This window comes from Cupriavidus lacunae (assembly GCF_003353055.1).
Taxonomy (GTDB): Bacteria; Pseudomonadota; Gammaproteobacteria; order Burkholderiales; family Burkholderiaceae; genus Cupriavidus; species Cupriavidus lacunae.
In genome coordinates, this window is sequence record NZ_QKWJ01000025.1 from 54,525 (window position 1) to 101,742 (window position 47,218).

The following is a 47,218-nucleotide window of genomic DNA, read 5'->3' on the forward strand; positions in this document are numbered from 1 at the left end:
GCGTGACGCGCGAGGCCAAGGCCGGCCCGACCGTCAAGGGGTCGGGCAAGGCCAGCACCAAGGCCAAGGGCCACTGACGCAGACAGGCGCCGGCTGGTCCGCTGCACCGGGCAAGAAAGGGGCGATGCCGTCGGCACGTCCCTTTTTTCATGTGCCGGCCCCGCCCCCGTGCGGCACTCCTCCCAAACTGTATCCACGCGCACCCGCGCCGGTGGCAAACTACGGCCATATCACAAATGACCGCAGACGCGGAGGAGACAGACATGACGGCAAGCCATGCCGTGCATGCCCGTTCGCTGGCCGACCCCGAGGGGTTCTGGGCCGAACAGGCGGCACGCATCGACTGGGAAACCCCGTTCGGCCAGGTGCTCGACAACAGCCGCGCGCCGTTTACGCGCTGGTTCGTGGGCGGGCGCACCAACCTGTGCCACAACGCGGTCGACCGCCACCTGGCGGGCCGCGCCAGCCAGCCGGCGCTGCACTGGGTCTCGACCGAGACCGACCAGGCCCGCACCTACAGCTATGCCGAACTGCACGACGAGGTCAGCCGCATGGCCGCGATCCTGCAGGGCCTGGGCGTGCAGAAGGGCGACCGCGTGCTCATCTATATGCCGATGATCCCGGAGGCCGCGTTTGCGATGCTGGCATGCGCGCGCATCGGCGCGATCCATTCGGTGGTGTTTGGGGGCTTTGCCTCGGTCAGCCTGGCGGCGCGCATCGAGGATGCCCGCCCGCGCGTGGTGGTCAGCGCCGATGCCGGCTCGCGTGCCGGCAAGGTCGTGCCTTACAAGCCGCTGCTGGACGAGGCCATCCGGCTGTCGTCGCACCAGCCGGAGAAGGTGCTGCTGGTGGACCGCCAACTGGCGCAGATGCCGCGCACCGCAGGCCGCGACGAAGACTACGCCGTCTGGCGCGAACGTGTGGCCGGCGCGCAGGTGCCGTGTGTGTGGCTGGAATCGAGCGAGCCGTCGTACGTGCTCTATACCTCCGGCACCACCGGCAAGCCCAAGGGCGTGCAGCGCGATACCGGCGGTTATGCGGTGGCGCTGGCCACGTCGATGGAATACATCTTCTGCGGCAAGCCCGGCGACACCATGTTCACCGCGTCGGACATCGGCTGGGTGGTGGGCCACAGCTATATTGTCTACGGCCCGCTGCTGGCCGGCATGACCACGCTGATGTATGAGGGCACGCCGATCCGCCCGGACGGCGGCATCCTGTGGCGGCTGGTGGAGCAATACCAGGTCAACCTGATGTTCAGCGCGCCGACCGCGATCCGCGTGCTGAAGAAGCAGGACCCGGCCTGGCTGAGCCGCTACGACCTGTCCAGCCTGCGCCTGCTGTTCCTGGCCGGCGAGCCGCTGGACGAGCCCACCGCGCGCTGGATCCAGGACGGCCTGGGCAAGCCCGTGGTCGACAACTACTGGCAGACCGAATCCGGCTGGCCCATCCTCGCGATCCAGCGCGGCATCGAGCCGCTGCCGCCCAAGCTGGGCTCGCCCGGCGTGCCGGCCTATGGCTATGACCTGAAGATCATCGACGAGAACACCGGCGAGGAATGCCCGCCGGGGCAGAAGGGCGTGGTCGCCATCGACGGCCCGCTGCCGCCCGGATGCATGAGCACGGTGTGGGGCGACGATGACCGCTTCGTGCGCACCTACTGGCAGGCGGTGCCGAACCGGCTGTGCTATTCCACTTTCGACTGGGGCGTGCGCGACGCGGACGGCTACGTCTTTATCCTGGGCCGCACCGACGACGTGATCAACGTGGCCGGCCACCGCCTGGGCACGCGCGAGATCGAGGAAAGCCTGTCGTCCAACGCCGCCGTGGCCGAGGTGGCGGTGGTGGGGGTGCAGGACGCGCTCAAGGGGCAGGTGGCGATGGCGTTCTGCATCGCGCGTGAGCCGGCGCGCACGGCCACGCCTGAAGCGCGGCTGGCGCTGGAGGGCGAGCTGATGAAAACGGTGGAGCAGCAATTGGGCGCGGTGGCCCGGCCGGCACGCGTCTTCTTTGTGAATGCGCTGCCCAAGACGCGCTCGGGCAAGTTGCTGCGGCGCGCCATGCAGGCCGTGGCCGAAGGGCGCGACCCCGGTGACCTGACCACGATCGAGGATCCGGGCGCCCTGGAGCAGTTGCAGGCGGCCCTGAAGGGCTAGATTTGGCTTTAAGGGGCGATGGAGGTGCCTTGCGCGGCACACTGCATCGCGTCCTTGCTATCGGTCGTGATGCAGACTAATATTTTAGGCATAAAATATTTAAACATGATGTAGATCACGATGCCGCCCCGGCCAGGGTGCCGCGGCGCAGCCGGCAGGAGGCAAAAAATGCGAGTGCTTTGTATTGGTGGTGGCCCGTCAGGCCTGTACTTCGGACTTCTGATGAAGCTGCAGGACGCGGCCAACGAGGTCATCGTGGTCGAGCGCAACCGGCCCTATGACACCTTCGGCTGGGGCGTGGTGTTCTCCGACGCCACCATGGACAACCTGAAGGAAGCCGATCCGGTCAGCGCCGCCGAGATCAACGCGGCCTTCAACCACTGGGACGATATCGACATCCATATCGGCGGGCGCACCATCCGCTCCGGCGGCCATGGCTTTATCGGCATCGGCCGCAAGCGCCTGCTCAATATCCTGCAGGCGCGCTGCGAGGCGCTGGGCGTGAAACTGGTGTTCGAGACCGACGTGTCCGACGACCAGGCGCTGGCGATGCAATACCAGGCCGACCTGGTGATTGCCTCGGACGGCCTGAACAGCCGCATCCGCAGCCGCTACGCCGACACGTTCCAGCCGGATATCGATACGCGCCAGTGCCGCTTTGTCTGGCTCGGCACGCGCAAGCTCTTCGACGCCTTCACCTTTGCCTTCGAGAAGACCGAGCACGGCTGGTTCCAGGCGCACGCCTACCGCTTTGACGACAGCACCTCGACCTTTATCGTCGAGGCGCCGGAATCGGTCTGGCGCGCCGCGGGCATCGAGCAGATGAGCCAGGAAGAGGGCGTGGCCTATTGCGAGCGCCTGTTCGCGCGCTACCTCGACGGCAACAAGCTGATCACCAATGCGGCGCACCTGCGCGGCTCGGCGATCTGGATCCGCTTCCCGCGCGTGATCTGCCGGCAGTGGGTGCACTGGAACACCTTGCCCGACGGCCGCCGCGTGCCGGTGGTGCTGATGGGCGATGCCGCGCACACCGCGCATTTCTCGATCGGCTCGGGCACCAAGCTGGCGCTGGAAGATGCCATCGACCTCGCCGAAGAAATTCGTGGCAGGGGCCACGACGGCTTGCCCGATGCACTGTCGCGCTACGAAGCCACGCGCGGCGTGGAAGTGCTGAAGATCCAGAACGCGGCGCGCAATTCGACCGAATGGTTCGAGAACGTCGAGCGCTATGCCGGCAGCCTGCCGCCGGAGCAGTTTGCCTACTCGCTGCTGACCCGCTCGCAGCGCATCTCGCACGAGAACCTGCGCGTGCGCGACGCTGACTACGTGGCGCAGTTCGAGCACTGGCTGGGGCAGCAGGCCGGCGTGCCGGCGGACAGCCTGCAGTTGCGTGAGCAGCAGCTGCTGCCGCCGATGTTCACGCCGTTTCGCATGCGCGGGGTCACGCTGAAGAACCGCGTGGTGGTGTCGCCAATGGCAATGTACTCGTGCACCGACGGCGTGCCGGGCGACTTCCACCTGGTCCACCTGGGCTCGCGCGCGCTCGGCGGTGCCGGCATGGTGGTGGCGGAGATGACCTGCGTGTCGCCCGATGCGCGCATCACGCCGGGATGCCCGGGTTTGTGGAACGACGCACAGCGCGACGCCTGGCGGCGCATTGTCGACTTCGTGCATGCCAGCAGCGATGCGCGCATCGCCATGCAGATCGGCCACTCGGGCCGCAAGGGTTCGACGCAGCTCGGCTGGGAGGCCATGGACCATCCGTTGCCCGAGGGCAACTGGCCCGTGATCTCGGCCTCGCCGCTGCCTTACCTGCCGGGCGAATCGCAGACCCCGCGCGAGATGACGCGCGCAGACATGGACCGCGTGCGCGATGACTTCGTCGCCAGCGCGCGCCGCGCCGCGGAGGCCGGCTTCGACTGGCTGGAACTGCACTGCGCGCACGGCTACCTGCTGTCGAGCTTTATCTCGCCGCTGACCAATACGCGTGAGGACGAATACGGCGGCTCGCTGGCGGCGCGGCTGCGCTATCCGCTCGAGGTGTTTGCCGCGGTGCGCGCGGTGTGGCCGCAAGACAAGCCGATGTCGGTGCGGATCTCCGCGCACGACTGGGTCGATGGCGGCATCACTCCCGACGATGCGGTCGAGATCGCGCGCGCCTTCAAGGCCGCCGGCGCCGACATGATCGACTGCTCGTCCGGGCAGGTCAGCCCGGACCAGGCACCGGTCTATGGCCGCATGTACCAGACCCCGTTCGCGGACCGCATCCGCAACGAGGCCGGCATCGCCACCATCGCCGTGGGCGCGATCTCCGAGGCCGACCATGTCGACTCGATCATCGCCGCGGGCCGCGCCGACCTGTGCGCGATCGCGCGGCCGCACCTGGCCAACCCGGCCTGGACGCTGCAGGAAGCGGCGCGCATCGGCTACCGCGATATCGCCTGGCCCAAGCAGTACCAGGCCGGCAAGCGGCAACTCGAAACCAACCTGGAACGCGCCGCGGCGCAGGGGAAGCAGGCATGACGCGCAGCACGGCTTCATTGTCAGGGCGCCACGCGCTGGTCACCGGCGGCGGGCGCGGCATCGGCGCGGCGATCGCGCACCGGCTGCTGGCCGATGGCGCCAGCGTGACGCTGCTGGGCCGCGATGCCGGCGCGTTGCAGGCGACCGTGCAAGCGCTGCGTGAGGTTGCTCCCGCGGGCGCCGTGGTCTCCTTTGTCACGGCCGATATTGCCGATGCCGACAGCGTGGCGCGCGCCTTTGCCAGCGCCGCGGAGCAGGCCGGTCCGGTGTCGATGCTGGTCAACAACGCCGGCCAGGCGCACAGCGCACCGTTCCTGAAGACCGATGCCGCGCTGTGGCGGCGCATGCTGGATGTGAACCTGACCGGCACCTTCCTGTGCACGCAGGCGGCGCTGCCGGCGATGCTTGACGCGGGCTGGGGCCGCATCGTCAACGTGGCCAGCACGGCGGGACTGATCGGCTACGGCTACGTCAGCGCTTACTGCGCGGCCAAGCATGGCGTGATCGGCCTGACGCGCGCGCTGGCGCTGGAAACCGCGGCCCGGGGCGTGACCGTCAACGCGGTCTGCCCGGGCTATACCGAAACCGACATCGTGCGCGACGCGGTGGCCAATATCGTCGGCAAGACCGGCCGCACCGAGGAACAGGCGCGCGCCGAACTGGCCGCGCGCAACCCGCAACGCCGGCTGGTGCAGCCCGAGGAAGTGGCCGACGCGGTGGCCTGGCTGTGCCAGCCGTCCGCGGGCGCGATCACCGGGCAGGCGATCCCCGTCGCCGGCGGCGAAGTGATGGCGGGCTGAACCAGACCGACTGCAACAGACAACGAGAGAAACCCATGACAGAAATCGCACTCGACATGCGCCACCACAAGCGCAGCTTTGCCGGCTATGAGCCGAAGCACTTCCTGTGGTCGGTGTCCGGCGACGGCAAGGTCGGCACCGTGACGCTGAACCGGCCGGAGCGCAAGAACCCGCTGACCTTCGATTCCTACGCCGAGCTGCGCGACCTGTTCCGCGGGCTGTGCTACGCCAGCGATATCAAGACGGTGGTGGTGACCGGCGCCGGCGGCAACTATTGCTCGGGCGGCGACGTGCACGAGATCATCGGCCCGCTGACGCGCATGACCATGCCGGAGCTGCTCGACTTCACGCGCATGACCGGTGACCTGGTCAAGGCGATGCGCGCCTGCCCGCAGCCGGTGGTGAGCGCGGTCGACGGCATCTGCGCCGGTGCCGGCGCGATGATGGCGCTGGCCTCCGACATGCGCCTAGGCACGGCGCAGGCCAAGACCGCGTTCCTGTTCACGCGCGTCGGCCTGGCCGGCGCCGACATGGGCGCGTGCACGCTGCTGCCGCGCGTGATCGGGCAGGGGCGCGCCAGCGAGCTGCTCTACACCGGCCGCTCGATGAGCGCCGAAGAGGGCCTGCAGTGGGGCTTCTTCAATGCGCTGCACCCGTCCGAAGCGGTGCTGGCCCAGGCGCAGGCGCTGGCCGCGCAACTGGCCGCCGGCCCGACCTTTGCGCACGGCGTGACCAAGAAACTGCTGCACCAGGAATGGAACATGGGGCTGGACGAGGCCATCGAAGCCGAGGCCGAAGCCCAGGCCATCTGCATGCAGACGCGCGACTTCCGCCGCGCCTACGAGGCCTTCGTCGCGAAGACGAAGCCGGTGTTCGAAGGGGACTGAAGCGCCATGTCTGACAAGACCTATCTGGACCTTCCGCTGTTCGACGACGCGCACCGCACGCTCGAGCGCGAACTCGACGCCTGGTGCGCGCAGCACCTGCATGTCGACCACAGCGATACCGATGCCGCCTGCCGCGCGCTGGTGCGGCAACTCGGTGAGGCTGGCTGGCTGCGCTACTGCGTGCCGGCCGCGCACGGCGGCGCGCTGCCGGCGCTGGATTCGCGCTCGCTGTGCCTGCTGCGCGAGACGCTGGCGCGCCATGATGGCCTGGCCGATTTTGCCTTTGCCATGCAGGGGCTGGGCTCGGGTGCGATCTCGCTGGCGGGCAGCGACGCGCTGCGCGCGCATTACCTGCCGCGCGTGGCCCGTGGTGAAGCCATCGCCGCGTTCGCGCTGTCGGAGCCGGAAGCCGGCTCCGATGTCGCCGCGATGCAGTGCAGCGCACGGCTGTCGGATGACGGCAGCCACTATTTGATCGATGGCGCCAAGACCTGGATCTCCAATGGCGGCATCGCCGATTTCTACTGCGTGTTCGTGCGCACCGGCGAGGCGCCGGGCGCGCGCGGCATTTCTGCTTTCGTGGTCGATGCGGATACGCCGGGCCTGAGCATTGCCGAGCGCATCGACGTGATGGCGCCGCATCCGCTGGCCACGCTGCGTTTCGACAACTGCCGCGTGCCGGTGGGCAACCGGCTGGGCGAGGCGGGGCAGGGCTTCAAGGTGGCGATGATGACGCTCGACATCTTCCGTGCCTCGGTGGCAGCGGCTGCGCTGGGCTTCGGCCGTGCCGCGCTGGACGACGCGCTGGCGCGTGCCTGCGCCCGCCCGATGTTCGGCGGCGTGCTGGCCGACCTGCAGCTGACCCAGGCAGCCATCGGCGACATGGCCACCGCCATCGACGCCGCGGCGCTGCTGACCTACCGCGCGGCCTGGCTGCGCGATGTCAAGGGCCAGCGCACCACGCGCGAGGCGGCCATGGCCAAGATGGTGGCGACCGAGAACGCCCAGCAGGTGATCGACCGCGCGGTGCAGATGTTCGGCGGCCTGGGCGTCAAGGTCGGCACGCGGGTGGAGAGCCTGTACCGCGAGATCCGCTCGCTGCGCATCTATGAGGGCGCCACCGAAGTGCAGAAGCTGATCATCGCGCGCGAGACGCTGGCCGGGCGCAAGGCCTGACGCGCCCGCACGCTACCCACGAACTGCCGTACCGATACAGAGCAGACAGGAGATAAGTCATGGCGACCACAGCCCACCTGGATACCTTCGCGCGCGACCGCCTGCCGCCGCCCGACACGTGGCCGGTGTTCCGCTTCAATGCCGATACCGACTACCCGGAGCGGATGAACGCCGCGGTGGAGCTGGTCGATCGCCATGTGCGCGAAGGCCGCGGCGAGCGCATCGCCGTCCGCCATCGCCGCGACGGCAAGATCGAGACAATCACGTATGCGCAATTGGCGGCGCTGGTGAGCCGCATCGCCCATGTGCTGGTCGAGGACATGAAGCTGGTGCCCGGCAACCGGGTGCTGCTGCGCGGGCCCAACAACCTGATGATGGCCGCCAGCTGGCTGGCCACGCTCAAGGCGGGCCTGATCGCGGTGCCGACCATGCCGTTGCTGCGCGCCAAGGAACTGAAGCAGATCATCGACAAGGCCCAGGTCAGCGCCGCACTGTGCGATGCGCGGCTGCGCGAGGAACTCGATGCCAACCAGCTGGCAGGCGGCGAGTTCCATTGCCCGAGCCTGGCACGCGCGCTGTACTTCAACGGTGAAGGCGAGGGTTCGCTGGAGGCGGCGATGGCGGGCAAGCCGGAGACCTTCGACGCCTGCGACACCGCCAGCGACGATGTCTGTCTGATCGCCTTCACCAGCGGCACCACTGGCCAGCCCAAGGGCACCATGCATTTCCACCGCGACGTGCTGGCCATGTGCGACCTGTTCCCGCGCCAGGTGCTGCGCCCGCAGCCGGACGACGTATTCTGCGGCACGCCGCCGATCGCCTTCACCTTCGGGCTGGGCGGCATGCTGTGTTTCCCGCTGCGCATCGGCGCCAGCACAGTGCTGGCGGAGAAACTGTCGCCTGAGATGTTGCTGGAACTGATCCAGGATTTCCGCGCCACCATTGTCTTTACCGCGCCGACCTTCTACCGGCAGATGGCAGCGCTGGCCCCGCGCTATGACCTGTCCAGCCTGAAGAAGAGCGTGTCGGCCGGCGAGGCCCTGCCCGACGCCACGCGCCAGAGCTGGAAGGCGGCCACCGGCATCGAGATGACCGACGGCATCGGCGGCACCGAGATGATGCATATCTTTATCTCCAGCGCCGGCGCCGACGTGAAGCCCGGCGCAATCGGGCGCGTGGTGCCGGGCTATGTAGCGCAGATCGTCGACGAGAACATGCAGCCCTTGCCGCCGGGCCAGGTCGGCAAGCTGGCGGTGCAGGGGCCGACCGGCTGCCGCTACCTGGACGATCCGCGGCAGGCCAACTATGTGAAAGCGGGCTGGAACCTGCCGGGCGATACCTTCGTAGTCGACGAGGATGGCTATTACTTCTACCAGGCGCGCTCGGACGACATGATTATCTCGGCCGGCTACAACATCGCCGGGCCGGAGGTGGAGAGCGCACTGATGCAGCATGAGGCCGTTGCCGAATGCGGCGTGATCGGCGCACCCGACGATGAGCGCGGGCAGGTGGTCACCGCCTATGTGGTGCTGCGCGAGGGCACGGCCGCGGACGACGCCACGCGCACCGCGCTGCAGGACTACGTCAAGCGCCGGATCGCGCCCTACAAGTATCCGCGCCGCATCGTGTTCGTGACGGCGCTGCCGCGCACCGAGACCGGCAAGCTGCAGCGCTTCCGGCTGCGGCAGATGGCGGAGCAGGGCAACGGCAACGGTCGTAACAGCAACGGCGCGGGGAAGCCATGAGCCCCGTGTTCCGCAGCACCGTGCTGGTGCGCTTCAAGCACTGCGACGCCGCGGGCATCGTGTTCTACCCGCGCTACTTCGAGATGCTCAACGACCTGATCGAAGACTGGTTCGGCGAGGCCTTGGGCTGGCCCTTCGATGTCATGCACGGCGAGGGCCGCGCCGGCGTGCCGACCGCCGAACTGGAGTGCCGCTTCCTGGCACCCAGTCGCCTGGGTGAGGTGCTGACGCGCGAACTGCGCGTGCTGAAGCTGGGCCAGTCCAGCTTTACCCTTGCGATCCGCTTCGCCGGCCCGCATGACGATACCCGCATGGAAGTGACGCAGCGGCTGGTCTGCGTCGATACCGGCTCGATTGCTCCGCAGCCGTTGCCCGATGCCGTGCGCGCGGCCATGTCGGCCTATCTGGTCGCCACGGCCTGAGTCCCGGACTCCATTCATCCATAAAGCTATCAACAGGAACACATCATGAAGATCCTGCAACCGCCCGACTGGGCACCCCCGCGCGGCTACGCCAACGGCACCATGACCGAAATGCAGGTCGGCAGCCGCCTGCTCTTTGTCGGCGGCCAGATCGGCTGGACCGGCAAATGTGAATTCGAGACCGACGACTTCGGCCTGCAGGTGGCGCAGGCGCTGCGCAATGTGGTCGCCGTGCTGGCGGCCGGCGACGCGCGGCCGGAACATATCGTGCGCATGACCTGGTATGTGAAGGACAAGGCGGAATATGTCGGTGCCTACAGGGCGATCGGCGAACATTACCGGGCCATTATCGGACGCCACTTCCCGGCGATGACGGCGGTCGAGGTCGCGGACCTGGTGGAGCCGCGCGCCAAGGTGGAAATCGAGGTCACGGCGGTCGTGCCGCCGCAGGCGTAACGCAGCAGGCGCAGGGCAGGGCGGCAGCCGCCGGCGTGGCGGCGCTGCCGCCCTGCCGCGCGCAAGTCCTTGAAAACTTGAGAAATTGGGTGGCGCGGGATATAATTCGAAAGTTTCGCTTTCAGAACCCTTCACCCTAGCGCCTACCGCTTTCCACCTTCCGCCGCCCCCATCCGCGCCGCCTTTGCTGCCCGCACTAAATGTGAAGCAAAGAGCATGTCGCGACCGGATCCGACCGCATCGGCGCAATGCCGCTGCCGCCGTCACGGATCCAGCCTGGGAGGCACGAGGCGTCGATTGGTCGGTCACGGGGTGAGTCCAGCAGGAGCCTACCCGTGTTACCGTCTTTTCCGTCCGCCATTCTCGCGCTAGCAGACGGCACGGTCTTTCGTGGCTATTCCATTGGCGCTTCCGGCCATACCATTGGTGAAGTGGTGTTCAACACCGCCATCACCGGTTACCAGGAAATCCTCACCGACCCGAGTTACTCCCGGCAGATCGTCACCCTGACGTATCCGCATATCGGTAACTACGGGGTCAATCCTGAGGATGTCGAAGCCACGAAAGTCCATGCCGCCGGCCTGATCATCAAGGATCTGCCGATCCTGGCCTCGAACTTCCGCAAGGAGCACACCCTTGCCCACTACCTGAAGCAAGAAAAGGTGGTGGCCATCGCCGGCATCGATACGCGCAAGCTGACCCGTATCCTGCGCGAGAAGGGTGCCCAGAACGGCTGCATCCTGGCCGGCGAAGACAATGTCCAGAAGGCCATCGACCTGGCCCGCTCGTTCCCCGGCCTGGCCGGCATGGACCTGGCCAAGGTGGTTTCGGTCAAGGAACCGTACCAGTGGACCCAGTCCGAATGGAAGCTGGGCGAAGGCTACGGCAAGCAGGACAAGCCGCAGTTCCACGTGGTCGCCTTTGACTACGGCGTCAAGTTCAACATCCTGCGCATGCTGGCCGAGCGCGGTTGCAAGGTCACGGTGCTGCCCGCCCAGGCAAGCGCCGCCGACGCGCTGGCGCTGAATCCGGACGGCGTGTTCCTGTCCAACGGCCCCGGCGACCCCGAGCCGTGCGACTACGCCATCGCCGCCACGCGAGAGTTCATCGAGCGCGGCATCCCCACGTTCGGCATCTGCCTGGGCCACCAGATCATGGCCCTGGCCGTCGGCGCCAAGACCCTGAAGATGAAGTTCGGCCACCACGGCGCCAACCACCCGGTCAAGGACCTGGACGACGGCCGCGTGGTGATCACGTCGCAGAACCACGGTTTCGCGGTCGACGCCGACACGCTGCCGTCGAACGTGCGCGTCACGCACAAGTCGCTGTTCGACGGTTCGCTGCAGGGTTTCGCGCTGACCGACAAGCCGGCGTTCTGCTTCCAGGGTCACCCGGAAGCGTCGCCCGGCCCGAACGACGTGGCCTACCTGTTCGACCGCTTTATCCAGCTGATGACCGACGCGCGCAAGTAAGCGCAGCCGGGAACAGCGCAGACACCGGGACATCCCATGAACGCCTTCATGCATACCGCTTTCGGCATCACCGATTTCTGGACCTATGTGCTGGGCACGATCTTCATCGTGCTGCTGCCGGGGCCGAACTCGATGTACGTGCTGTCGGTGGCGGCGCAGCGCGGCGTGCGCGCCGGCTACAAGGGCGCGTGCGGGGTGTTCCTGGGCGACTTCGTGCTGATGGTGCTGTCGGCGGCGGGCGTGGCCTCGCTGCTCAAGGCCAGCCCGGCGCTGTTCTATGTGGTGAAGTACATCGGCGCGGCCTACCTGGCGTGGATCGGGTTCAACATGCTGCGCGGCGCGCTGCGCAACTGGGCGGCGCGCGGCGAAGCCGCGCCTGCCACGGCGAGCGCACCTGCGCCGGACCAGTCCGACCCGTTCCGCAAGGCGCTGCTGATCAGCCTGCTGAACCCGAAGGCGATCCTGTTCTTCATCTCGTTCTTCATCCAGTTCGTCGACCCGGCCTTTGCGTACCCGGTGCTGTCGTTCGGCGTGCTGGGGCTGGTGTGCCAGATCTGCAGCTTTGCCTACCTGACCACGATCATCTTCGTGGGGGCGAAGCTGGCCGAAGCGTTCCGGCGCCGCCGCCGGCTGTCGGCCGGCATGTCCAGCGGGGTAGGCGCGATGTTCATCGGCTTCGGCGCCAAGCTGGCGACGGCCACGATGAACTGAGCAAGACGATATTTTTGAATCCGGACGGATTCCCTGATTACCGGCGCGGTCCGCAGGCAAGGCGGACCGGCCCATAAAGAGAGCGTGCAATGCCAAAACGCACAGACATCAAGAGCATCCTGATCATCGGCGCGGGCCCCATCATCATCGGCCAGGCGTGCGAGTTCGACTACTCCGGCGCCCAGGCCTGCAAGGCGCTGCGCGAGGAAGGCTTCAAGGTCATCCTGGTCAACTCCAACCCGGCGACCATCATGACCGATCCCAACACGGCCGATGTGACCTACATCGAGCCGATCACCTGGGAAGTGGTCGAGCGCATCATCGAGAAGGAGCGTCCTGATGCGATCCTGCCGACCATGGGCGGCCAGACCGCGCTGAACTGCGCGCTGGACCTGCATCGCCATGGCGTGCTGGACAAGTACAAGGTGGAGCTGATCGGCGCGTCGCCGGAAGCCATCGACAAGGCCGAGGACCGCCAGAAGTTCAAGGACGCCATGACCAAGATCGGTCTGGGTTCGGCCAAGTCGGGCATCGCCCACTCGATGGACGAAGCCATGGCCGTGCAGTCGCGCATTGCCCAGGAAACCGGCTCGGGCGGCTACCCGATCGTGATCCGCCCGTCGTTCACGCTGGGTGGCAGCGGCGGTGGCATTGCCTACAACCGCGAAGAATTCGAAGAGATCTGCAAGCGCGGCCTGGACCTGTCGCCGACGCGCGAACTGCTGATCGAAGAGTCGCTGCTGGGCTGGAAAGAGTATGAAATGGAAGTGGTCCGCGACAAGAAGGACAACTGCATCATCATCTGCTCGATCGAGAACCTGGACCCGATGGGCATCCACACCGGCGACTCGATCACCGTGGCCCCGGCCCAGACCCTGACCGACAAGGAATACCAGATCCTGCGCAACGCCTCGCTGGCCGTGCTGCGCGAGATCGGCGTCGATACCGGCGGCTCCAACGTGCAGTTCTCGATCAACCCGAAGGACGGTCGCATGATCGTCATCGAGATGAACCCGCGCGTGTCGCGTTCGTCGGCGCTGGCGTCCAAGGCCACCGGCTTCCCGATCGCCAAGGTCGCGGCCAAGCTGGCCGTGGGCTACACGCTGGATGAGCTGAAGAACGAGATCACCGGCGGCGCGACCCCGGCCTCGTTCGAGCCCTCGATCGACTACGTGGTCACCAAGGTGCCGCGCTTCGCCTTCGAGAAATTCCCGCAGGCCGACAGCCACCTGACCACCCAGATGAAGTCGGTGGGCGAGGTGATGGCCATGGGCCGCACCTTCCAGGAATCGTTCCAGAAGGCCCTGCGCGGCCTGGAAGTCGGCGTCGACGGCCTGGACGAAAAGTCGTCGGACCGTGATGAGGTCGTCGAGGAAATCGGCGAAGCCGGCCCCGACCGCATCTGGTACGTGGGCGACGCGTTCCGCCTGGGCATGTCGCTGGAAGAGGTCCATGCCGAGACCGACATCGACCCCTGGTTCCTGGCCCAGATCGAAGACATCGTCAAGACCGAAGGCCTGGTCAAGTCGCGCACGCTGGACAGCCTGTCGACTGCCGAGCTGCGCTACCTGAAGCAGAAGGGCTTCTCGGACCGCCGCCTGGCCAGGCTGATGAAGACCGATGCCAAGGCAGTGCGCGAGGCGCGCATCGCCCAGAACGTGCGCCCGGTCTACAAGCGCGTGGACACCTGCGCGGCCGAGTTCGCCACCAACACCGCCTACATGTACTCGACCTACGAGGCCGAGCATGGCGAGTGCGAGGCGCAGCCGACCACCAACAAAAAGATCATGGTGCTGGGCGGCGGCCCGAACCGGATCGGCCAGGGCATCGAGTTCGACTACTGCTGCGTGCACGCCGCGCTGGCGCTGCGCGAGGACGGGTACGAGACCATCATGGTCAACTGCAACCCGGAAACCGTGTCGACCGACTATGACACCTCGGACCGCCTGTACTTCGAGCCGCTGACGCTGGAAGACGTGCTGGAGATCGTCGACAAGGAAAAGCCGGTCGGCGTGATCGTGCAGTACGGCGGCCAGACCCCGCTGAAGCTGGCGCTGGACCTGGAAGCCAACGGCGTGCCCATCATCGGCACCAGCCCCGACATGATCGATGCGGCCGAAGACCGCGAGCGCTTCCAGAAGCTGCTGCAGGAGCTGGGTCTGCGCCAGCCGCCCAACCGCACTGCGCGTGCCGAGGACGAAGCGCTGCGCCTGGCCGAAGAGATCGGCTACCCGCTGGTGGTGCGCCCGTCATACGTGCTGGGCGGCCGCGCCATGGAAATCGTGCATGAGCCGCGCGACCTCGAGCGCTACATGCGCGAGGCCGTCAAGGTCTCGAACGACTCCCCGGTGCTGCTGGACCGCTTCCTGAATGACGCCATCGAGTGCGACGTCGACGCCATCTCCGACGGCAAGCGCGTGTTTATCGGCGGCGTGATGGAACACATCGAGCAGGCCGGCGTGCACTCGGGCGACTCCGCCTGCTCGCTGCCCCCGTACTCGCTGTCGGCCGAGACCGTGGCCGAACTGAAGCGCCAGACCGCCGCGATGGCCCACGGGCTGAGCGTGGTCGGCCTGATGAACGTGCAGTTCGCGATCCAGCAGAACAACGGTGTCGACACCGTCTACGTGCTGGAAGTGAACCCGCGCGCCTCGCGTACCGTGCCGTATGTGTCCAAGGCCACCGGCATGCAGCTGGCCAAGATCGCCGCGCGCTGCATGGCCGGCCAGTCGCTGGACGAGCAGGGCATCGGCGAAGAAGTCATCCCGCCGTACTACAGCGTCAAGGAAGCGGTGTTCCCGTTCAACAAGTTCCCGGGCGTCGATCCGGTCCTCGGACCTGAAATGCGTTCGACCGGCGAAGTGATGGGCGTGGGCAAGGCCTTCGGCGAGGCGCTGTTCAAGAGCCAGCTGGCCGCGGGTTCGCGCCTGCCCGAGAAGGGCACCGTGCTGATTACCGTGAAGGACAGCGACAAGCCGCGCGCCGTCGGCGTGGCCCGCATGCTGCACGACATGGGCTACCCGATCGTTGCCACCCGCGGCACCGCGTCGGCCATCGAGGCCGCCGGCATCCCGGTCAGGGTGGTCAACAAGGTCAAGGACGGCCGTCCGCATATCGTGGACATGATCAAGAACGGCGAACTGGCGCTGGTGTTCACCACCGTGGACGAAACCCGCACCGCGATTGCCGATTCGCGCTCGATCCGTACCTCGGCGCTGGCCCACCGCATTCCTTACTACACCACCATCGCCGGCGCCCGCGCCGCGGTGGAGGGCCTGAAGCACATGCAGAGCCTGGAGGTCTACGACCTGCAGAGCCTGCACGCTTCGCTGGCCTGATGGCCGGAAGGTAAGGCGAAGGCACATCGCAAAAGGCCGGGCGCCCTGCGCCCGGCCACCCCAGGAAGCCCGCCGGAGTTGCTGCCGGCGGGCTTCCTGGCCTAAACTACGTCAAATTCGTCGATCGATGCGGCCTGCCCGCATTCGATCCTGTCTGAAAGCCGCGGTTGAGCGGAAGTGCCCTGGCGGGGTTTGCCAGGGATGGCTCCAGCTCCGCTGCGGCTCATTTTTTTGTTGAACGAAGACATGAGCACCATTCCGATTACCAAGCGTGGCGCAGAGCTCCTGAAGGAGGAGTTGCAGCGCCTGAAGGCTGTCGAGCGTCCGGCGGTGATCAATGCCATCTCGGAAGCGCGCGCCCAGGGCGACCTGTCTGAAAACGCCGAATACGACGCCGCCAAGGAAAAGCAGGCCTTTATCGAAGGCCGCATCCTGGAAGTGGAGGCCAAGCTGTCGGCCGCGCAGGTCATCGACCCGACCCAGCTGGATACCGACGGCCGCATCGTCTTTGGCGCGACCGTGGACCTGGAAGACCTGGAGTCCGGCAGCCCCGTCAGCTACCAGATCGTGGGCGATGACGAGGCCGACATCGACGTTGGCAAGATCTCGGTCAGCTCGCCCATCGCGCGTGCGCTGATCGGCAAGTTCGAAGGCGACGTCGCAATCGTGCTGGCCCCTGGCGGCGAGCGCGAGTACGAAGTCATTACCGTACGCTATATTTGACGCCGGCCCGGCCGGCAGGCTTGCGCCTGCCTGGCCACCGGAAAGACCGGCTCGTGTTCTCCAGTTCCTATAACAATCTGCCGCCGCTGCCGCACCGCATCTTCCTGTTGCTGACGGTACTGTGGGCGGGCAGCCTGTGGACCGTCGGCTACATGGTGGCGCCGACGCTGTTTTCCGTGCTGCCCAGCCGCGAGACGGCGGGCATGATCGCCGGGCACCTGTTCCATACAGAGGCCATCGTCGGTGTCACTATCGGCGTGCTGCAACTGGTGCTGTGCAACGTGATGATCCGGCGCGGCGCCCACCGCTACCGCGGCCTGCGCTGGCTGGTGCTGGGCATGCTGTGCTGCGTGCTGGCGGGTTACTTCGGTACCCAGCCGTTCATGGCCGGCCTGAAGGAAAAGGCGCTGGCGCTGGGCGTCGGGGTTTCGGAGTCGCCTTACAAGGCGCAATTCGGCATGCTGCACGGCGTGTCCAGCGCCTTCTACCTGCTGCAGAGCCTGCTGGCGCTGGCACTGGTGTGGCGCGCTTCGGCGCCGCGTTCGGCCGGAGAGTGAGCCCGGCCGCCGGCACCGCCACGGGCGTGGCGTGCCGGCATCGGGGGCGCCTTGCGGCGGCCCCCTTCATGCTTGAGCTGGCAGCGTTCAGCCCAGCGCCTTCTTCTTCTGGCTGGTCGGACGGGCGCGCGAACGCTTGACGTTACCGCCGGCCGTGACGCGCTCGTTGCCAAGCACCGTGACTTCCTTGCGGGTCGGGCGGCGGTTCGGCGCGGCGCTGGGCTTCTTCACCGTCACCGTGCGCGGAGCGGCGCCGCCGCGGCGGGCGGGGGTGTGGCGGCCGAGGTCTTCCGCCTGGTTTTCCTTCAGGCGGGCTTCGCCCGGACGCCAGACCACCAGCAGCTTGCCGATATGCTGGATCGGCGCGGCGCTGAGCTGGTCGCAGATTTCTTCGTAGATGGCGATGCGGGCTTCGCGGTCATCGCCGAACACGCGGATCTTGATCAGGTCGTGGGCGGCCAGGCTGCGGTCGATTTCGGCCAGCACGGCACGGGTCAGGCCTTCCGCGCCGACCATTACGACCGGGTTCAGGGCATGGGCACGGGAGCGCAGGTCAGAGCGCTGGGCAGGGACTAGTTGTAGAGCGGGCATAAGTTGGCGCTGGTATTGGGCGCTTGAAATAGTGATAGAGCGCTGGGGCGCTGGAAAATCGGGCGCTGCAGCCCGCGCCGGTCGTGACACGGCGGGTCGGGCAAAAACAGGCTGCCGACGGCCGCCGGAGGCGGCAAGCTGGCGGCTGATCAAGGCGCGCCGGCGGTCGGGATGCGGATTGGCGCGTATTATCCGTCAATCCGGCACTGTCGGGCAGCAAAATCATCAAAACAGTAGGAAAACCTTCGTGCGCGGCCCCGAGCGGCGGGCGGAGCAGGGAACAGGCTGGTATCTGGCATGGCAAAGAACAAGTTTAACCATTCGTGGCTGCACGACCACATCAACGATCCGTACGTGAAAATGGCGCAGCGCGAGGGCTATCGCGCCCGCGCGGCCTACAAGCTCAAGGAGATCGACGAGCAGGACAAGCTGATCCGCCCGGGCCAGGTGATCGTCGACCTGGGCGCGGCGCCTGGCAGCTGGAGCCAGTACGCCCGCAACAAGCTGGCGGACTCGCCCCGGGCCAAGGACGGCCGGATTGACGGCGCCGTGGTGGCGATCGACCTGTTGCCGATGGAGCCTGTCGCCGACGTCACTTTCATCCAGGGCGATTTCCGTGAGGAATCGGTCTTCCGCGAGCTGGAAAGTGTGGTGCTGGACGCGTCCGGCGGCAACAAGATCGACCTTGTTTTGTCCGACATGGCCCCCAACTTGTCAGGTGTAGCCTTTGCCGATGCAGCCCGGATCGAGTACCTGTGCGACCTGGCGCTGGAATTTGCGCAGGCCCACCTTAAGCCGGAGGGGGCATTGCTGGTAAAGTGTTTCCACGGGAGCGGCTATAGCCAGATCGTGGAAAAGTTCAAACGGCACTTCAAAGTGGTCGCGAAGCGCAAGCCTAAGGCGTCGCGCGACAAGTCTTCCGAGACCTTTATCCTTGGGCGCTACCTCAAGGCGGTGGATTGACCGATCTCGATATAAGCCAGGGCGGAATCAGGAATGTAGGGGAAAGTGCCCCCACCCGGTGCTATCGGCATCATAGTTTCTCTGTTTCCCCTCGAGGGCGGGCACTGCATTACAATGCAGCTATCCGTTGGCAAGGCAATTGCAAAGGAGTTCGGCCTTGAATAACAACCTGTTTCAAAAGGCGGCAATCTGGCTCGTGATCGCGCTGGTGTTGTTTACCGTCTTCAAGCAGTTCGACAAGCCCCGTGCGCAGGACAGCGTCACCTATTCGCAGTTCATGGATGACGCCAAGAACGGCAAGGTGTCGCGTGTCGACGTGCAGGGCCGCAACCTGGTGGTCTCGCCTAAGGAAGGCGCCAAGTACACCATCATCTCGCCGGGCGACATCTGGATGGTCGGCGACCTGATGAAGTACGGCGTCCAGGTGACCGGCAAGGCGGACGACGAACCCAACGTGCTGGTTCAGGCCCTGTATTACCTCGGGCCGACCCTGCTGATCATCGTGTTCTGGTTCTACATGATGCGCCAGATGCAGGGTGGCGGAAAAGGCGGCGCTTTCTCATTCGGCAAATCGCGTGCGCGCCTGATCGACGAGAACCAGAATGCCGTCACGTTCCAGGACGTGGCCGGCTGCGACGAGTCCAAGGAAGAAGTCGTCGAACTGGTCGACTTCCTCAAGGATCCGCAGAAATTCCAGAAGCTGGGCGGGCGCATCCCGCGCGGCGTGCTGCTGGTCGGCCCTCCGGGTACCGGCAAGACGCTGCTGGCGCGCGCCATCGCCGGCGAAGCCAAGGTGCCGTTCTTCAGCATCTCGGGTTCCGACTTCGTCGAAATGTTCGTCGGCGTGGGTGCTGCCCGCGTGCGCGACATGTTCGAGAACGCCAAGAAGCAGGCGCCCTGCATCGTGTTCATCGATGAAATCGACGCGGTCGGCCGCCATCGTGGCGCCGGCATGGGCGGCGGCAACGACGAGCGCGAGCAGACCCTGAACCAGATGCTGGTCGAGATGGACGGCTTCGAGGCCAACTCGGGCGTGATCGTGATCGCCGCGACCAACCGTGCCGACGTGCTGGACAAGGCGCTGCTGCGTCCGGGCCGCTTCGACCGCCAGGTCTACGTGGGCCTGCCGGATATCCGCGGCCGCGAGCAGATCCTGAAGGTCCATATGCGCAAGGTGCCGATCGGCAACGATGTCGATGCGTCGATCATCGCGCGCGGCACGCCGGGCTTCTCGGGCGCCGACCTGGCCAACCTGGTCAACGAAGCTGCACTGTTTGCCGCCCGCCGGAGCAAGCGCGTGGTCGACATGCAGGACTTCGAGGACGCCAAGGACAAGATCTATATGGGTCCGGAGCGCAAGTCGACGGTCATGCGCGAGGAAGAGCGCCGGGCCACGGCTTACCACGAGTCGGGCCATGCGGTGGTGGCCAAGCTGCTGCCCAAGGCCGACCCGGTGCACAAGGTCACCATCATGCCGCGTGGCTGGGCGCTGGGCGTGACCTGGCAGCTGCCGGAGCATGACAAGTATTCGAAGTACAAGGACAGCATGCTGGAAGAGGTTGCCATCCTCTTCGGCGGCCGCGCGGCGGAAGAGGTCTTCCTCAACGCCATGAGCACCGGCGCTTCCAACGACTTCGAGCGCGCCACCAAGATCGCCCGCGACATGGTGACCCGCTTCGGCATGAGCGATTCTCTGGGTGCCATGGTGTACGTGGATACCGAGCAGGACGGCATGTTCGGCAAGCTGTCGTCGAAGACCGTGTCGGAAGCCACGCAGCAGAAGGTCGACGCCGAGATCCGCCGCATCATCGACGAGCAATATGCGCTGGCCAAGCGCCTGCTCGAAGAGAACCGTGACAAGGTCGAGGCCATGACCAACGCGCTGATGGAGTGGGAAACCATCGACGCCGACCAGGTCAACGACATCATGGCCGGCAAGCCGCCGCGCCCGCCGCGCAGCGCGTCGGGCCCGAACGGTGGCGGCAGCACGCCTTCGGGTGGCTCGCCGGTGGCGCCGACCAATGCGCCCGCGACGGCCTGATCCTGCGATCGTCCCACTGACGACGCCGTCGTGATGGCTGCGTAGTATCTGTCCCTGAAGCCGGTGCCTGGTGCACCGGCTTTTCCTTTTTGCGCGGCAACCGTCGCGCGCGTATTGACTGAAGCATTCCTACCTTGCAGCAGAGTTCTCAGACCCGGTATTTCCAGTGCGGCCGTTTCCGCTTTGCCCTGGACCAGCGCCCGCTGGTGATGGGCATTCTCAATGTCACGCCCGATTCCTTCTCCGATGGCGGCCAGCACACCAGCCGTGATGCGGCCTTGCGCCACGCCGAGCAGATGATCGCCGAGGGCGTGGACATCATCGATATCGGCGGCGAATCCAGCCGGCCCGGTTCGGCGGCGCTGCCGCTGGAAGAAGAACTGGCGCGCGTGATCCCTGTGGTGGAAGCGCTGCGCGACTGCGGCAAGCCGCTGTCGATCGATACCTACAAGCCCGAGGTCATGCGTGCCGCGCTTGCGGCCGGAGCCGATCTCATCAACGATATCTGGGGTTTCCGCATGCCGGGCGCGGTCGAGGCCGTGGCGGCGGGGCAGGCGGGCCTGTGCGTGATGCATATGCAGCGCGACCCGCAGACCATGCAGGAGGACCCGCACTACGACGACGTGGTCGCCGAGGTGGCACAGTTCCTGGCCGAACGCATCGACATGCTGCGCGCTGCCGGCATCGACGCCGCGCGTATATCCCTCGATCCGGGGTTTGGCTTCGGCAAGACGCCGGATCATAATCTGCGCCTGCTCGGGCAATTGCCGCGGCTGGCGCTGGAGGGCCTGCCGGTACTCGCGGGCATTTCGCGCAAGTCGACGCTGGGCGCGATCCTGGGCGGCCGGCCACCGCAGCAGCGCATTGCCGCCAGCATCGCCGCGGCCGTTTGTGCGGTGGAGCGCGGTGCGTTTATTGTCCGAGTGCATGATGTGGAACAGACCGTGGACGCTGTGAAGACCTGGTGGGCCGTGCGCAATGAATCCGTCGGCGCGGTCTGAACCACCCGGGTACAGCCAGGCAGCACAACGCATACAGAACATAGAACAGAGAGGGAAACAGCGAATGACACGCAAGTATTTCGGGACAGATGGCGTGCGGGGTAAGGTCGGCGACGCGCCGATCACGCCGGACTTCGTGATGCGCCTGGGCCATGCCGCCGGCAAGGTGCTGGCCCACGGCGCCAAAACCGGGCAGGGCAAGCCGACCGTGCTGATCGGCAAGGACACGCGCATTTCGGGCTATATGCTGGAAGCCGCGCTGGAAGCCGGCTTCACCTCGGCGGGCGTGCACGTGCTGCTGACCGGTCCGCTGCCGACGCCCGGCATCGCCTACCTGACACGGGCGCTGCGGCTGTCCGCCGGCGTGGTGATCTCGGCCAGCCACAATCCTTACTATGACAACGGGATCAAGTTCTTCTCGGCCAACGGTGACAAGCTGCCGGACGCGGTCGAGGCGGCGATCGAGGCTGCCATCGACGAGCCGATGGTGTGCGCGCCGTCCGACGACCTGGGCCGCGCCCGCCGCATCGACGATGCCGCGGGCCGCTATATCGAATTCTGCAAGAGCACCTTCCCGTATGAACAGGACCTGCATGGCCTGAAGCTGGTGGTCGACTGCGCCCACGGCGCGGCCTATCACATCGCGCCGCCGGTATTCCATGAACTGGGCGCCGATGTGGTGGCGATCGGCAACCAGCCGGACGGCCGCAATATCAACGCCGGCTACGGCGCCACCGCGCCGGAGAAGCTGATCGAGGCGGTCAAGGCCAATGGCGCCGACCTCGGCCTGGCCTTTGACGGCGATGCCGACCGCCTGCAGGTGGTGGATGCGGATGGCCGCCTCTACAACGGCGACGAACTGCTGTATCTGATCGTGCGCGACCGCCAGGCCGCCGGCCATGTGGTGCCGGGTGCCGTCGGCACGCTGATGACCAATATGGCGGTGGAACTGGCGCTCAAGCGCCAGGGCGTGGACTTCGTGCGGGCCAAGGTGGGCGACCGCTATGTGCTGGAAGAACTGAACAAGCGCCACTGGACACTGGGCGGCGAGGGCTCCGGCCACCTGCTGTGCCTGGACCGTCACAGCACCGGCGACGGCATCGTGTCGGCGCTGCAGGTGCTGGGCGCACTGCGCCGCAGCGGCAAGACGCTGGCGCAGCTGCTCGACGGCGTGAAGCTGTTCCCGCAGACGCTGATCAACGTGCGCGTGCAGAAGGGCTTCGACTGGCAGACCCATGCCGGCCTGCAGGCGGCGCGCGCGGCGGTGGAGCCGGAACTGGAAGGCCGTGGCCGGGTGCTGATCCGTGCCTCCGGCACCGAGCCGGTGGTGCGCGTGATGGTCGAGGCCGAACAGGCTGAGATGGCCGAGCGCGCAGCCAGGACGCTGGCGGATGCGCTGGGCGCCTGATACGTCCCACCCTCGATAAGAACGCCGGGCTTCGACCCGGCGTTTTCTTGTGTAGTAACGCAATTAACCGCTGTCATATTGCGCCGGCATGACAGCTGGATTGCAACGGCGAACCCTTGCTGGAGGCCGGTTTCAAGAAGATTTAAAGATGTCACGGAATTGTCATACAGGGAGCATAGAGTTCGTCTTGTCAAAAATTTGTCATTCCCAACCAATGTTCTCTGGAGGACATATGAAGCTGGTCAAGACTGCCGTGGCAGGCATCGTTTCGATGGTGGTGGCGGGTACTGCGTTCGCGGCGGAAATTACCGGTGCAGGCGCTTCTTTCCCGGCGCCCGTGTATTCCAAGTGGGCCGACGCATACCAAAAAGCAACGGGTAACAAGGTCAACTATCAATCCATCGGCTCGTCGGGCGGGATCAAGCAGATCGGCGCCAAGACGGTCGATTTCGGTGCTTCCGACGCGCCGCTGAAGGACGAGGACCTGAACAAGCAGGGCCTGGTCCAGTTCCCGACCGTGATCGGCGGCGTGGTGCCGGTGATCAACCTGCAAGGCGTGAAGCCGGGCGAGCTGACCATCACGGGTGAAGTGCTGGCCAACATCTACCTGGGCAAGATCAAGAAGTGGGATGACCCCGCGATCAAGGCGCTGAACCCGCACGCCAAGCTGCCGAGCCAGGACATCCTGCCGGTGCGCCGTGCCGATGGTTCGGGCACCACCTTCATCTTCACCAACTACCTGTCCAAGGTCAGCCCGGACTGGAAGAGCGCGGTGGGCGAGGGCACCACGGTCAACTGGCCGGGCGGCGGCACTGGCGGCAAGGGCAATGAAGGCGTGGCCGCCTTTGTGCAGCGCCTGAACGGCGCGATCGGCTATGTCGAGTACGCCTACGCCAAGCAGAACAAGATGACCCACCTGAACATGAAGAATGCTTCGGGTGCCGTGGTGCAGCCGGGCGATGACGCCTTCAAGGCCGCTGCTGCCGGTGCGGACTGGAGCAAGACCTACTACCAGATCCTGACCAACCAGCCGGGCAAGACCGCATGGCCGATCGCCGGCGCCACCTTCATCCTGGTCCACAAGAACCAGGAAAAGGCCGCGCAGGGTGCCGAAGTGCTGAAGTTCTTCGACTGGGCCTACAAGAGCGGCGCCAACATGGCCGCCGACCTCGACTACGTGCCGCTGCCGGAAAACGTTGTGAACCAGATCCGCTCGACCTGGAAGACCAGCGTCAAGGACGCCTCGGGCAAGGCGCTGTACTGATCTGACGGTATCGCCGGCCCCGCTGCGTGTGGGGCCGGTGTCCGGGCAGCCCGAAACTGGCCCGGACACCGGGCTTCCGCCCAGGCGGGAGCGGCGATCGACCCTGAATTCCCGACATGGCGACTACCCCCTCCGAGATCCGCAACGTCCAGCCCCCGAGCCGCATGGGCGACCTCCTGTTCGGCGGCCTGACGCGAGGCGCCGCGATCGTGACGCTGCTGCTGCTGGGCGGCATCATCGTCTCGCTCGCGATCAGCGCCTGGCCGTCGATCCAGACGTTCGGCGCGCGCTTCCTGTGGACCGCGGAGTGGGATCCTCCCGCCGATGTCTACGGTGCGCTGGTGCCCATCTACGGCACCATCGTGACCTCGCTGATCGCGCTGATCATCGCGGTGCCGGTCAGCTTCGGCATTGCGCTGTTCCTGACCGAGCTGTCGCCAGCCTGGCTGCGCCGCCCGCTGGGGACCGCCATCGAACTGCTGGCCGCGGTGCCGTCGATTGTCTACGGCATGTGGGGCCTGCTCGTGTTCGCGCCGATCTTCGGCGAGTATTTCCAGAAGCCCCTGGCCGCCACGGTGGGCCAGCTGCCGGTGATCGGCAAGCTGTTCCAGGGCGCGCCGCTGGGTATCGGCCTGCTGTGCGCGGGCGTGATCCTGGCGATCATGATCATTCCGTATATCGCCTCGGTGATGCGCGACGTGTTTGAAGTCACCCCGGTGCTGCTCAAGGAATCTGCCTACGGCGTAGGCTGCACCACCTGGGAGGTGATGTGGAACGTGGTGCTGCCCTACACCCGCGCCGGCGTGATCGGCGGCGTGATGCTGGGCCTGGGCCGCGCGCTGGGCGAGACCATGGCCGTCACCTTCGTGATCGGCAACACCAACCTGCTGGACAGCCCCTCGCTGTTCTCGCCGGGCAACAGCATTACCTCGGCGCTCGCCAACGAATTTGCCGAAGCCGGCGCCGGCCTGCACACCGCCGCGCTGATGGAACTGGGCCTGATCCTGTTCTTCATTACCTTCGTCGTCCTGGCGCTGTCCAAGCTGCTGCTGCTGCGACTGGCAAAGAATGAGGGAACCAAATGAGCCACGTGAGCCAAGCCGTGTCTACCGTATCGATTCCGGCAGTCCGCCCTGATGCGGATGCCATCCGCACCCGGCTGCAGGCGCGCCGCCGCCGCACCAACCTGTATGCGCTGACCGCCTCGCTGGCGGCGATGGGCTTCGGCCTGTTCTGGCTGGCGTGGATCCTGTGGACCACCATCACGCTGGGCGTTGGCGGCCTGTCGCTGGACCTGTTCACGCAGATGACGCCGGCGCCCAATACCGCCGGCGGTGGCCTCGCCAATGCCATCTTCGGCAGCTTCGTGATGGTCGGCATGGCCACGCTACTCGGCACGCCGCTGGGCATCCTGGCCGGCATCTACCTGGCCGAGTACGGCAAGAGTTCGCCGCTGGCCAGCTTTATCCGCTTTATCAACGACATCCTGCTGTCGGCGCCGTCGATCGTGATCGGCCTCTTTGTCTACGCACTGGTGGTGACCCGGATGGGCCACTTCTCGGGCTGGGCCGGGATCTGCGCGCTGGCACTGCTGCAGGTGCCGATCGTGGTGCGCACCACCGAGAACATGCTGAACCTGGTGCCCAACGCGCTGCGCGAGGCCGCCTTCGCACTCGGCACGCCCAAGTGGAAGATGGTGCTGTCGATCACGGTGAAGTCATCCTACGCGGGGATTGTGACCGGCGTATTGCTGGCCGTGGCCCGCATCGCCGGCGAAACCGCGCCGCTGCTGTTCACCGCGCTGTCCAACCAGTTCTGGACCAGCGACCTGAACAAGCCGATGGCCAACCTGCCGGTGACGATCTTCCGCTTTGCCATGAGCCCGTTCACGGAATGGCAGCAGCTGGCCTGGGCGGGTGTGTTCCTGATTACGATCGGCGTGCTGGCCCTGAATATCATGGCGCGCATCCTGTTCAAGAAATAAGCGACGCGACCGGTATTCCGTCCCGCCCCAAAGACTGCAAGCGAGAAAACGCAATGACCTCCACCGTCATCGACATTCCCGATTCGGTACGCGCCAAGATCGACGTGCGCAACCTGAACTTCTACTACGGCCAGTTCCATGCGCTGAAAGACATCAACATGTCGATCCCGGACCGCAAGGTCACGGCCTTCATCGGCCCGTCGGGCTGCGGCAAGTCGACGCTGCTGCGCACCTTCAACAAGATGTATGCGCTGTATCCCGAGCAGCGCGCCGAGGGTGAGATCAACATGGACGGCGATAACCTGCTGACCGCGCGCCAGGACATCGCCCTGCTGCGCGCCAAGGTCGGCATGGTGTTCCAGAAGCCGACGCCGTTCCCGATGTCGATCTACGACAACATCGCCTTCGGCGTGCGCCTGTTCGAGAAGCTGTCGCGCTCGGAGATGGACGACCGCGTGGAATGGGCCCTGACCAAGGCCGCGCTGTGGACCGAGGCCAAGGACAAGCTGCACCAGTCCGGCTACGGCCTGTCCGGCGGCCAGCAGCAGCGCCTGTGCATCGCGCGCGGCATCGCCATCCGCCCCGAGGTGCTGCTGCTGGACGAGCCGTGCTCGGCGCTTGACCCGATCTCCACCGGCCGCATCGAAGAACTGATCGCGGAGTTGAAGGACGAGTACACCGTGGTGATCGTCACGCACAACATGCAGCAGGCCGCACGCTGCTCGGACTACACCGCCTATATGTACCTGGGCGAGCTGATCGAGTTTGGCGAGACCGAAAAGATCTTCATCAAGCCGCACCGCAAGGAAACGGAAGACTACATTACCGGCCGATTTGGCTAATTCAGGCTGATTGTTACCGCAGGGCGTAGCATATCCATAAGCGGCCAGGAGAATTCCATGACTGACAAGCATCTGTCGACCCAGTTCGACGCAGACCTCAACGCGATCAACACCAAGCTGCTGCAGATGGGCGGCCTGGTCGAGTCGCAGATCGAGTTCGCCATGCGCGCGCTGGCCGACTTCGATGGCGAGACCGCCGACCAGGTCATCGCCCGCGAGATCCAGCTCAACGCGCTCGAAGTCGAGATCGATGCCGACTGCGGCAACATCATCGCCCGGCGCCAGCCGACCGCGCGCGACCTGCGGCTGGTGATGGCCATCTCCAAGACCATCACCAACCTGGAGCGCGCCGGCGACGAGGCCGAGAAGATCGCCAAGCGCACCAAGCACATCATGGAAGACGCATCGGCGCACAGCATCAACTACGCCGAGGTCAAGCTCTCGGGCGAGATGGCGATCTCGCTGCTGCGCCAGGCGCTGGACGCCTTTGCCCGCCTGGATACCGTGGCGGCGGCGCGCATCGTCAAGGACGACAAGGCCATCGACGAGGAATTCCGCGGCTTCGTGCGCAAGCTGATCACATACATGATGGAAGATCCGCGTACCATCTCGGTCGCGCTGGATTTCCTGTTTATCGCCAAGGCCGTGGAGCGCATCGGCGATCACGCCAAGAACATCGCTGAATTCATCATTTACATCGTCAAGGGGACGGACGTCCGCCATGTCTCGCGCGAGGACATGGAGCGCGAAGCGCTGAGCTGAACTCGGCCGCCCACGGAGAACAATACACATGCCAAGCAGTATTCTCGTTGTCGAAGACGAACCAGCGATCGCCGAGCTGATCGCCGTGAACCTGCAGCACGCGGGGCACTATCCGATCCGGGCCTACAACGCCGAGCAGGCGCTGTCGCTGATGAGTGACGTGCTGCCCGACCTGGTGCTGCTGGACTGGATGCTCCCGGGCAAGTCGGGCGCGAACTTCGCCAAGGAGTTGCGGGCCAACGACCGTACCCGCCAGATCCCGATCATCATGCTGACCGCGCGCGGTGAGGAGCAGGACAAGGTGATGGGGCTTGAAGCCGGCGCAGACGACTACGTGACCAAACCGTTCTCGCCCAAGGAGTTGCTGGCGCGGATCAAGGCCGTGCTGCGCCGCCGTGCGCCGCAGCTGACCGACGACGTGGTGGCCATCAACGGCCTGCGGCTGGACCCGGCCACGCACCGCGTCACCGGACAGGACGGCAGCGGCCCGATCAAGCTGGACCTCGGTCCGACCGAGTTCCGCCTGCTGCACTTCCTGATGACGCATCCGGAGCGCGTGCACAGCCGCTCGCAATTGCTCGACCAGGTCTGGGGCGACCATGTCTTTGTCGAGGAACGCACCGTCGACGTCCATATCAAGCGCCTGCGCGCCGCGCTGACCCCCGGCGGCTACAGCAATATGATCGAAACCGTACGCGGCAGCGGCTACCGCCTGGCGCGCACCCCCGGCGCCTGAGGCGCCGGCCAGGGCCCACGCCGCTGGCGGGGCGCGGCGAAATCGTGGCACACTCCGTCGCAACCCTGCAGCCGGCATTCCTTGGCCGGCTGCGAGCCTGAACCCTGCGCATGAACGTCATCTGGGCCCGATCCGCGGCCATCCTGATCAGCCTGCTGGTGCTGTCCGCCGGTATCTACCTGGCCGTGGGCCCGGTGCCGGCGCTGGCGCTGGCTTGCGTATCGCTGCTCGGGCTGCTGTCCTACTACCTGTACCAGATCAACCGCCTGTGGAAAGTGCTCGACGCACCGGTTTACGGCGAGATCCCCAGCGCGCTTGGCCTGTGGGGCGAGGTGTATTACCGCCTGCACCGGCTGGTCAAGCGCTGGCGCACCCAGGTGCTGCAGGTCGAGCGGCAACATACGCGCTTTATCCAGGCCATCCAGGCCTCGCCCAACGGCGTGCTGATGCTCGATGACGCCGACCAGATCGAGTGGTGCAACGACGTCGCCGAGCAGCATTTCGGCCTGAACGCGCGGCGCGATGTGCGCCAGCGCATCACCCACCTGATCCGCCGCCCCGAGTTCGTCCACTACCTGACGCGGCAGCGTTTCGACGACCCGCTGGTGATGCGCGACATGGGCGAGCACAAGCACAGCGTGATCGCGGTGCAGATCCTGCCCTATGGCGATAACCGCAAGCTGGTGATCACGCAGGACATCACCAAACTCGAGAACACCGAGGCGATGCGGCGCGACTTTGTCGCCAACGTCTCGCATGAGCTGAAGACGCCGCTGACGGTGCTGACCGGCTTCCTTGAAACCGTGCGCGACCTGCCGGTATCCGAAGACGACCGGCGCCGCTACATCGACATGATGCTGGCGCAGTCGGTGCGCATGCAGAGCATCGTCGAAGACCTGCTGGCCCTGGCCAAGCTGGAAAGCGATGCCCAGCCTCCTGGCAACGACATCGTGCCGATCCGCGCCATGGTCGCGCACCTGACCCACGACGCCGAGGCGCTGTCGCAGGGCCGGCACCAGGTCGCGGCGGAGATCGACCCGACCGTGGGCATGCGCGGCGCCGAGACCGAATTGCTGTCGGCGCTGGGCAACCTGGTGTCGAACGCGGTGCGCTACACGCCTGACGGCGGGCGCATCACCATCAGGCTGGCCTGGGAAGACGGCCATGCGGTGTTCTCGGTGGCCGATACCGGCCTGGGCATCGCGCCCGAGCATATCCCCCGGCTGACCGAGCGCTTCTACCGCGTGGACCGCAGCCGCTCGCGCGATACCGGCGGCACCGGGCTGGGGCTGGCCATCGTCAAGCACGTGCTGTCGCGCCACCATGCGGACTTGCGCGTGACCAGCGAAGTGGGCCGGGGCAGCGTGTTTCGCGTGATCTTCCCGCTTGAGCGCAGCCTGCGTTTTGCTGGCGGAGATGGCGCCGACATCCCGGCGACAGGCGCGGGGCCCACGTTGCCGCCGCAGGCGCCGGACACGTCACGGCGTGCCGCCTGAGCCCAGACAAAAACCCCGCCAAGGCGGGGTTTTTATCTGCCTGCGAGGTGCCACTCAGGGCGTCCCGCCAAACATCTCCAGCATATCGTTCTGGCTCACATGCGGATGCTTGGAACGCGTCTGCTTGCGCTCATAGTTGCCGTCCGGCTGCATGATCCACGCCGAGGCGTTGTCGCGCAGGTGCACCTGCAGGCTTTCCTTGATGACACGCGCCTTCAGCGTCTTGTCCAGCACCGGGAACGCCACTTCAACGCGCCGGAACAGGTTGCGGTCCATCCAGTCGGCACTGGACAGGTACAGCACTTCCTCGCCGCCGGCGAGGAAGTAGTAGACCCGGTGGTGTTCCAGGAAGCGCCCGATGATCGAGCGCACCGAGATGTTCTCGGACATGCCCGGCACGCCCGGCATCAGGGCGCACACGCCGCGCACGATCAGGTCGATCTTCACCCCCGCGCGCGAAGCCTTGTACAGCTCGTCGATGATCGACGGCTCCAGCAGCGCGTTCATCTTGGCGATGATGCGCGCGGGCTTGCAGGCACGCGCGTTGCGGGCCTCGGCGCGGATATGGTCGACCAGGTTGCTCTGCATGGTGAAGGGCGACTGCCACAGGTGGTTCAGCCGGATGGTGCCGGCGGTGCCGGTCAGCAGCTGGAACACATGGTGCACGTCTTCGCAGATCGCCTCGTCGGCCGTCAGCAGGCCGAAGTCGGTATAGAGCCGGGCAGTGCGCGGGTGATAGTTGCCGGTGCCGAGGTGGGCGTAGCGCCGCAGCTTGACTTGCTTGGCCTTGGGGCCGGTGGGCTCGCGCCGCACGATCAGCAGCATCTTGGCGTGGCACTTGTGGCCGACCACGCCGTAGATCACATGGGCGCCGGCCGACTCCAGCCGCTCGGCCCAGTTGATATTGGTTTCCTCGTCAAAGCGCGCCAGCAGCTCGACCACCACCGTCACTTCCTTGCCGTTGCGCGCGGCGGTCATCAGCGCTTCCATCACCAGCGATTCATTGCCGGTGCGGTAGACCGTCTGCTTGATCGCAACCACGTTGGGGTCGGCTGCCGCCAGTTGCAGCAGGTCGAGCACGGAACTGAAGCTCTCGTACGGGTGGTGCAGCAGCACGTCCTGCTGGCGCATCACGTCGAACATCGACGCGCCGCTGGAAAAGACCTTGACCGGGGCCGGCACGTACGGCGGGAACTTCAGTGCGGGCCGGTCGACCATGTCGGGGATCTGCATCAGCCGCACCAGGTTCACCGGGCCGGACACGCGGTACAGGTCCTGTTCCGACAGGCCCGACTCGAGCAGCAGCCGGCGCGACAGCGGGGCGGGGGTATCGGACGAGACTTCCAGCCGCACCGTGTCGCCGAAATGGCGCGTGGGCAGTTCGCCCTGCAGCGCCTCGCGCAGGTCGGTGATCTCGTCTTCGGAGACGAACAGGTCGGAGTTGCGCGTGACGCGGAACTGGTAGCAGCCGTGCACGGCAATGGCCGGGAACAGCTCATGCACGAAGCCCTGCATGAAGGACGACAGCATCACGAAGCCATACGGGTAGCCCGACAGCTTTTCCGGCATCTTGACCACGCGCGGCAGCGCACGCGGCGCCTGCACGATGGCCAGGTCGGCGTCGCGCCCGAAGGCGTCCTTGCCGGACAGCTCCACCACGAAGTTCAGGCTCTTGTTGAGCACGCGCGGAAAGGGGTGGGCCGGGTCCAGAGCAATCGGGGTCAGCACCGGCGCCAGTTCACGCTGGAAAAACTCGCGTGCCCACTCGCGCTGGGCGTCGGTCCAGGTGGTGGTCAGGTGGAAAAAGACCCCTTCTTTTTCAAGTAGTGGAAAAATGGTGTTCTGCAGCATGTCATACTGCGAAGCCACTATCCGTTGCGTGCGCTCGGTGACAAGCTGGTAGGTCTGCTGGAACGAGAGGCCATCCGGCGTCAGGCCCGACGCGTTGTCACGCATCTGTTCCTTCAGGCCCGCCATGCGGATTTCAAAGAACTCGTCCAGATTGCTGGACACGATGCAGATGAATTTCAGCCGCTCCAGCAGCGGGACCTTGGGGTCCGCGGCTTGCGCCAGCACGCGGGCATTGAATTCCAGGATGCCCAGTTCGCGGTTGAGCAGCGTACTGGACGGAGTCGTCGACATGAGCATGGCCTTCTTTTAGTAATGTGGCGACTTTTTCATAAAAACGTGTCACTTTTATGACAGTTTGATTTTGTCATGATGCGGACATGACGACGACATATTTTTCCCGGGCGCGAACGCCGGCAGGCCAAGGCACTACAGTGCACCTGCCGCGCCACGCAACGCCAACGCGAACCAGCCCTCCGAGCATACGATGAACAACACTCCACGCCTGCTGGCCGCCGTCGACATGGGTTCGAACAGCTTCCGCCTGATGATCGGGCGGGTGGACGAGACCCCCACGGCCAGCGGCCCCGCCAGCCAGATCTTCCAGGTCGACGCGCTGCGCGAGCCGGTCCGGCTGGCCGCCGGCCTGACGCCCGACAAATACCTGGACCAGCCCGCGCGGCGACGCGGCATCGATGCGCTGCGGCGCTTCGGCGACCGCCTGCGCGAGTTCGCGCCGGGCCAGGTGCGTGCCGTGGCCACCAACACCTTGCGCGTGGCCAAGAATGCGTCTGAATTCCTGATCGAGGCCGAAAGCGCGCTTGGCTTCCCGATCGAAGTGATCGCCGGGCGCGAGGAAGCGCGGCTGATCTACCTCGGTGCCTCGCACGATGCGCCGGCCTGCCAGGGCAACCGTTTGGTGGTCGATATCGGTGGTGGCTCGACCGAGTTCATCATCGGCAGCGGCTACCAGTCCAAGCTGATGGAAAGCCTCTATATCGGCTGCGTATCGCACAGCCGGCAGTTCTTCCCCAGCGGCAACGTGGATGAATACGCGATGAAGCAGGCCGAGCTGGCCGCGCGCCGCGAGATCCAGGTGCTGGTGCGCCAGTACCGCGCGGCGGGATGGGAGCAGGCGGTGGGCTCGTCGGGCACCGCGCGCGCGCTGGCCGAGCTGATCGAACTGAACGGCATGAACGACAGCACGTCAGAGCATGGCATCACGCGCGAAGGGCTGGAGCGCCTGAAGCGCGCGCTGATCAAGGCCGAGAACACCAACCGCGTCAAGCTGACCGGCCTCAAGCCGGACCGCATCCCGGTGCTGCCGGGCGGGCTGTCGATCATGCTTGGCGTGTTTGCCGAGCTCGATATCGAGCGCATGGACGTGACCGACGGCGCGCTGCGGCTGGGCGTACTGTACGACCTGCTCGGACGCAGCCACCACGAGGACATGCGCACGGTCACGGTGGACCAGTTCATGCGCCGCTACGGCGTGGACCGGGCCCAGGCCGGCCGGGTGCGGCGCGCAGCGCAGACGCTGCTGTCACAGTTCCCGGAGCCGGTCAACGAACGGCGCGAGGACAATCTTGCGCTGCTGGGCTGGGCCGCCAGCCAGCATGAGATCGGCATGTCGATTTCGCACAGCGGCTATCACAAGCATTCGGCCTATATCGCCACGCACGCCGACATGCCGGGCTTCTCTAAGACCGACCAGGCGCGCCTGGCAACGCTGCTGCTGGGCCATGCGGGCAAGCTCGGCAAGCTGTCGGGCAGCGGCAAGTTCCTCGACTGGCGCATGCTGTTCAGCCTGCGCCTGGCCTTTGTGCTGTGCCGCCGCCGCTCGGACGTGGCCTTGCCCGATATCCGCGTGAGCCAGCTGACCGAAGCGCTGGATGAAGGCTTTACGGTGCGCTTGCCGAAGGCGTGGATCGAGGTCAATCCGCTGATCGAATACAGCCTGGCGCAGGAGGCCGACGAGTGGCAGCGGATCGGCAAGCGCTACAAGGTGATCTACGACTGAATGAGGGGCGGCCGCCGAGGCGGCGGCCGCAAGAGGAACGGAGTTGGCGGGGCGCCGCTCAGGCGGCGTTGTTCAGGCCCAGGAAGTGGCGGGCGTAGCGCGGGTTCATGTCGTTCACGCGCAGCAGCGTGAGGAAGTCCGCCACGTTGAAGTCGGGGTCCCAGGCCGGCTGGCCGCAGATCTTCGCACCCAGGCGCAGGTAGCCCTTGATCAGCGCGGGCGGCTCGACGTCCAGCTGTTGGTTCAGGTCTTCCACCGGCAGCGGCAGGCGCGGGAAGGCGTGGTATTCGATCGGCGCCAGCGAGCGCTCGCTGAACAGCCGGTGCAGGCTGGCCGCGTAGTGGCCGCCGTCGCTCATCGGCACGCTGGCGCAGCCCAGCATCGACTCGATGCCCCAGCGCTGCAGGTACTCGCCCAGCCCACCCCACAGCGCCATGATGACGCTGCCGGAGCGGTAGTCGCGGTGCACGCACGAGCGGCCAAGCTCCAGCATCTTGGGGCGCAGGTGGGCCAGGCGCACCAGATCGAATTCCGACTCGGCGTACAGGCAGCCCAGGCGCTTGGCCTGGTGCGGCGGCAGCACGCGGTAGGTGCCGACCACGCGCAATGTGGTCATGTCGCGCACGATCAGGTGGTCGCAGTAGGCATCGAACATGTCGATGTCCAGCTCCGGTACCGAACAGGTCAGGCGCGCGCCCATCTCCTCGGCAAAGACCTTGTAGCGAAGGCGCTGGGCCTCGACTATTTCGTCCTGGTGGCGCGCCCACGCCACGCTGAGAACAGGCGAATCATTTGCCGGTGTATCGGATTGGCGATGAAGACGCCTCCGCGCCGTCTGGCCGAGGCCATTGGGCAGAGAGTCGAAGAGCGGCTGGGTAGGCGTCGGCAGATCTCGCATCAGTATGTCCCTTTGGTGACGAAACTGTTGCGATGCAATGTAGTCAGGGCGGGTGACAGTGCCGTGACCCGGCGATGACGGTTCCGTGACGTCGCCAGCCAGGGTGGTCGGCTGGCCTGCTTCCTGTGACGGATCAGGCAGCTTATCGCGATGGTCGCCACCAGTCTGGTGACGGGCGGGGTCATGCATGGGAATCTCCGTGACACCTGCAAGCGGCCGGGAAGGGGTGCCGGAGCCACTTTAGTGACGGGGGATTCCGCCCGCCATCAGTCATTTCTGATTTTTGCGGGCCAGGATGGGGCGGGTGCCTTCGGGCGGCACCCGCAAGCCGGAGGCAGGGCTCAGAGGAAATCAGGGTTGATGACCGCGCGCAGCACGGTCTGGGCCTCGCTCTCGCGCGTGCGGCCGGTCAGCCACCAGATGCCGCTCTTGCGCACGCTCCAGTTCATCTCCGAGCCGGCCAGCAGCAGGCTGACGACGCGGCCGATCCATGGCTGGTGCCCGACCACCACCACATACTCCGGGCGCTCCGGCCATTCGACGGCAGCAAGCACGGCGCTGACGTCGGCGCCGGGTGTGAGGGCATCCACGATTTCAGGCTCGCTGGTCAGTGCGGCCGCGGTTTCGCGGGTGCGCAGGGCGGGGCTGCACAATACGCGGGTATCGGCCGGCAGATGCGCGCGCAACCATTTGGCAGAGACTTCCGCCTGCTTGCGGCCGCGGCGCGTCAGCGGGCGCTGCAGGTCGGCATGGCGGCTCAGGCTGAGCGCGTCGGGCAGGTCTTCGGCTTCGGCGTGGCGCCACAGGATCAGGTTCATGTCGGGCTGGGCGATGGGGGTGATTCGAGTATGGTGAAGCGGCCCGACCGGCGCAAGCGCCAGCTTGGCCGTTCCATTGGTACCGGCATGGCCTGGCGCGGCGGCGCGTAAACGAAACCGGGCTGCCGATCGGGCAGCCCGCAAGTGTGTCCGGGCGCGGTGTCAGCGGCGTGACAGCGCGTCGGCGCACAACGGCAGCGGCGCGGGCGACAGGCGCGAATGCAGTGTCGCCGGGGCCGTACGGAAACTCAGGACTTGTGGCGGAAGTTGATGCGTCCCTTGGTCAGGTCGTAGGGCGACATTTCCAGGGTGACACGGTCGCCGGCCAGGATACGGATGCGGTGCTTCTGCATCTTGCCCGAAGCGTATGCCCAGATTTCGACGCCGTTTTCCAGCGTGACACGATAGCGGTTGTCAGGCAGGGCTTCCGACACCACGCCGCCAAATTCAATGAGTTCTTCCTTAGCCAATCTGTCTTCCTTTTCGGCAGCCCGCGAAGGCTGCATGGTTGCGTTATCAAAAATCCTGTTCGGTTCGCCCGGCACGGCGCGGAACCGCGGCACACTTCGCCGTTGCTGCGAACCGCGCCGCCGTGGGGTTGTTCGGGGCAGGGTCACGCGGACTGCGGCGCGTGGCGCCTGATTGCTTGGTTCTGTCAGCGGTATCGCCCAACGGGCGCGGATAGCTTGGGCGATTACCTTGCCGCTGACGGCCGGAGAGACCGTGTGCTTCGCAGAGCAGGCGGGCAGGTGTACCCGGTGGTTCGCCAGTTTGGTGTCGTCGCGGATGGCCCGCGCCGGCGGCTGCTGTTCGCTCGCAAGAGCGCGCTGGTGAGAACGCCCGGTTACAGGGATGCTCGGACACCCCGGGGGCTACTGCAACATTGTACCACGTACGCAGTTGCAGCATGGCCACTTCGTCGGTTGCACCTTCCTTGCTGATCGGTAATTGATGTGCTTAAAGCGTATCTTTATCACGCCCGGATGGCTTGGTATTTGCGTCGTATGAGCTAGAACTAACTCGTACGGCCTTGCCGGGCCGGATCTCGCAAGGAGACTGCCATGGAACTCCATCTGGAATCGCATCGCTATGTCCGCTGCCGGCCCGACTGGCGGGCAGCGGTGCTGGCGGGGCTGATTGCCGGCGCGGTCTACATGGTGCTGGAGTTGCTGACCGCGCGCTTCCTGCTGTACCAGGGCGCCTGGGGGACCGTGAAAATGGTCGCGGCCATCATCCTGGGGCGCGAGGCCCTGTCGGCGGATGCCTTCAACTGGACCATCGTGCTGGCCGCAGGGACGGTGCACTTCGGCCTGTCGATCATCCTGGCGGCGCTGCTGGCCCTGATCCTGTCGTCATTCCGGCTTGATTCCAGCCTGGCCCTGGCCTCGCTGGTCGGCATCGTATTCGGCGTGGCGGTGTACCTGGTCGATTTCTATGTGCTCGGGCGCTATCTCAACTGGTTCGACGAGGCCCGCGGCTGGGAAAGCCTGTTCGCCCATGCGCTGTTCGGGCTGGTGGCGGCCGACGTGTATTGCAACCTTGAGCGGCGGCGCAACGATGCGGCGGGCCAGCATCCCGCCTGAACCGCTTAGCCCATCTGGTCGATATGACGTCTAACGCGCTCACACTAACCTAGAGGAAATGATCGCAGCAACTGCCGTCAACCAGGCCTGCGGACAGCCACACCGGAGTGCCCATGCGGGTCGCCATCGTCAGTACCGAAACCACCGGGCCCATGCCAGCGGATGAGCCCGTCAGCATCGGCTTGCTGCTGGTCGAGGTGATGCCGCGCGCGGGCAGCCTGTTGCGGGAGGTCACCAGCTATTACGGCTCTCAGGAGCCCACTGTGCCGATCAGCGAGTCGGCCACCGGCACCCACGGGCTGACCGCGGAGATGCTGCGCGGGCGCCGCTTTGACGTCGACGCCATCCGCGCCATTGTCGACGACGCCGACGTGCTGGTCGCCCACGGCGCGGATTTCAACGCGAGGATGCTGGAAAAGGTGCTGCCCGACATCCGGCACAAGTCCTGGCGCTGCTCGGTGCGGCAGGTGCACTGGTCCCGTCTGTTCCACGTCCCCAACCACAAGCTGGATACGCTGTGCGAGCACCTGCATATCTTCCGGCCGCGCCCGCAGGTCGCCCTCGACGATTGCCTTGCGCTGTCCAAGCTGCTGTTCCAGCCGATGGGGAGCGCCGGCCAGCCAACGCCCATGGGCTTCCTGCTGGCCGAGTCCGACTTCGTGCCGCGCGCGGCTATCAGTGCGACCGCACAAGCTGCCGCCAGGTCCGCAGCGACGGATCGCTCAGACGCCGTCCCTTCCTGGATGCCGCAGGTCGATGCCAGCGCTGATGGCCCCAGCCGGGGGCTCGTGATTGCAGCCGTGGCGCTGATGCTGTTCGCCGGGGCGCTGATCTGGCCGGATTTGTGGCCGTGGTGAGTGACGCGGCCGGCCTCCGAGGATGACCGCAAGCTGACTGGAAAAAGAAAAACGGCCTGGATCTTTCGATCCAGGCCGTTGTTTCCACTACATATTTCTGGTCGGAGCGATAGGATTCGAACCTACGACCCTCTGATCCCAAATCAGATGCGCTACCAGGCTGCGCTACGCTCCGAAGCCCGCTATTGTAGCCGGGTCACCGCGCCGCGGTCAATCTGAAGTAATACAAGCCGCTTCGGCCCCCTCAACCCTGTTGTCCTGTTCCCCCTTCTGGCGGGGGCGCTTTGGCTTGACTTGGGTTTGCGCGCTGCGATAATCCCGCACACCGCTCAAGTCCGACCGGCGTGCTGTTGGGAACGCCCGGTTTGCGTATTTCCTTCCGGACTGACCTGATCACCAGAACAAGAACGGCGCTCTCGCCCCCGGCGAGCGGCTCGGTGTGCTTGCGTTTGCCGGCTGGCGGCGCCAGGCGGCCTGAAGCAGGATGTGCGGCAATTGATAACAACGGTCCGGCACAGGACCGGCAAAAAAGCAGGGAAGCGCGGCGCCATGCAGAGCGTCGCTTGTTGCCTTGGACGGGAATAAAGATGTTTCAGTCGCACATAGTTGTGCTCATCGCAGGGCTGTTTGCCCTGCAGATGGGGGTGGTTTGCGTCGTATTGCGCCGGTCGTCAGGCATGGATCGCAGCGGCCTGACCTCATGGGCGCTGGGGAGCGTGCTGGCGGCGGTTGCCGCGGCCCTGGCGGCGGTGCAGGAACTGCGCCCGTTGTGGCTGGTGCCGGAGTCGACAGACCTGGCGCTGCTGGCGGCGCTCTCGGTGATGGTGGTGGGCGCGCGGCACTTCGCGGGACGGCCTGGTCGTGCCGCGCCGTTGCTGGCACTGAACCTGGCGGGCGCGGCAGCGGTGGCCTGGCATGACCTGGCGCCGCAGTACCTGGCGGGGCCGGTGGCGCTGCCAGAGCTGGCGCCGCTGCTGAGCGCGTGCCATATCCTGCTGCTACTGGACCTGGCGCGCAGTGTCGTGCCGTCGGTGCCGGGCACGCGCGGCACGGGCCGGCTGGCGGCGCTGTCGCTGGTATTGATCGTGATCGCCGCGGCGGCCATCAATGCATGGATCGTGTCGTTGCCGCTGGCGGCGGTGGCGCAGGGCGGCGCTTGGCCGCGGCCGATGCCGTGGGACGGCGAGCTCGCCATGCTTAATGTCTTTGTCCTAGTGGGCGTGTCGGTCAGCTTTGCGCTGATGGCGCACGACCGGCTGCGCCGCGTGCTGGAGCGGCGCGCGCGCCACGACGACCTGACCGACGTGCTGCTGCGCGGCGCCTTCTGGGAAGCGCTCGAAGCGGCATGCCTGCGCGCCGAGCGGCAACGCAAGTCGCTGACGGTGGCCTTTGTCGATCTCGATCACTTCAAGGCTATCAACGATGTCTATGGCCACCTTGCGGGCGATAGTGTGCTGCGGCATTTCGCCGGTCTGCTGCGCAAGACGGGCGGCCAGGTCGATGTGGTGGGGCGCCTGGGCGGAGAGGAATTTGCCATCGTGATGCCGGACACCGCGCTGGAGCAAGGCCGGCTGGCCTGCCTGCAACTGGCCACCGCGGTGCGCGCCACGCCGTGCCCGTCCGAGCCTGACCCGATCGCCTATACCGTCAGCATCGGCGTGGCGACGCGGCAGCCGGGCGAGGGCGCCGATGCCCTGATGCGCCGCGCCGACCGCGCGTTGTACGACGCCAAGCTGAAGGGGCGTAATTGTGTGTCGCTACACCCCGCGGGGGCCGATGGCGCTGCCGACGCCGCGCCCGTTGGCCGCTACGTCACGCGCGGCCAGCCGCGGGCGGCCTCCTGACACGCGCTGCTTGTCACCCCGGTGCGGCGCTGCGGTAGAATGCACGCCTTCGCGTCCTTAGCTCAGTTGGATAGAGCACTCGCCTTCTAAGCGAGCGGTCAGAGGTTCGAGTCCTCTAGGACGCGCCAAGCTTTCCGCGACTCCGGTGGGGCTAGTGGCCTGCCGTCGGGCACGGTGACTCGCCTTTGGGGCAACGCTGTGACAACGGCCGCGCGCGGATCGGATCGAGGACTTCGGGATGGGGAGGTGGGGGCGGCGAAGGCTGGTTATCCTGCCGAGCGGCCGCCCTCGTGCCAAGTGGCGGTAGCCTCAGTGTAGGCAGAGAGGGTCGCGCTTGCTCCCCGCGACGCCGGTGACAACGCCCCATCCGACATCGCGCTGCGCTATCGAGACGCCTCGCGCATCCCAGTTCGCTTTATTTCTTGTGCGGTATCGGTGGTGCGACAGTGTCGGCCGCGTACCGTTGGATCTGTTCGGCCTGCGACAGCAGCGCCAGAGGGCATGGTCTGAAATGCCGCTGCAATCCGAGCAACCATGTCCAGTGACGGCGACACCGCGCCAGCTCAGAACTCGACCCGGCTCCTTATCGGACGCAGCCGCAAATGCACGCTTATCCGCCAGCTCATAGATGGCTTTGCCGAGCTCGCAGCCGTTCATGGATTGGCTGCCGCGACAACGCTGCAGAGGAGGCACTCATGTTGTCTGCGCAGGTATACGAGGTCTAGCAATGGCTATCCCAAGCAGCTCTACCGATTTGCAGGTCCTGTTTGTCGATTACGACAACGTGTTGCAGCGCTGCGATTCGTATGTGTCCGGCCAGAATGTTGTCGCGAGCGAACCGGGAGTCCAGCTATTTGAGTTCGCGGCGATTATCGAGCACGCACTGGGAGCCGTATCCGGATGTGCGCATCGCGTTGAGCACCGATTGGGTCGGTGCATTCGGATTCGAACAGGCGCGCGACGCATTGCCACGTTGGCTGCGCGAGGGCGTCATCGGGGCGACATGCGATGAGAACTCCGATAACCCTGCCTTTTTCGCACTGACCCGCGGCGCGCAAGTTCATCGATACGTCGCACAACACTCGCTGCGATCGTGGCTTGCTATCGATGACCGCCGGGACGGGTTCGACCCCTGGCCAGATCAGTTGGTGCACTGTCAGCCAGGCGTAGGACTCGGCGATATCGAAGTGCAAAGATTGTTGGCGCAAAGGCCGGTAAGAGACCCCCGACCGTCTGCCCGTCAGCTTGCCGTTAGCCGGATCTTGATATCGCCGCCCTGATGGGCCGGCCGGCCCCAACTTCGCTGGTGACAGATTAATTTCGTCGCCTTCCAGCCTTTGCGGTGTAAGGCCGAGCCTGTGTTTACCCTTGCACCGGGTGGCCATTTGACAAATTTACTGTCGTAGCGGTGACACGTACGTTTAGTACGGTCTACGTCGACTATTCCTTCTTTACAGGTGTCAGTTGGGCATAGACATCGTGCGAGATGTCCAGCAGCACCTTGCGATCGATGCCGCCGCTTACGGCATAGCCAAAGTCACCGTCCAGCCAGTAGAAGACATTGACAGGTCCGTCTTGGTACAGCTTGAACGCGGTAGTGTTCGCGCTCGTGCTTCGGTGGGAAATGTATAGGGTGATCCGTTCGCCCTTGGCGTCGCGGTACATGAACTGCGCAACGCCGCCGCTGGAGTCGGGCAGCAGGCGGCCGCCAACCAGCTCAAAGCCTACCCGCGTCAGCACCGGGGGGTGCACATTGGTGCCAAGCCGGCTTGCCAGCCACTGGACGAAGTCCTGCTCCCGATCCGCGCCGATGTCGGCGGGACGAACGACGTCGGGCATGTAGACGACGTGTGCAACCGCGGCATTGCGTGCCAGTCCATCCTGGCCGGGCAGGCTGCTGATCGGTCCATTGCTTGCGAGCTGACCTGTCATGCGTGGCACCATCTGGGTCCCGACACCGAGTGCAATGCCCAACACCAGTGTTGCGGCGATGCTGGCAAAGCGAGGCCAGTTGGCCGCTTCGCGCCGGCCGGGATGCCATGCAAGAGATGGCTGAAGGCGTTTCGGCACCGGCTCGGCCAGGACTCTGTCATAGCGCTCATGGAGCAGACTGTTCAGCGAGAAATAATCGCTGACCCTTGCCGCGAGGGCTGGGTCCTGCTCCAGGGCGCGCTCAACTTGGGCGCGGCGCTCTTCCGACAGAGCCCCGTCGGCATAGGCATGAAGATCGTCTTCAGAAATGGAAAACTGTTGCTCGCTCATGGCACCACCCTGAGTCTTGCGCTGGGTTGCGAGCCCGCCATCAATGCCCGCAACCGTTCCCGGCCACGCGACAGGCGGGACATCACGGTGCCAATCGGGACATCCAGCGCAATTGCTACATCGGCATAGCTCATTTCCTCCAGACCCACAAGGAGGACGATTTCACGCTGTTCCACAGGCAGGCGCTGCAACGCGTAGTCGAGATCGCGCATTTCTAGCGAGCGCATTTGCTCAGGGGCCACTGCGTATTCGCTTTCATCTACGGAATCATCGTCGACCGATACGTGCACCACGCGCTCGGAGGCCCGGCGAATCTGGTTGATAAAAAGATTATGCATGATGGAAAACAACCAGGAGCGCAGGTCGGAACCTGGACGGAACTGCTCGGTTCGGCACAACGCGCGTTCCAGCGTGTCCTGCACAAGGTCGTCGGCCAGATCGTGGTTGTGGATCAATGCCCTGGCATACCTGCGCAGTCGCGGCACATGCTCGACCAACTCGTCCTGGATTTTCATGGTCCGCTCCAGTCAGGAACAGTCGTTGCTGATGCGATCCCATCTCACTGTAGTCCTTATCGATGCGCTCGGTGTCAGCGCGAAGTCATCAGATCGGCTGCCCGCATCAAGCGCGGTGTGTTGGCGCTACCGGCGAGCACATAGTGCGTGGTACCGGCCTTCCAGGACAGCAAACGAACATCGCCAACCCGGCGTGCGGACCAATGTGGAGTTGCCGGATCAAAAGGCAGCGCGCTGGCCTGCAGCAGGACGATACGCCGCTGACTCGGGTCTTCATAGATCGATTGGAGCACTACAGACACCGGCCCGATTCGCACCGGCTTTTGACTCATAAGACTGAATCCGACCGAATTCAGGTCGGGCGAGGGCTTGCCTCCGGCCATGCCAATCGCTTCGGGATAACCAGGTGCGCTCGTTGCCTCGACCAGCGCAAGTACCGCCACACTCTCGAGCTCCTCGTTCGACGCCCTTGCGCCAGCCAGCCAACCGCCCACTGCCGCCAGCAGCACCATCCCAGATACGAGGATGCGGGCAACCTTGAGGGTGTACCTCACCGGCCGCTTGATGGCCAAGCGGGAATCAGCTTCTTGCGCAACTTCTTTATCAGGATACGCTCGTTTGATGTGCTCGTTGAGGCGCATATAGAAGGCAATCCTGCCAGCTTCGCTGGGGTAGCCTTCAAGATACCAGTCGAGCCTTGCGGCCTTGCCAGGGGGCAGGAGACCATCTGCATACGCTTGAATATCGACTTCCGAGAGCCTTTCGGTGTCGTGGGGGTTGTCTAATTGCATCGCAGCGTACGGTAGTTAGTCAAGGGGCTTGATTAGTAAACACGCTGGCGTCGCGTTTATTCCCTCTGGCCTCTCGGTGCAATTTGCCTATTCTCTTAAAAGATCGATGCCGTCCGGGTGGCGGCTCTTGCAAGGGGCTGCCAAAATGCCTACGTCCATTACCAGAATCGCGTCAAGCCTTGTGGCGATGGGGTGGTTGATGCTTGCTATCAATGCAATGCCGGCTCGCGCGGCCGGCAGCACAGCGGACGACGAGGGAGAGCGCGCGTTCCTGGCCGAAAACGGCTCGGCCATGACCGCTATGATGAGGCGCATGGAAATCACGCCGAGCGGCAATATCGATCGGGACTTTGTCGCCATGATGGCGCCACACCACCAGGGTGCGATCGATATGGCGCAGGCCTATCTGCGCTTTGGCGACAATGAGCAGCTGCGTCGTTTGGCGCAGGAGATCATCGTTGAGCAGCAGCAGGAGATCCTTGCCATGCGTCTGGCGGTAGGGCTGCCGCTACCGCCCCCGGTTGCGGCCCCCACCGACATCGGCGGGCCGCCCGGCATACCTGTGCCTGTGGAGGAAGCACACTCTGGAGGCGGTGAGCGAGTTTTGCCCTCGCATGGCCACCAACCAGAGCAGTTGCAGGAGTCAAAATGAAATTCGAATCGCTCTTTGTCCTTGTTCTGACGGTCAGTGCTCTGGCAGCGGCGCCACCATTATTGGCAGGGCAAGCCCCCGTATCCCAGTCCGAACCGGATATCCCTGTCAGCCACCGCGACCGCCTCTACGCTGCCGAGCAATTTTCGAACACGGTTTCCGTGGTGGACCCGGCCGATCATCGTCTTCTTGGCCTAATCCGGCTCGGGGATCCTTCGCCTGGAAATTTCAGTCCGCTATATCGTGGACAGGTGCTAGTACATGGCATGGGCTTCTCACCGGACCATCGGACCCTGGCCATTGTCTCCATCGGTTCAAATTCGGTGACGTTCATCGATACCCAAACCAATACGGTCAAGCACACTGCCTATGTCGGCAGGTCGCCGCATGAGGCGTTCTACACACCGGACGGCAGCGAGGTATGGGTTACCGTGCGCGGAGAAAACTATGTCGCGGTTCTCGATGCCAAAACCTTCGAAGAGAAGACCCGTATTATCGTGCCTGCCGGACCTGGCATGCAGATCTTCTCGCCCGATGGCAAGTACGGCTACGTGTGCTCTTCATTTAATCCGGAAACCGAGGTGATCTCATTGGCCGAGCACAAGATCGTGGGTGCGGTGAAGCAGGACAGTCCATTTTGTCCGAATATCGCCGCCACGCCGGACGGCAGGCAGGTCTGGTTCACACTAAAGGACATTGGAAGGGTTCAGGTCTTTGACGCACGTCCTCCATTCGCCCGCATCAAGAGCATCGAAACCGGTCCCCTCACAAACCACGTGAACTTTATACGCAATGCCAAGGGCAGTTTTGCCTACGTGACCGTGGGCGGGTTGAATCAGGTAAAGGTCTTTCGTACCGATGATTTTTCGCAGGTGGCTACCATTCCGGTGGGCAGCCTGCCTCACGGCATCTGGCCCTCGGGCGACGGCAGCCGCGTGTATGTGGGTCTGGAAAATGCCGATGCTATCGCTGCCATTGACACGCTGAACAACACCGTAATCGCGACGGTTCGGGTGGGACAGGCCCCCCAGGCCATCGCGTATGTGCCAAACGCGGTGACGGAAGGCAATGGCACGCAGAACCTGGAGCCGCTTGGCATTGCCGGGCAGGCAAGCCACCTGACGCTATTGGCGCCGAACACAGGGCAGTCGGACGGGAAGGCAACCGCCTCGACCAGCATTACGTTATTCGACCAGGGGTTGGTGCAGGTGCTGCAGGCAGCAGTGACCGGCCTTCAGCCGAGGCAATCTTATGTATTGGCACTAGCGAACAAAGCTGACGGCGGTGGGCCGCTGGAGCCGCTCGCAGTGTTCACGACGAATCCGGCTGGGGCGGCTATCGTCAACACCATCGGGCCGATCCGGCAGGTTGTTGCACCGGGCACAAGCGCCACAGCCGACAAGCGCCGCTACCTGGTGGTAGCCCCGCAGATCTCGGGAAAGCCTGGCACTCCGGTTCAGGTGCAGGTCCCCTGATCGCGGCGGGACCATCGAGTGGCAACAGGAGTTGCGGGTGACACGCGTGGCGAGTCTTCCGCAGCCCTGCAAGGATTGCTGTCATGGTATGGAGTGGGATCGAGGCCCGTTATCAGGCAAGGGATCCATCGGTGTACGGATCCGTGGAGCGTGCGGGAGGATTCGACGGGCCTGTGCGATCCATGCCAGCAAGGGTTCGAACGCCATCAATGCGATCGTCCAGCACCGCGTTGCGGGCGCCATCGGTGTACACATCGCGTGCTTCGATGCGGGCACCATCGGTGAACGCATCACGTTGTCCGATGAGCGCACCATCGGTGAAGACATCCCGTTGCCCGATGCGAGCGCCATCGGTATAGACGTCGCGGGGCGAGTTGACAGCGGCAACGGCGGCTTGCGAAGCAAAGGCGGCGACGGTTGCAATCAGCAGGGCAGCACCGGAGAGTTGGCCGAGGCGTTTCATGAGTAGCTCCTCAATTAGGGAATGGACGGAAAAGCGTCAGTTCAACGACCGGATCCGTGCGGCCTGCAGATGCGGCGCCATGTTGCGATCGTTACTGCCGTATACGCGCCGCTATCGCGAAACATTCCCATCGACAGATTGAAAGTTTGAATCGATGTCATAGGTGCCTTGTGTGCATCAGATGTGCGAACTGACCAGGCGCACGGCGAACGCAAGAAAGACCGCACCGGCAAGCCAGTTCAGTCTGCGCTGCGCGCGCGGCGAACGTTGGAGGTTATGCGGCCTGAAGGCAAGATTGAACGGGCGGCCGCTCGCAAGACTTTGCCCGGTTGCGATAATGCGCGCCCGCTTTTCTCCCGGAGGGGCAGCGACTGCTCCTTCGTGAGGGATACGCGCGCTCTTCGAGGCAATGCACGTTACCGTGAGGGCCCCTGCGACGCCAACGTTGCGCCTGTACTTCCCTGGTGCGTTTCTGTTAGTTGCTGTTGTGCCGCTTGCAGATCGGCCGGATAGTTGCCTTCTCTGCTCGGCTCGTATCCCAGCGTCCGTAGTTTCTTGAGTTCATGGAGCAAATCCGCTGGGGTGACGGTAGGGGCTGTGACTTGTGCGTACTGCGCGAACACTGGAGTGGCAATGACGGCCGTTGCCGAGATGACTGCTGCACAGAGGATACGAATAGGATCTTTCATGATAACTTTCCTTCACAAGGCGTTTGCTATCGCGCGCATAAAGCCGGCGGTGCTCAGTTGCGGGCCCCGTCCGAATAGGCATCCCCCGAATTGATCCGAGCAACGACCGACCAAAGCGACCAGAGCGCCCAGGGACGCCGATCTGCGCAAGAAGCTGATCGAAGTCGGCGTCACACCGATATTCGTGAAGGAAACAGGCTCGCAAAACCAGATCACGCCCGAACTCACTAGCTACGGTTCGGTGGTAAGGCGAGCCCATCGAATGATGTATCGCGGCGACCGATTTCCAGGAACCAGTGCCTGCAATGCTAGCGTGTCAAATCCGCTTCCGCCGGCTGGTGGGCTTGAGTCACCGCCATTGTCGACTCCGCACGGTGCTTCTCTTCCAGCTTACGCTGCGCCTTCTGAAGTGATTCCGGAAAGCTATCGTCGGATGGGTCGTAGCCCAC

Annotated in this window: 42 protein-coding genes and 2 tRNA genes (1 of these 44 running past the window's edge); 33 read left to right on the forward strand and 11 right to left on the reverse strand. The window is 65.1% G+C overall.

Going from position 1 to position 47,218, the window contains the following annotated elements; translation table 11 throughout:
- The 14 genes from DN412_RS20210 to DN412_RS20275 all read left to right on the forward strand — a co-directional run.
- Positions 1 to 77: the 3' end of a transglycosylase SLT domain-containing protein gene (locus DN412_RS20210; RefSeq protein WP_115213213.1), read on the forward strand. It extends 1,609 nt beyond the left edge of the window; 77 of the gene's 1,686 nt are visible here — the last part of the coding sequence; the start codon falls outside the window, past its left edge; it ends in the stop codon at positions 75 to 77.
- A 186-nt stretch (positions 78 to 263) separates the two neighbouring features.
- Positions 264 to 2,156: a propionate--CoA ligase gene (locus DN412_RS20215; protein WP_244222714.1), complete on the forward strand. Its 1,893-nt coding sequence runs from the start codon at positions 264 to 266 to the stop codon at positions 2,154 to 2,156.
- Between the two features lie 168 nt (positions 2,157 to 2,324).
- A complete protein-coding gene (locus DN412_RS20220; protein ID WP_115213215.1) occupies positions 2,325 to 4,679 on the forward strand; it encodes a bifunctional salicylyl-CoA 5-hydroxylase/oxidoreductase in 2,355 nt (784 codons plus the stop codon).
- Complete coding sequence (locus DN412_RS20225) at positions 4,676 to 5,479, forward strand: SDR family NAD(P)-dependent oxidoreductase (protein ID WP_115213216.1); 804 nt, start codon at positions 4,676 to 4,678, stop codon at positions 5,477 to 5,479. Before DN412_RS20220 ends, DN412_RS20225 begins: the two co-directional genes overlap by 4 nt.
- 35 nt (positions 5,480 to 5,514) lie before the next feature.
- A complete protein-coding gene (locus tag DN412_RS20230) occupies positions 5,515 to 6,366 on the forward strand; it encodes an enoyl-CoA hydratase family protein (protein ID WP_115213217.1) in 852 nt (283 codons plus the stop codon).
- A gap of 6 nt (positions 6,367 to 6,372) precedes the next feature.
- Positions 6,373 to 7,542, forward strand: a complete 1,170-nt coding sequence (locus tag DN412_RS20235) for an acyl-CoA dehydrogenase family protein (RefSeq protein ID WP_115213218.1) — start codon at positions 6,373 to 6,375, stop codon at positions 7,540 to 7,542.
- 59 nt (positions 7,543 to 7,601) lie between these two features.
- Positions 7,602 to 9,287, forward strand: a complete 1,686-nt coding sequence (locus DN412_RS20240; protein WP_115213219.1) for an AMP-binding protein — start codon at positions 7,602 to 7,604, stop codon at positions 9,285 to 9,287.
- Positions 9,284 to 9,709, forward strand: coding sequence for an acyl-CoA thioesterase (locus DN412_RS20245; protein WP_078197004.1), 426 nt, complete (start codon positions 9,284 to 9,286; stop codon positions 9,707 to 9,709). The genes DN412_RS20240 and DN412_RS20245 overlap by 4 nt, the downstream gene beginning before the upstream one ends.
- 45 nt (positions 9,710 to 9,754) lie before the next feature.
- On the forward strand, positions 9,755 to 10,165 hold the full coding sequence (locus tag DN412_RS20250; RefSeq protein WP_078197003.1) for a RidA family protein: 411 nt from the start codon (positions 9,755 to 9,757) through the stop codon (positions 10,163 to 10,165).
- Positions 10,166 to 10,500: 335 nt separating this feature from the next.
- Positions 10,501 to 11,637 (forward strand): glutamine-hydrolyzing carbamoyl-phosphate synthase small subunit, encoded by a 1,137-nt coding sequence (carA, locus tag DN412_RS20255; RefSeq protein ID WP_078197002.1) that lies wholly within the window; start codon positions 10,501 to 10,503, stop codon positions 11,635 to 11,637.
- Positions 11,638 to 11,673: 36 nt separating this feature from the next.
- On the forward strand, positions 11,674 to 12,348 hold the full coding sequence (gene leuE / locus DN412_RS20260) for a leucine efflux protein LeuE (RefSeq protein ID WP_078197001.1): 675 nt from the start codon (positions 11,674 to 11,676) through the stop codon (positions 12,346 to 12,348).
- 89 nt (positions 12,349 to 12,437) lie between these two features.
- Positions 12,438 to 15,686, forward strand: coding sequence for a carbamoyl-phosphate synthase large subunit (carB, locus tag DN412_RS20265; RefSeq protein ID WP_078197000.1), 3,249 nt, complete (start codon positions 12,438 to 12,440; stop codon positions 15,684 to 15,686).
- A 246-nt stretch (positions 15,687 to 15,932) separates the two neighbouring features.
- Complete coding sequence (gene greA, locus DN412_RS20270) at positions 15,933 to 16,409, forward strand: transcription elongation factor GreA (RefSeq protein WP_115213220.1); 477 nt, start codon at positions 15,933 to 15,935, stop codon at positions 16,407 to 16,409.
- A 53-nt stretch (positions 16,410 to 16,462) separates the two neighbouring features.
- On the forward strand, positions 16,463 to 16,966 hold the full coding sequence (locus DN412_RS20275) for a DUF4149 domain-containing protein (RefSeq protein WP_115213221.1): 504 nt from the start codon (positions 16,463 to 16,465) through the stop codon (positions 16,964 to 16,966).
- 87 nt (positions 16,967 to 17,053) lie between these two features.
- Here DN412_RS20275 and DN412_RS20280 read toward each other — a convergent pair whose 3' ends face one another.
- The gene (locus tag DN412_RS20280; protein WP_018007828.1) at positions 17,054 to 17,557 is read right to left on the reverse strand and encodes a YhbY family RNA-binding protein; all 504 of its coding nucleotides are present in this window, start codon (positions 17,555 to 17,557) and stop codon (positions 17,054 to 17,056) included.
- Positions 17,558 to 17,854: 297 nt separating this feature from the next.
- Between DN412_RS20280 and DN412_RS20285 the strand changes: the two genes are divergently transcribed.
- The 11 genes from DN412_RS20285 (at position 17,855) to phoR (ending at position 30,054) form a co-directional block, all read left to right on the forward strand.
- Complete coding sequence (locus DN412_RS20285) at positions 17,855 to 18,520, forward strand: RlmE family RNA methyltransferase (protein ID WP_010814316.1); 666 nt, start codon at positions 17,855 to 17,857, stop codon at positions 18,518 to 18,520.
- Between the two features lie 157 nt (positions 18,521 to 18,677).
- On the forward strand, positions 18,678 to 20,561 hold the full coding sequence (ftsH, locus tag DN412_RS20290) for an ATP-dependent zinc metalloprotease FtsH (RefSeq protein WP_078196995.1): 1,884 nt from the start codon (positions 18,678 to 18,680) through the stop codon (positions 20,559 to 20,561).
- Positions 20,562 to 20,695: 134 nt separating this feature from the next.
- On the forward strand, positions 20,696 to 21,562 hold the full coding sequence (gene folP, locus DN412_RS20295; RefSeq protein ID WP_208647625.1) for a dihydropteroate synthase: 867 nt from the start codon (positions 20,696 to 20,698) through the stop codon (positions 21,560 to 21,562).
- Positions 21,563 to 21,626: 64 nt separating this feature from the next.
- Entirely contained in the window at positions 21,627 to 22,970 is a 1,344-nt protein-coding gene (gene glmM, locus DN412_RS20300; protein WP_115213223.1) for a phosphoglucosamine mutase, read from the forward strand.
- 232 nt (positions 22,971 to 23,202) lie between these two features.
- Positions 23,203 to 24,234 carry a phosphate ABC transporter substrate-binding protein PstS gene (gene pstS / locus DN412_RS20305; RefSeq protein WP_115213224.1) on the forward strand — a complete coding sequence of 344 codons (1,032 nt, stop codon included), beginning with the start codon at positions 23,203 to 23,205 and terminating at the stop codon, positions 24,232 to 24,234.
- Positions 24,235 to 24,350: 116 nt separating this feature from the next.
- Positions 24,351 to 25,319, forward strand: a complete 969-nt coding sequence (gene pstC / locus DN412_RS20310; protein WP_115213225.1) for a phosphate ABC transporter permease PstC — start codon at positions 24,351 to 24,353, stop codon at positions 25,317 to 25,319.
- Positions 25,316 to 26,218, forward strand: a complete 903-nt coding sequence (pstA, locus tag DN412_RS20315; protein WP_115213226.1) for a phosphate ABC transporter permease PstA — start codon at positions 25,316 to 25,318, stop codon at positions 26,216 to 26,218. The genes pstC and pstA overlap by 4 nt, the downstream gene beginning before the upstream one ends.
- A 53-nt stretch (positions 26,219 to 26,271) precedes the next feature.
- Positions 26,272 to 27,060 (forward strand): phosphate ABC transporter ATP-binding protein PstB, encoded by a 789-nt coding sequence (gene pstB / locus DN412_RS20320; protein ID WP_078196990.1) that lies wholly within the window; start codon positions 26,272 to 26,274, stop codon positions 27,058 to 27,060.
- Between the two features lie 57 nt (positions 27,061 to 27,117).
- Complete coding sequence (gene phoU / locus DN412_RS20325) at positions 27,118 to 27,822, forward strand: phosphate signaling complex protein PhoU (protein ID WP_115213227.1); 705 nt, start codon at positions 27,118 to 27,120, stop codon at positions 27,820 to 27,822.
- 28 nt (positions 27,823 to 27,850) lie between these two features.
- Positions 27,851 to 28,558, forward strand: a complete 708-nt coding sequence (gene phoB, locus DN412_RS20330) for a phosphate regulon transcriptional regulator PhoB (RefSeq protein ID WP_078196988.1) — start codon at positions 27,851 to 27,853, stop codon at positions 28,556 to 28,558.
- Positions 28,559 to 28,668: 110 nt separating this feature from the next.
- Complete coding sequence (phoR, locus tag DN412_RS20335) at positions 28,669 to 30,054, forward strand: phosphate regulon sensor histidine kinase PhoR (RefSeq protein WP_115213228.1); 1,386 nt, start codon at positions 28,669 to 28,671, stop codon at positions 30,052 to 30,054.
- 54 nt (positions 30,055 to 30,108) lie between these two features.
- Here phoR and ppk1 read toward each other — a convergent pair whose 3' ends face one another.
- A complete protein-coding gene (gene ppk1, locus DN412_RS20340; RefSeq protein WP_115213249.1) occupies positions 30,109 to 32,196 on the reverse strand; it encodes a polyphosphate kinase 1 in 2,088 nt (695 codons plus the stop codon).
- A 193-nt stretch (positions 32,197 to 32,389) separates the two neighbouring features.
- Here ppk1 and ppx point away from each other — a divergent pair, with 193 nt between their 5' ends.
- Complete coding sequence (gene ppx, locus DN412_RS20345) at positions 32,390 to 33,922, forward strand: exopolyphosphatase (protein WP_115213229.1); 1,533 nt, start codon at positions 32,390 to 32,392, stop codon at positions 33,920 to 33,922.
- Positions 33,923 to 33,980: 58 nt separating this feature from the next.
- Here ppx and DN412_RS20350 read toward each other — a convergent pair whose 3' ends face one another.
- The 3 genes from DN412_RS20350 to infA all read right to left on the reverse strand — a co-directional run bounded on the left by DN412_RS20350 (position 33,981) and on the right by infA (position 36,108).
- Positions 33,981 to 34,820, reverse strand: coding sequence for a GNAT family N-acetyltransferase (locus DN412_RS20350; RefSeq protein ID WP_115213250.1), 840 nt, complete (start codon positions 34,818 to 34,820; stop codon positions 33,981 to 33,983).
- Positions 34,821 to 35,161: 341 nt separating this feature from the next.
- Positions 35,162 to 35,638, reverse strand: coding sequence for a SixA phosphatase family protein (locus DN412_RS20355; RefSeq protein WP_115213230.1), 477 nt, complete (start codon positions 35,636 to 35,638; stop codon positions 35,162 to 35,164).
- Positions 35,639 to 35,886: 248 nt separating this feature from the next.
- The gene (gene infA, locus DN412_RS20360; protein WP_008641674.1) at positions 35,887 to 36,108 is read right to left on the reverse strand and encodes a translation initiation factor IF-1; all 222 of its coding nucleotides are present in this window, start codon (positions 36,106 to 36,108) and stop codon (positions 35,887 to 35,889) included.
- A gap of 591 nt (positions 36,109 to 36,699) precedes the next feature.
- Here infA and DN412_RS20365 point away from each other — a divergent pair.
- Complete coding sequence (locus DN412_RS20365; protein WP_078196984.1) at positions 36,700 to 37,221, forward strand: hypothetical protein; 522 nt, start codon at positions 36,700 to 36,702, stop codon at positions 37,219 to 37,221.
- A 113-nt stretch (positions 37,222 to 37,334) separates the two neighbouring features.
- Positions 37,335 to 38,078 carry a DNA polymerase III subunit epsilon gene (locus tag DN412_RS20370; RefSeq protein ID WP_115213231.1) on the forward strand — a complete coding sequence of 248 codons (744 nt, stop codon included), beginning with the start codon at positions 37,335 to 37,337 and terminating at the stop codon, positions 38,076 to 38,078.
- A 98-nt stretch (positions 38,079 to 38,176) separates the two neighbouring features.
- Here DN412_RS20370 and DN412_RS20375 read toward each other — a convergent pair.
- Positions 38,177 to 38,253: transfer RNA gene (locus tag DN412_RS20375), tRNA-Pro, on the reverse strand.
- 412 nt (positions 38,254 to 38,665) lie between these two features.
- Between DN412_RS20375 and DN412_RS20380 the strand changes: the two genes are divergently transcribed.
- The 3 genes from DN412_RS20380 (at position 38,666) to DN412_RS45870 (ending at position 41,202) form a co-directional block, all read left to right on the forward strand.
- Complete coding sequence (locus tag DN412_RS20380) at positions 38,666 to 39,922, forward strand: GGDEF domain-containing protein (RefSeq protein ID WP_115213232.1); 1,257 nt, start codon at positions 38,666 to 38,668, stop codon at positions 39,920 to 39,922.
- Positions 39,923 to 39,973: 51 nt separating this feature from the next.
- Positions 39,974 to 40,050: transfer RNA gene (locus tag DN412_RS20385), tRNA-Arg, on the forward strand.
- Positions 40,051 to 40,743: 693 nt separating this feature from the next.
- Positions 40,744 to 41,202, forward strand: coding sequence for an HAD domain-containing protein (locus tag DN412_RS45870; RefSeq protein WP_425267432.1), 459 nt, complete (start codon positions 40,744 to 40,746; stop codon positions 41,200 to 41,202).
- Between the two features lie 160 nt (positions 41,203 to 41,362).
- On the opposite strand, the gene DN412_RS20390 is transcribed toward DN412_RS45870, so the two are convergent.
- The 3 genes from DN412_RS20390 to DN412_RS20400 all read right to left on the reverse strand — a co-directional run bounded on the left by DN412_RS20390 (position 41,363) and on the right by DN412_RS20400 (position 43,490).
- On the reverse strand, positions 41,363 to 42,184 hold the full coding sequence (locus tag DN412_RS20390) for an anti-sigma factor family protein (RefSeq protein WP_115213233.1): 822 nt from the start codon (positions 42,182 to 42,184) through the stop codon (positions 41,363 to 41,365).
- The gene (locus DN412_RS20395; protein ID WP_115213234.1) at positions 42,181 to 42,699 is read right to left on the reverse strand and encodes an RNA polymerase sigma factor; all 519 of its coding nucleotides are present in this window, start codon (positions 42,697 to 42,699) and stop codon (positions 42,181 to 42,183) included. The genes DN412_RS20390 and DN412_RS20395 overlap by 4 nt, the downstream gene beginning before the upstream one ends.
- Before the next feature lie 74 nt (positions 42,700 to 42,773).
- Positions 42,774 to 43,490: an anti-sigma factor family protein gene (locus tag DN412_RS20400; RefSeq protein WP_115213235.1), complete on the reverse strand. Its 717-nt coding sequence runs from the start codon at positions 43,488 to 43,490 to the stop codon at positions 42,774 to 42,776.
- A gap of 145 nt (positions 43,491 to 43,635) precedes the next feature.
- Between DN412_RS20400 and DN412_RS20405 the strand changes: the two genes are divergently transcribed.
- Positions 43,636 to 44,142, forward strand: a complete 507-nt coding sequence (locus tag DN412_RS20405) for a DUF305 domain-containing protein (RefSeq protein ID WP_425267431.1) — start codon at positions 43,636 to 43,638, stop codon at positions 44,140 to 44,142.
- Positions 44,139 to 45,617, forward strand: a complete 1,479-nt coding sequence (locus DN412_RS20410) for a YncE family protein (RefSeq protein WP_115213236.1) — start codon at positions 44,139 to 44,141, stop codon at positions 45,615 to 45,617. The genes DN412_RS20405 and DN412_RS20410 overlap by 4 nt, the downstream gene beginning before the upstream one ends.
- Positions 45,618 to 45,729: 112 nt before the next feature.
- Here DN412_RS20410 and DN412_RS20415 read toward each other — a convergent pair whose 3' ends face one another.
- Positions 45,730 to 46,080: a hypothetical protein gene (locus DN412_RS20415; RefSeq protein WP_115213237.1), complete on the reverse strand. Its 351-nt coding sequence runs from the start codon at positions 46,078 to 46,080 to the stop codon at positions 45,730 to 45,732.
- A gap of 416 nt (positions 46,081 to 46,496) precedes the next feature.
- Positions 46,497 to 46,769, reverse strand: coding sequence for a DUF4148 domain-containing protein (locus tag DN412_RS20420; RefSeq protein ID WP_115213238.1), 273 nt, complete (start codon positions 46,767 to 46,769; stop codon positions 46,497 to 46,499).
- Positions 46,770 to 47,218 lie beyond the last annotated feature (449 nt).

Bases quoted from the DNA above. Each gene is read 5' to 3' on its own strand.
- glmM (WP_115213223.1), top strand. From the start codon at position 21,627: ATGACACGCAAGTATTTCGGGACAGATGGCGTGCGGGGTAAGGTCGGC.
- carB (WP_078197000.1), top strand. From the start codon at position 12,438: ATGCCAAAACGCACAGACATCAAGAGCATCCTGATCATCGGCGCGGGC.
- DN412_RS20225 (WP_115213216.1), top strand. From the start codon at position 4,676: ATGACGCGCAGCACGGCTTCATTGTCAGGGCGCCACGCGCTGGTCACC.
- pstB (WP_078196990.1), top strand. From the start codon at position 26,272: ATGACCTCCACCGTCATCGACATTCCCGATTCGGTACGCGCCAAGATC.
- DN412_RS20285 (WP_010814316.1), top strand. From the start codon at position 17,855: ATGGCAAAGAACAAGTTTAACCATTCGTGGCTGCACGACCACATCAAC.
- DN412_RS20240 (WP_115213219.1), top strand. From the start codon at position 7,602: ATGGCGACCACAGCCCACCTGGATACCTTCGCGCGCGACCGCCTGCCG.
- pstA (WP_115213226.1), top strand. From the start codon at position 25,316: ATGAGCCACGTGAGCCAAGCCGTGTCTACCGTATCGATTCCGGCAGTC.
- DN412_RS20400 (WP_115213235.1), bottom strand. From the start codon at position 43,490: ATGCAATTAGACAACCCCCACGACACCGAAAGGCTCTCGGAAGTCGAT.
- pstS (WP_115213224.1), top strand. From the start codon at position 23,203: ATGAAGCTGGTCAAGACTGCCGTGGCAGGCATCGTTTCGATGGTGGTG.
- DN412_RS20365 (WP_078196984.1), top strand. From the start codon at position 36,700: ATGGAACTCCATCTGGAATCGCATCGCTATGTCCGCTGCCGGCCCGAC.
- DN412_RS20350 (WP_115213250.1), bottom strand. From the start codon at position 34,820: ATGCGAGATCTGCCGACGCCTACCCAGCCGCTCTTCGACTCTCTGCCC.
- DN412_RS20410 (WP_115213236.1), top strand. From the start codon at position 44,139: ATGAAATTCGAATCGCTCTTTGTCCTTGTTCTGACGGTCAGTGCTCTG.
- DN412_RS20420 (WP_115213238.1), bottom strand. From the start codon at position 46,769: ATGAAAGATCCTATTCGTATCCTCTGTGCAGCAGTCATCTCGGCAACG.
- phoB (WP_078196988.1), top strand. From the start codon at position 27,851: ATGCCAAGCAGTATTCTCGTTGTCGAAGACGAACCAGCGATCGCCGAG.
- DN412_RS20220 (WP_115213215.1), top strand. From the start codon at position 2,325: ATGCGAGTGCTTTGTATTGGTGGTGGCCCGTCAGGCCTGTACTTCGGA.
- pstC (WP_115213225.1), top strand. From the start codon at position 24,351: ATGGCGACTACCCCCTCCGAGATCCGCAACGTCCAGCCCCCGAGCCGC.
- DN412_RS20370 (WP_115213231.1), top strand. From the start codon at position 37,335: ATGCGGGTCGCCATCGTCAGTACCGAAACCACCGGGCCCATGCCAGCG.
- DN412_RS20245 (WP_078197004.1), top strand. From the start codon at position 9,284: ATGAGCCCCGTGTTCCGCAGCACCGTGCTGGTGCGCTTCAAGCACTGC.
- DN412_RS20215 (WP_244222714.1), top strand. From the start codon at position 264: ATGACGGCAAGCCATGCCGTGCATGCCCGTTCGCTGGCCGACCCCGAG.
- DN412_RS20405 (WP_425267431.1), top strand. From the start codon at position 43,636: ATGCCTACGTCCATTACCAGAATCGCGTCAAGCCTTGTGGCGATGGGG.
- DN412_RS20390 (WP_115213233.1), bottom strand. From the start codon at position 42,184: ATGAGCGAGCAACAGTTTTCCATTTCTGAAGACGATCTTCATGCCTAT.
- greA (WP_115213220.1), top strand. From the start codon at position 15,933: ATGAGCACCATTCCGATTACCAAGCGTGGCGCAGAGCTCCTGAAGGAG.
- ppk1 (WP_115213249.1), bottom strand. From the start codon at position 32,196: ATGTCGACGACTCCGTCCAGTACGCTGCTCAACCGCGAACTGGGCATC.
- phoR (WP_115213228.1), top strand. From the start codon at position 28,669: ATGAACGTCATCTGGGCCCGATCCGCGGCCATCCTGATCAGCCTGCTG.
- DN412_RS20415 (WP_115213237.1), bottom strand. From the start codon at position 46,080: ATGAAACGCCTCGGCCAACTCTCCGGTGCTGCCCTGCTGATTGCAACC.
- DN412_RS20395 (WP_115213234.1), bottom strand. From the start codon at position 42,699: ATGAAAATCCAGGACGAGTTGGTCGAGCATGTGCCGCGACTGCGCAGG.
- DN412_RS20380 (WP_115213232.1), top strand. From the start codon at position 38,666: ATGTTTCAGTCGCACATAGTTGTGCTCATCGCAGGGCTGTTTGCCCTG.
- DN412_RS20250 (WP_078197003.1), top strand. From the start codon at position 9,755: ATGAAGATCCTGCAACCGCCCGACTGGGCACCCCCGCGCGGCTACGCC.
- leuE (WP_078197001.1), top strand. From the start codon at position 11,674: ATGAACGCCTTCATGCATACCGCTTTCGGCATCACCGATTTCTGGACC.
- DN412_RS45870 (WP_425267432.1), top strand. From the start codon at position 40,744: ATGTTGTCGCGAGCGAACCGGGAGTCCAGCTATTTGAGTTCGCGGCGA.
- ppx (WP_115213229.1), top strand. From the start codon at position 32,390: ATGAACAACACTCCACGCCTGCTGGCCGCCGTCGACATGGGTTCGAAC.
- DN412_RS20235 (WP_115213218.1), top strand. From the start codon at position 6,373: ATGTCTGACAAGACCTATCTGGACCTTCCGCTGTTCGACGACGCGCAC.
- DN412_RS20280 (WP_018007828.1), bottom strand. From the start codon at position 17,557: ATGCCCGCTCTACAACTAGTCCCTGCCCAGCGCTCTGACCTGCGCTCC.
- DN412_RS20355 (WP_115213230.1), bottom strand. From the start codon at position 35,638: ATGAACCTGATCCTGTGGCGCCACGCCGAAGCCGAAGACCTGCCCGAC.
- phoU (WP_115213227.1), top strand. From the start codon at position 27,118: ATGACTGACAAGCATCTGTCGACCCAGTTCGACGCAGACCTCAACGCG.
- DN412_RS20230 (WP_115213217.1), top strand. From the start codon at position 5,515: ATGACAGAAATCGCACTCGACATGCGCCACCACAAGCGCAGCTTTGCC.